Annotated in this window: 42 protein-coding genes (1 of these 42 running past the window's edge); 26 read left to right on the top strand and 16 right to left on the bottom strand. The window is 61.5% G+C overall.

Annotated features, from left to right (window positions below):
- Nucleotides 1–1,124: the 3' portion of an MFS transporter gene (locus CWE01_RS30100; RefSeq protein WP_100944220.1), read on the top strand. The gene continues 217 nt to the left of window position 1, outside the view; only the last 1,124 of its 1,341 coding nucleotides appear in the window; its start codon lies beyond the left edge, outside the window; it ends in the stop codon at nt 1,122–1,124.
- Between the two features lie 65 nt (nt 1,125–1,189).
- Here the strand turns inward: CWE01_RS30100 and CWE01_RS30095 are convergent, their stop codons facing one another.
- The 4 genes from CWE01_RS30095 to flgA all read right to left on the bottom strand — a co-directional run bounded on the left by CWE01_RS30095 (nt 1,190) and on the right by flgA (nt 3,779).
- Entirely contained in the window at nt 1,190–1,933 is a 744-nt protein-coding gene (locus tag CWE01_RS30095; RefSeq protein ID WP_100944219.1) for a flagellar brake protein, read from the bottom strand.
- A gap of 95 nt (nt 1,934–2,028) precedes the next feature.
- The gene (locus CWE01_RS30090) at nt 2,029–2,496 is read right to left on the bottom strand and encodes a flagella synthesis protein FlgN (RefSeq protein WP_100944218.1); all 468 of its coding nucleotides are present in this window, start codon (nt 2,494–2,496) and stop codon (nt 2,029–2,031) included.
- Between the two features lie 48 nt (nt 2,497–2,544).
- A complete protein-coding gene (gene flgM / locus CWE01_RS30085; RefSeq protein ID WP_100944217.1) occupies nt 2,545–2,865 on the bottom strand; it encodes a flagellar biosynthesis anti-sigma factor FlgM in 321 nt (106 codons plus the stop codon).
- Between the two features lie 152 nt (nt 2,866–3,017).
- Entirely contained in the window at nt 3,018–3,779 is a 762-nt protein-coding gene (flgA, locus tag CWE01_RS30080; protein ID WP_100944216.1) for a flagellar basal body P-ring formation chaperone FlgA, read from the bottom strand.
- An 80-nt stretch (nt 3,780–3,859) separates the two neighbouring features.
- Here flgA and CWE01_RS30075 point away from each other — a divergent pair, with 80 nt between their 5' ends.
- The 6 genes from CWE01_RS30075 (at nt 3,860) to flgE (ending at nt 8,856) form a co-directional block, all read left to right on the top strand.
- A complete protein-coding gene (locus CWE01_RS30075; RefSeq protein WP_100944215.1) occupies nt 3,860–4,786 on the top strand; it encodes a chemotaxis protein CheV in 927 nt (308 codons plus the stop codon).
- A 54-nt stretch (nt 4,787–4,840) separates the two neighbouring features.
- Complete coding sequence (gene cheR / locus CWE01_RS30070) at nt 4,841–5,668, top strand: protein-glutamate O-methyltransferase CheR (RefSeq protein WP_100944214.1); 828 nt, start codon at nt 4,841–4,843, stop codon at nt 5,666–5,668.
- 238 nt (nt 5,669–5,906) lie between these two features.
- Nucleotides 5,907–6,314, top strand: a complete 408-nt coding sequence (gene flgB / locus CWE01_RS30065) for a flagellar basal body rod protein FlgB (RefSeq protein ID WP_100944213.1) — start codon at nt 5,907–5,909, stop codon at nt 6,312–6,314.
- Between the two features lie 3 nt (nt 6,315–6,317).
- Nucleotides 6,318–6,761 (top strand): flagellar basal body rod protein FlgC, encoded by a 444-nt coding sequence (gene flgC, locus CWE01_RS30060; protein ID WP_100944212.1) that lies wholly within the window; start codon nt 6,318–6,320, stop codon nt 6,759–6,761.
- A gap of 15 nt (nt 6,762–6,776) precedes the next feature.
- Complete coding sequence (gene flgD / locus CWE01_RS30055; RefSeq protein ID WP_100944211.1) at nt 6,777–7,505, top strand: flagellar hook assembly protein FlgD; 729 nt, start codon at nt 6,777–6,779, stop codon at nt 7,503–7,505.
- Between the two features lie 31 nt (nt 7,506–7,536).
- Nucleotides 7,537–8,856: a flagellar hook protein FlgE gene (gene flgE, locus CWE01_RS30050; protein WP_100944210.1), complete on the top strand. Its 1,320-nt coding sequence runs from the start codon at nt 7,537–7,539 to the stop codon at nt 8,854–8,856.
- A gap of 341 nt (nt 8,857–9,197) precedes the next feature.
- Here flgE and CWE01_RS30045 read toward each other — a convergent pair whose 3' ends face one another.
- Nucleotides 9,198–12,098: a ribonucleoside-diphosphate reductase subunit alpha gene (locus tag CWE01_RS30045; protein ID WP_100944209.1), complete on the bottom strand. Its 2,901-nt coding sequence runs from the start codon at nt 12,096–12,098 to the stop codon at nt 9,198–9,200.
- A gap of 747 nt (nt 12,099–12,845) precedes the next feature.
- Here CWE01_RS30045 and CWE01_RS30040 point away from each other — a divergent pair.
- Nucleotides 12,846–13,568, top strand: a complete 723-nt coding sequence (locus CWE01_RS30040) for a response regulator (RefSeq protein ID WP_100944208.1) — start codon at nt 12,846–12,848, stop codon at nt 13,566–13,568.
- Nucleotides 13,565–15,175: an ATP-binding protein gene (locus tag CWE01_RS30035; protein ID WP_100944207.1), complete on the top strand. Its 1,611-nt coding sequence runs from the start codon at nt 13,565–13,567 to the stop codon at nt 15,173–15,175. Before CWE01_RS30040 ends, CWE01_RS30035 begins: the two co-directional genes overlap by 4 nt.
- A gap of 94 nt (nt 15,176–15,269) precedes the next feature.
- On the opposite strand, the gene CWE01_RS30030 is transcribed toward CWE01_RS30035, so the two are convergent.
- Nucleotides 15,270–15,995, bottom strand: coding sequence for a 4'-phosphopantetheinyl transferase (locus tag CWE01_RS30030; protein ID WP_218274304.1), 726 nt, complete (start codon nt 15,993–15,995; stop codon nt 15,270–15,272).
- Nucleotides 15,996–16,213: 218 nt separating this feature from the next.
- Between CWE01_RS30030 and CWE01_RS30025 the strand changes: the two genes are divergently transcribed.
- Both CWE01_RS30025 and CWE01_RS30020 read left to right on the top strand, forming a co-directional pair.
- Complete coding sequence (locus CWE01_RS30025; protein WP_100944205.1) at nt 16,214–16,891, top strand: response regulator; 678 nt, start codon at nt 16,214–16,216, stop codon at nt 16,889–16,891.
- On the top strand, nt 16,888–18,234 hold the full coding sequence (locus CWE01_RS30020) for an ATP-binding protein (protein ID WP_100944204.1): 1,347 nt from the start codon (nt 16,888–16,890) through the stop codon (nt 18,232–18,234). The genes CWE01_RS30025 and CWE01_RS30020 overlap by 4 nt, the downstream gene beginning before the upstream one ends.
- A gap of 15 nt (nt 18,235–18,249) precedes the next feature.
- On the opposite strand, the gene CWE01_RS30015 is transcribed toward CWE01_RS30020, so the two are convergent.
- Entirely contained in the window at nt 18,250–19,248 is a 999-nt protein-coding gene (locus CWE01_RS30015; RefSeq protein WP_100944203.1) for an AraC family transcriptional regulator, read from the bottom strand.
- 335 nt (nt 19,249–19,583) lie between these two features.
- Between CWE01_RS30015 and CWE01_RS30010 the strand changes: the two genes are divergently transcribed.
- Both CWE01_RS30010 and CWE01_RS30005 read left to right on the top strand, forming a co-directional pair.
- The gene (locus CWE01_RS30010; protein WP_100944202.1) at nt 19,584–20,915 is read left to right on the top strand and encodes a dicarboxylate/amino acid:cation symporter; all 1,332 of its coding nucleotides are present in this window, start codon (nt 19,584–19,586) and stop codon (nt 20,913–20,915) included.
- A gap of 284 nt (nt 20,916–21,199) precedes the next feature.
- Entirely contained in the window at nt 21,200–22,381 is a 1,182-nt protein-coding gene (locus tag CWE01_RS30005) for a CaiB/BaiF CoA-transferase family protein (protein ID WP_100944201.1), read from the top strand.
- Nucleotides 22,382–22,526: 145 nt separating this feature from the next.
- Here CWE01_RS30005 and CWE01_RS30000 read toward each other — a convergent pair whose 3' ends face one another.
- A complete protein-coding gene (locus CWE01_RS30000; RefSeq protein ID WP_100944200.1) occupies nt 22,527–23,021 on the bottom strand; it encodes a SprT family zinc-dependent metalloprotease in 495 nt (164 codons plus the stop codon).
- 135 nt (nt 23,022–23,156) lie between these two features.
- On the bottom strand, nt 23,157–23,759 hold the full coding sequence (locus CWE01_RS29995) for a Yip1 family protein (protein ID WP_100944199.1): 603 nt from the start codon (nt 23,757–23,759) through the stop codon (nt 23,157–23,159).
- A 294-nt stretch (nt 23,760–24,053) separates the two neighbouring features.
- Between CWE01_RS29995 and ttcA the strand changes: the two genes are divergently transcribed.
- Together ttcA and CWE01_RS29985 are read left to right on the top strand one after the other, a co-directional pair.
- Nucleotides 24,054–24,878 carry a tRNA 2-thiocytidine(32) synthetase TtcA gene (gene ttcA, locus CWE01_RS29990; protein ID WP_100944198.1) on the top strand — a complete coding sequence of 275 codons (825 nt, stop codon included), beginning with the start codon at nt 24,054–24,056 and terminating at the stop codon, nt 24,876–24,878.
- Nucleotides 24,879–25,550: a DNA-3-methyladenine glycosylase I gene (locus CWE01_RS29985; protein WP_100944197.1), complete on the top strand. Its 672-nt coding sequence runs from the start codon at nt 24,879–24,881 to the stop codon at nt 25,548–25,550. It abuts the gene before it with no gap.
- 157 nt (nt 25,551–25,707) lie between these two features.
- Here the strand turns inward: CWE01_RS29985 and CWE01_RS29975 are convergent, their stop codons facing one another.
- From CWE01_RS29975 to arsC, 3 genes are read right to left on the bottom strand one after another with little or no spacing between them, the layout of a single operon-like run.
- Nucleotides 25,708–26,133: a DUF2069 domain-containing protein gene (locus CWE01_RS29975; RefSeq protein WP_100944196.1), complete on the bottom strand. Its 426-nt coding sequence runs from the start codon at nt 26,131–26,133 to the stop codon at nt 25,708–25,710.
- Nucleotides 26,126–26,731 carry an NAD(P)H:quinone oxidoreductase gene (gene wrbA, locus CWE01_RS29970; protein WP_100944195.1) on the bottom strand — a complete coding sequence of 202 codons (606 nt, stop codon included), beginning with the start codon at nt 26,729–26,731 and terminating at the stop codon, nt 26,126–26,128. The genes CWE01_RS29975 and wrbA overlap by 8 nt, the downstream gene beginning before the upstream one ends.
- Nucleotides 26,728–27,081 carry an arsenate reductase (glutaredoxin) gene (arsC, locus tag CWE01_RS29965; RefSeq protein ID WP_100944194.1) on the bottom strand — a complete coding sequence of 118 codons (354 nt, stop codon included), beginning with the start codon at nt 27,079–27,081 and terminating at the stop codon, nt 26,728–26,730. Before arsC ends, wrbA begins: the two co-directional genes overlap by 4 nt.
- Before the next feature lie 115 nt (nt 27,082–27,196).
- On the opposite strand from arsC, the gene CWE01_RS29960 reads away from it, so the two are divergent.
- On the top strand, nt 27,197–27,658 hold the full coding sequence (locus CWE01_RS29960; RefSeq protein WP_100944193.1) for a TlpA disulfide reductase family protein: 462 nt from the start codon (nt 27,197–27,199) through the stop codon (nt 27,656–27,658).
- Between the two features lie 3 nt (nt 27,659–27,661).
- Here CWE01_RS29960 and CWE01_RS29955 read toward each other — a convergent pair whose 3' ends face one another.
- The 4 genes from CWE01_RS29955 to CWE01_RS29940 form a co-directional block, all read right to left on the bottom strand.
- The gene (locus CWE01_RS29955) at nt 27,662–28,066 is read right to left on the bottom strand and encodes an META domain-containing protein (RefSeq protein WP_100944192.1); all 405 of its coding nucleotides are present in this window, start codon (nt 28,064–28,066) and stop codon (nt 27,662–27,664) included.
- On the bottom strand, nt 28,066–28,500 hold the full coding sequence (locus CWE01_RS29950; protein ID WP_100944191.1) for a hypothetical protein: 435 nt from the start codon (nt 28,498–28,500) through the stop codon (nt 28,066–28,068). The genes CWE01_RS29955 and CWE01_RS29950 overlap by 1 nt, the downstream gene beginning before the upstream one ends.
- Before the next feature lie 105 nt (nt 28,501–28,605).
- Nucleotides 28,606–29,595, bottom strand: a complete 990-nt coding sequence (locus CWE01_RS29945; RefSeq protein ID WP_100944190.1) for a 2-hydroxyacid dehydrogenase — start codon at nt 29,593–29,595, stop codon at nt 28,606–28,608.
- A gap of 68 nt (nt 29,596–29,663) precedes the next feature.
- Complete coding sequence (locus CWE01_RS29940; protein WP_100944189.1) at nt 29,664–32,417, bottom strand: response regulator; 2,754 nt, start codon at nt 32,415–32,417, stop codon at nt 29,664–29,666.
- 321 nt (nt 32,418–32,738) lie between these two features.
- Between CWE01_RS29940 and cysM the strand changes: the two genes are divergently transcribed.
- The 10 genes from cysM (at nt 32,739) to CWE01_RS29890 (ending at nt 57,528) form a co-directional block, all read left to right on the top strand.
- Nucleotides 32,739–33,641 carry a cysteine synthase CysM gene (gene cysM, locus CWE01_RS29935; protein ID WP_100944188.1) on the top strand — a complete coding sequence of 301 codons (903 nt, stop codon included), beginning with the start codon at nt 32,739–32,741 and terminating at the stop codon, nt 33,639–33,641.
- Nucleotides 33,641–34,993: a 23S rRNA (uracil(1939)-C(5))-methyltransferase RlmD gene (gene rlmD, locus CWE01_RS29930; protein ID WP_100944187.1), complete on the top strand. Its 1,353-nt coding sequence runs from the start codon at nt 33,641–33,643 to the stop codon at nt 34,991–34,993. Before cysM ends, rlmD begins: the two co-directional genes overlap by 1 nt.
- Nucleotides 34,994–35,112: 119 nt before the next feature.
- Entirely contained in the window at nt 35,113–37,356 is a 2,244-nt protein-coding gene (gene relA / locus CWE01_RS29925) for a GTP diphosphokinase (RefSeq protein ID WP_100944186.1), read from the top strand.
- A 164-nt stretch (nt 37,357–37,520) separates the two neighbouring features.
- Nucleotides 37,521–38,354 carry a nucleoside triphosphate pyrophosphohydrolase gene (gene mazG / locus CWE01_RS29920; RefSeq protein ID WP_100944185.1) on the top strand — a complete coding sequence of 278 codons (834 nt, stop codon included), beginning with the start codon at nt 37,521–37,523 and terminating at the stop codon, nt 38,352–38,354.
- Nucleotides 38,355–38,379: 25 nt separating this feature from the next.
- A complete protein-coding gene (locus CWE01_RS29915; protein ID WP_100944184.1) occupies nt 38,380–38,925 on the top strand; it encodes a DUF2058 domain-containing protein in 546 nt (181 codons plus the stop codon).
- A gap of 253 nt (nt 38,926–39,178) precedes the next feature.
- Nucleotides 39,179–40,894: a ShlB/FhaC/HecB family hemolysin secretion/activation protein gene (locus tag CWE01_RS29910; RefSeq protein WP_100944183.1), complete on the top strand. Its 1,716-nt coding sequence runs from the start codon at nt 39,179–39,181 to the stop codon at nt 40,892–40,894.
- Between the two features lie 36 nt (nt 40,895–40,930).
- A complete protein-coding gene (locus CWE01_RS29905; RefSeq protein ID WP_177410527.1) occupies nt 40,931–49,789 on the top strand; it encodes a filamentous hemagglutinin N-terminal domain-containing protein in 8,859 nt (2,952 codons plus the stop codon).
- A 95-nt stretch (nt 49,790–49,884) separates the two neighbouring features.
- Nucleotides 49,885–56,316 (top strand): hemagglutinin repeat-containing protein, encoded by a 6,432-nt coding sequence (locus CWE01_RS34450; RefSeq protein WP_157815307.1) that lies wholly within the window; start codon nt 49,885–49,887, stop codon nt 56,314–56,316.
- 10 nt (nt 56,317–56,326) lie between these two features.
- The gene (locus CWE01_RS29895; RefSeq protein WP_100944181.1) at nt 56,327–57,133 is read left to right on the top strand and encodes an Imm49 family immunity protein; all 807 of its coding nucleotides are present in this window, start codon (nt 56,327–56,329) and stop codon (nt 57,131–57,133) included.
- Nucleotides 57,130–57,528, top strand: coding sequence for a hypothetical protein (locus CWE01_RS29890; RefSeq protein ID WP_100944180.1), 399 nt, complete (start codon nt 57,130–57,132; stop codon nt 57,526–57,528). Before CWE01_RS29895 ends, CWE01_RS29890 begins: the two co-directional genes overlap by 4 nt.
- Nucleotides 57,529–57,671: the final 143 nt, after the last annotated feature.

Here is a 57,671-nt window from a genome sequence, read left to right as displayed (position 1 = left end):
CCTATGCCACCTGTGCCGGTATTGTCGGTGCGGCGGTGCTCGGCCACGGCCTGATCGACTGGCTGCCGGCCTGGCTGTTCCTGCGGATGATCGTGGGCCTGGGGATGATGTGCCAGTACATGGTCATCGAGAGCTGGCTCAACGAACAGGCGGAAGCCAAGCAGCGTGGCGTGGTCTTCAGTGGCTACATGATTGCCTCTTACCTGGGTCTGATCCTCGGGCAGATGATCCTGGTCCTGCACCCGGCCCTGGGCCTGGAACTGCTGATGGCGGTGGCGATGTGCTTTGCCCTGTGCCTGGTGCCGGTGGCGATGACCCGGCGGATTCACCCGGCACCGTTGCATCCGGCACCGCTGGAACCGCGCTTTTTCATGAAGCGGGTGCCGCAGTCGCTGACCACGGTTCTTGGCGCCGGGATCATCGTCGGTTCCTTTTACGGTCTGGCCCCCTTGTATGCGTCCCAGCAGGGACTTACCACCGAGCAGGTGGGTCTGTTCATGGGCTGCTGCATTTTTGCCGGCTTCCTGGTGCAGTGGCCGCTGGGCTGGATCTCGGATCGCTATGACCGGGCGGTGCTGATTCGCAGCATTGCCTTCTTGCTGGCATTGGCCTCATTGCCGCTGGCAATCATGTCCCATGCGCCACTGGAGGTACTGTTCGCCTCTGGTTTCATGGTGTCCTTGCTGCAGTTCTGCCTGTATCCGCTGGCGGTGGCTTTTTCCAACGATCATATCGAGGGCGATCGCCGGGTTTCGCTGACGGCCATGCTGCTGATGACCTATGGCATCGGCGCGAGTATCGGCCCCCTGGTGGCCGGCGTACTGATGAAGCTGTTTGGCAGCCATATGCTCTATGCGTTCTTCAGCTTCTTCGCCTTGATGCTGGTGTGGCGGATCCGGCCGAAGGCGGTGACCAACCTGCATCAGGTCGAGGATGCGCCGCTGCAACACGTGGTCATGCCGGAAGCCATGTCGCCCTTGGGCGCGGCGCTGGATCCGCGGGTCGATGAGCAGATCGTGCTGGATCAGATGTGTGACAGTGTCGTGCCGACACCCCCCGAGGCTGAGGCCGTGCCCGAGGTGGATGAGTCGGATCCTGAGCCGGCGCACAAGTCGAGCAACTGAGGCGTCGAGCATAAAAAAACGGGCCACCTGATGAGGGTGGCCCGTTTTTTATGGCGACTGCTGGATCAGAAGTCGTCGTCTTTGTCGAAGCGCCGCGCTTCACGCTGCAGCTGATAGACGAAACGCTCGACCTGGCGCTGGACCAGACCGCTCATGTTGTGGAAGCGCACGCCGGCGAAGGTGGTGTTGATCCTTTCCTCGAAGTGCAGGTGACGCAGTTCCACGGGGGCGGTCATCGGGCCGAAGGGCAGGGCGGCAATAAAGCGCTCGTAGACCTGGCCCAGTTGCAGTCGGTCGGAAATATCGCCGTCGAAGCGCAGTTTGCAACCGGTGGCGGAGATGTCCAGCAGCTTGCCGGTCAACGGCGCCTTGAGCTTCTCGCCGCCCAGCTCGACATTGACCAGCGCGGCCAGCTTCAGGGCGGCACGGAAGGCATTGCGACGTTGGTGATAGACCACTTCATCGGGCATCGAGCCACGGTAGCAACCGTTGGTCTCGTCTATGGTCATCGGTTGCGGCTGTTCCCAGGCGATTCGCACACCTTCATGGAAGCCTTCGACCCGGAAGGGTTCGCCGGCCAACAGGAAGCGCTCGCCGTCGCGCGGCATCATTTCGTCGAGGGCCAGGGTGCCGGCTTCGCGGTCGACATTGATCACAAAGCTCTGGAAACGCTGGCTGCGCTCATGAAAGGTGATGATCAGCGGGTCGTGACTTTCCTGCAGCATCCGCAAATTGGCGGAAATCTCCAGAGGCGTGCTAAGCACCTTGGGTGGCTGCGGAGCATCTTCCGCGCTTGGGGCATTGGACACGGTTCATCAATCTCCAGACAAAATACGACTGCACGCAAAAGCTAGCATTTTGCCAGCATGTTGCGCGCCTTGATAGAGCACGCGCAAGGCCCGGTTCAAGCCTGGCTGAGCGGGCGCGGTTTCATGGACCTGGCTGTTGAGCCGCGCGCGTCATAGAGGGCGGGGGTTTCACCGCCGGTCAGGATCTTCAACTGGTTTGCGGTTGTCGCTTGCTGAACCTGGATATTGCGGCCGTTGAGCTCGTTGGCGGTCTGGCAATCAGCCAGCAATTGAGTCAGCACATCGCTCTGACTCAGCAATCGCTCGCCAATACTGGATTGCGCTGCGAGTTGTTCCAGGCCGGCACGGCTGGTGGGCAAATTGATGCTGGCGAGCAACTGGCTGCGCTTGCGACCATGCTGTTCGAGCAGGACGATCAGCGCTTGCTTGCGCGCCAGAATCTCCTCCAGCTCGAACATATTGCGACCATGGAGCGCCAGGGATTCGGCACGCAGCAGCTCAAGCAGGTCTTGAGCCGGGGCAAAATCGTCGATGATCAGTTGCAGCAGAGTGGTGTCGTGCATGGCTGGCCTTGGTTTTTAAGCGTCCAAAAGCCTGACGCAGGCCGGAGCCTAGCGTTGGGCTTCGAAGTTGAGCAATTTGCTGGCGACGCGGTTGCTGTCGACTTTGTAGCTGCCATCGGCAACCGCCTGCTTCAACTCGGCCACACGGGCGCTGTTGACAACGGGTTGGTCGCGCAGCTTGTCAGTGACTTGTTGCAACTGCTGAGCCTCATTACTGAGGTGTACCGATTCCCCGCTCTGGCTGACCGAGGCGGCCGGAGTGCTCACGGACGCGGATTTTCCGGAGCCGTCGGCTTCCTTGCTGGCGCTGCTGCGCGTACTGCCTGTCAGTGACGGGGGGTTATTCAAACGACTGAAATCGATGACCATGATAAAAAAAACCTCTGGGTATTTGGACGCTTGCCTTGTTTTCGGCCATACCCGGAAAAACTTTAGGCTCAGATAAGAATGAGCCGGCACGTGTTGGCGGTGTCCCTCGGTGCAACACAGTTTAGGAAAAGCTGCTGCTTAGCGCCAGTTCTCTACAAAGCAACTTCCACCTGTCCCGGCGCGGTCACCCGTGCCTTGATCACCCGTTGGGAATTCAGGTTCTTGATACGGATCTGTTCATTCAGGCCGCCGTTGGACAAGGCTTCACCCGGCATCCTGACCACCAGGCCACCGCTCGTCGCACTGATGACCACCTGATCGCCCTTGCGAACCACCTCGGCCTGCTCCAGATGAACCAGGGTGATGACCTGATCCATGACCATTGGTCGGACAAGTTTCTGACCGATGGCCTCATCCGTGGACGTCAGGAAGCCCTGGCCGGCCAGGCTGATGTCGCGCTCGCGCAGCGTGACATCGCCGGGTTCAATGATTCCGGCGCGTTTCAACGGACGGGTGGTGACCACCACATTGCGGAACAATTTGACCTGGGCCGGCACGAACACGGTCCAGGGCGAGCTGCCTTCACAGCGGACCTTGACCGTGACCCGGCCAATCGGCGTGGCCGGGCTTTCCAGGCTGGCTGTCAATTCCTTGTCGCAAACCGCCAGGCGCAAACGTGGATCGAGCTGGTTGACCTGGATTTCGTAGCGTCCTTCGGTTTGACTGGTAGCCAGATAGTCTTCTACCGTGAACTCAAGAAAGCCTTGGGTCACGCCGATAAGCTGATCAGGCAGGGTTGCCGAGTCAGCAAGGGCAGGGCCGCCGGGGTTCAGACTGCATAAAACCGCCAAGACCCAGAGCAATCTGCGGTACTGTGATGTCAGGCGTCGAAAAAATGTCGTTTGTGCTTTCATAACAGTATAAAAAGCAAGGCTCGTGCCGTTTAGTGCTGAATAGGCGTCGGATCATGAAGCTTGTGTGAGAGGTGGCTGGCATGGCGGGTGTAATGGATTCGGTGAACCAGCGTACGCAACTGGTCGGGCAGAATCGCCTTGAGCTGTTGTTGTTTCGTCTGGACGGTCAGCAGTTGTACGGGATCAACGTGTTCAAGGTGCGAGAGGTGTTGCAGTGCCCCAAGCTGACCCTGATGCCCAAATCCAGCCCGGTGGTCTGTGGCGTGGCGAATATCCGTGGGGCAACCATTCCCATCCTGGATCTGGCGATGGCCACCGGGGCGGGCGGTCTCAAGGATCAAAGTAATCCGTTTGTGATCATTACCGAATACAACACCAAGACCCAGGGTTTCCTGGTGAAGTCGGTGGAGCGCATCGTCAACATGAACTGGGAGGAGATCCATCCGCCGCCCAAGGGCACCGGACGCGATCACTACCTGACCGCGGTGACCCGGATCGACAACCAGTTGGTGGAAATCATCGACGTCGAGAAAATCCTCGCCGAAGTGTCGCCGACTTCCGAATCCATCTCCCATGGGGTGGTCGATGTCGAGACCCAGGCCAAGGCGGTGTCGATGCGGGTGCTGACGGTGGATGACTCGTCGGTGGCGCGCAAGCAGGTCACGCGTTGCCTGCAGACCGTGGGTGTCGAAGTGGTGGCGTTGAACGACGGCCGGCAGGCGCTGGATTACCTGCGCAAACTGGTCGACGAGGGCAAGAAGCCGGAACAGGAATTTCTGATGATGATTTCCGACATCGAAATGCCTGAAATGGATGGCTATACCCTTACGGCCGAGATCCGTAACGACCCACGCATGCAAAAACTTCACATCATCCTGCATACTTCCTTGTCAGGGGTCTTTAATCAGGCAATGGTCAAGAAGGTCGGCGCCGATGATTTCCTGGCCAAGTTCCGACCCGATGACCTGGCAGCACGGGTAGTCGATCGGATCAAAGCGGCAGAATAAGCGATCAGGGACCTCCGTTCCTGGCGGTACGAACGATTGTAGAGGCGGCATCATTTGTCTACGGGTAATTTGGATTTCGAACAGTTCCGGGTCTTCCTGGAAAAGGCCTGTGGCATTCTGCTCGGTGAAAACAAGCAGTATCTGGTTTCCAGCCGTCTCAATAAACTGATGGAACAGCAGGGCATCAAATCCCTTGGCGAACTGGTCCAGCGGATCCAGACCCAGCCCCGCAGCGGTTTGCGCGAGCAGGTGGTGGATGCCATGACCACCAACGAGACCTTGTGGTTTCGCGACACCTACCCCTTCGAGGTCCTGAAGAACAAGGTGTTGCCGGAAATGATCAAGGCCAGCCCCGGCCAGCGTCTGCGGATCTGGTCGGCGGCGTGTTCGTCGGGGCAGGAACCCTATTCGATCTCGATGTCGATCGACGAGTTCGAGCGGACCAACATGGGTCAGTTGAAGGGCGGCGCGCAGATTGTCGCCACCGACCTCTCCGGGCTGATGCTCACCAACTGCAAAAGCGGTGAGTACGACAGCCTGGCGATTGGCCGCGGCCTGTCGCCCGAGCGCCTGCAACGCTTCTTCGACCCGAAAGGGCCGGGACGCTGGGCGATCAAGGCGCCGATCCGTAGCCGTGTGGAGTTCCGTTCGTTCAACCTGTTGGACAGCTATGCGAGCCTGGGCAAGTTCGACATCGTGTTCTGCCGCAACGTCTTGATCTACTTCTCCGCCGAAGTGAAGAAAGACATTCTGCTGCGTATCCACGGCACCCTGAAGCCGGGTGGCTATTTGTACCTCGGGGCCTCGGAAGCCCTGAACGGCCTGCCGGACCATTACCAGATGGTGCAGTGCAGCCCGGGGATCATCTACCAGGCCAAGTAGTCGGCAAGCCATACACAAGACGGGAACCCCAGCGGGTTCCCGTTTTTTTTACGGCGCTTTTGCCGCTTTACCGGCATTCGGCGGAAATGCCTTGCCGCTTTTCTGGCATTGCCGCTCGCCGCCTCCCCGCAAGCCCTTGATTTACTTGCATCGAAAACATGGCATGGGCCTTGCTTTGTCTCTTGCAACGAAAAGCCTGTTCCTGAAAACCAGGTCAACCCGCTGAAGGTTTCCCGATATGAGTATCAACTTCGATAAAGCGCTCGGCATCCATGAGCAAGCCCTGGCCTTCCGCGCCCAGCGCGCCGAAGTTCTGGCGAACAACATCGTCAACGCCGATACCCCGAACTACAAAGCGCGGGACCTGGATTTTTCCTCGGTGCTCGCCGAGCAGAGCGACAAGGCCAAAAACGGCAGTTTCGCGCTGAACACCACCAACAGTCGCCATATCGAAGCTGAAGGTCTGAGCAACGGCGATGCGGCGCTGCAGTACCGCACACCGATGCAGCCTTCGCTGGACCAGAACACCGTGGATGCGCAGATCGAGCAATCGAACTATGCGCAGAACTCGGTCGATTTCCAGGCCAGCTTCACTTTGCTGAACGCACGATTCAAAGGGCTGGTTTCAGCCCTGCGTGGAGAATAAGTCATGTCCCTAGCCAGCGTTTTCAATATTGCCGGTACTGGCATGAGTGCCCAGACCACTCGCCTGAACACCGTAGCCAGTAACATCGCCAACGCCGAAACCGTCTCGTCGAGTGTGGACCAGACCTATCGCGCCCGGCATCCGGTGTTCGCCACCATGTACCAGAACGGCCAGGGCCAGGCTGACAACTCGCTGTTCCAGAGTCAGGACGGGGCGGGTTCCGGTGTGCAGGTCACGGGCGTGGTCGAAGACCCCAGCAACCTTGAAGCCCGTTATGAGCCGAACCATCCGGCGGCTGACGCCAATGGGTATGTCTACTACCCCAACGTCAACGTGGTTCAGGAAATGGCCGACATGATTTCCGCCAGCCGTTCGTTCCAGACCAACGCGGACATTATGACCACCGCCAAAACCATGATGCAGAAGGTCCTGACCCTCGGTCAGTGATAAGGGGCGATTTTTATGACGGTTTCCAGCGCTACATCGAGCGGCAACACGGCGCTTGATACGATTATTTCCAACTCCCAGACGGCGAGCACCGGCAGCACCGATGCATTGGGTAATGCCATCAGCAGCGCCGCCGGCGGCCAGACCCTGGGCGAGGACGACTTCCTGCAACTGCTGGTGACCCAGCTGCAGAACCAGGACCCGACCAATCCCCAGGACAACAGTGCCTTCGTCGCGCAATTGGCCCAGTTCAGCAGCCTGCAAGGTATCCAGACGCTCAACACCAGCGTGAACAACATTGCCAGTTCCTTCACGTCGTCCCAGGCGCTGCAGGCTTCGTCGATGGTCGGGCGTTCGGTCATCGTGCCGACCTCCCAGGCCGTGGTCGACACCACCAAGACCTTCACGGGGACGGCAACGGTTCCGAGTTCCGTCAGCGATGTGACCCTGAAGATCAGCGATTCCACTGGCAAGGTGGTTCGGACCATCGACATGGGGGCGCAGTCGGCCGGCAATGCCTCCTTTGCCTGGGACGGCAAGGACGATTCCGGCACCTTGCTGCCCAGCGGTACCTACACCTTTGCTGCAACCGCGCCGATCAGTGGCACGGCCACGGCGCTCACGACCAACCTGCCGGCGACTGTCAGCAGCGTGACCCTGGGTCAGAACGGCGGCGAAATGATGCTCAACCTGGCGGGCCTGGGCAGTATTGCTCTGTCCAAAGTCCAGACCATTGGCCTGTAAGAGCCGACCAACACGAAGTAAGGAGTGAACCATGTCTTTCAATATCGGTTTGAGCGGTCTCTCTGCGGCCAGCAAGCAACTTGACGTCACCGGCAACAACATTGCCAACGTCAACACCACTGGTTTCAAGTCGTCCCGTGCGGAATTCGCCGACGTGTACTCGGCGACCAAGCTGGGCACCGGCGCCAAGAGCATCGGTAACGGTGTGAGCCTGGCCAACGTCTCGCAGAACTTCAGCAACGGCGGGATGGACAGCACCGGTAACGTGTTGGACCTGGGCGTACAGGGCAACGGCTTCTTCGTCCTGAGCAGCAACGGCTCGCTGAGCTACACCCGTGCCGGTACCTTCAAGACCGACAAGGACGGCTACGTCACCAACACCGATGGCACCGCGAAACTGCAAGGTTTTGCCGCCGATGCCAACGGCAACATCATTCCGGGTGTGCTGACCAACCTGCGGATCGACACCTCGAACCTGTCGCCGCAGGTCACCACCCAGGTCGGTTCGACGCTCAACCTCGACTCCACGTCGGCGGTGATCACCGCGCCGTTTGACCCCGCGACGACTTCGACCTACACCAAGCCGTTCAGCACCACGATCTATGACACCCAGGGCAACTCTCACTCGCTGGACCAGTATGCGGTCAAGACCGGCTCCAATACCTGGAACGTCTATACGTTGATCGATGGTCGTAACCCGGATGGTACGGCACCGACGATTGCAACCGTTCCGCCGACCGTTCCGCCGGCCGCTACCGACCCGGTCCCGGTGGCCGTGACCTTCGACTCCTCGGGCAAGCTGGCGAGCATCGGTGGTAGCACCACCGCGACCAGCATCACTGTGTCCGGTTGGGTACCTGGCACGGTAACCGCCGGTGTTTTCACGCCGAACGGTGCCTCCGCCAATGCCGCCGGCATTGCCGTCGACTTTTCGAAAACCACCCAGTTCAACGCCGATACCGCTCGTAGCAACATCACCAACGACGGTTACGCCACCGGCCAGATCACCGACATCAGCATCGATGCCACCGGTGTGATCTCCGCCAACTTCAGTAACCAGCAGCACAAGGCGATCGGTCAGGTTGCCCTGGCCAGCTTCACCAACGAGCAAGGCTTGCAGGCGGTCGGCGGCACCAGCTGGGTACAGACGTTCGCGTCTGGCCAGCCGGCCTATGACGGCGGTACGGTCGGTACCAACGGTTCGATTGTTTCCGGTTCCCTGGAATCCTCGAACGTCGACCTGACCAGTGAGCTGGTGGACCTGATCAAGGGCCAGAGCTACTACCAGGCGAACGCCAAGACCATCTCCACCCAGAGCACCATCATGCAGACCATCATCCAGATGGCGTGATGCGGCCTAGCTGAAAACGTTGCACAGGAAAGCCCCTTGAATGGGGCTTTTTTGTGCCCGCGACATGGGCGGCAAGAGTCTTTCTGTCGAGGCCATTCCTGTGCATGGCGATCTCGCCAGCGACATGGTCCTGTAGGAGCCGGCTTGCTGGCGATAGTGGCCGAATGATCGATGTGGATCTCAAGGCCTCATCGCCAGCAAGCCGGCTCCTACAGGGATGTGGCAGGCCGCAGGAGCGGGGTTGCACGCCGGTTTGCTCCAGGCAAAAGAAAACCCCCGCCAGGCCCAGGGCCTGACGGGGGTTTCTCAACCCGCGCGGTAAGGCGCGGGCCTCGCTCAGCTTATTGGCAAGCTTCGCAATCCGGCTCGTCGATCGCACAGGCCTTTGGCACTGGCGCCGGACCGGCTGGCGCGGTAGGCGCCGCCAGGACCGAATCGTCACCGTGGTTGCCGCCGCTGGAAACAGCGTTCAGCTTGCCGGTGTTGATGGTCGACTTCTCGGTGCTGGTCGCGGCCAGGGCACGGAGGTAGTAGGTGGTCTTCAGACCACGGTACCAGGCCATGCGGTAGGTCACGTCGAGTTTCTTGCCCGAAGCACCGGCGATGTACAGGTTCAGCGACTGCGCCTGGTCGATCCACTTCTGGCGACGGCTGGCGGCATCGACGATCCACTTGGTTTCCACTTCGAAGGCAGTCGCATACAGCTCTTTGAGCTCTTGCGGGATGCGTTCGATCTGCTGCACGGAACCGTCGTAGTACTTCAGGTCGTTGATCATGACCGAGTCCCACAGACCGCGAGCCTTCAGGTCGCGAACCAGGTACGGGTTGATCACGGTGAATTCGCCCGACAGGTTCGATTTCACATACAGGTTCTGGTAGGTCGGTTCGATCGACTGCGAAACGCCAGTGATGTTGGCGATGGTCGCGGTCGGTGCGATGGCCATGATGTTGGAGTTACGAATGCCTTTCTGTACACGGGCGCGAACCGGTGCCCAGTCCAGGCTTTCGGTCAGGTCGACATCGATGTACTTCTGGCCGCGGGACTCGATCAGGATCTGTTGCGAATCCAGCGGCAGGACGCCCTTGGACCACAGCGAACCCTGGAATGTCTCGTAGGCGCCACGCTCGTCAGCCAGGTCGCAGGAAGCCTGGATCGCAAAGTAGCTGACCGCTTCCATGGATTTGTCGGCGAAGTCGACGGCGGCATCCGAACCGTAAGGGATGTGCTGCAGGTACAGCGCATCCTGGAAGCCCATGATGCCCAGGCCGACCGGACGGTGCTTGAAGTTGGAGTTCTTCGCTTGCGGCACCGAGTAGTAGTTGATGTCGATCACGTTGTCGAGCATGCGCACGGCGGTGTTCACGGTGCGTTGCAGCTTGGTCTTGTCCAGCTGGCCGTTGACGATGTGGTTCGGCAGGTTGATCGAGCCCAGGTTGCAGACGGCGATCTCGTCCTTGTTGGTGTTCAAGGTGATCTCGGTGCACAGGTTCGAGCTGTGGACCACGCCCACGTGCTGCTGCGGGCTGCGCAGGTTGCACGGGTCCTTGAAGGTCAGCCATGGGTGGCCGGTTTCGAACAGCATGGAGAGCATCTTGCGCCACAGGTCCTTGGCCTGGACGACCTTGAACAACTTGATCTTGTTGTACTCGGTCAGGGCTTCGTAGTACTCGTAGCGCTCTTCGAAGGCCTTGCCGGTCAGGTCGTGCAGGTCCGGCACTTCCGATGGCGAGAACAGGGTCCACTTGCCGTCATCGAAGACGCGCTTCATGAACAGGTCAGGGATCCAGTTGGCGGTGTTCATGTCGTGGGTACGACGACGATCATCACCGGTGTTCTTGCGCAGCTCGATGAACTCTTCAATGTCCATGTGCCAGGTTTCCAGGTAGGCACAGACCGCGCCTTTGCGCTTGCCGCCCTGGTTGACCGCTACGGCGGTGTCGTTGACCACTTTGAGGAACGGCACGACGCCCTGGGATTTGCCGTTGGTGCCCTTGATGTACGAACCCAGTGCGCGCACCGGAGTCCAGTCGTTGCCCAGGCCGCCGGCGAATTTCGACAGCATGGCGTTGTCGTGGATCGCGTGGTAGATGCCCGACAGGTCGTCCGGCACGGTGGTCAGGTAGCAGCTCGACAGCTGTGGACGCAGGGTGCCGGCGTTGAACAGGGTCGGAGTCGAAGCCATGTAGTCGAAGGACGACAACAGGTTGTAGAACTCGATGGCACGCTCTTCACGTTGCTTCTCTTCAATCGCCAGGCCCATGGCCACGCGCATGAAGAAGATCTGTGGCAGTTCGAAACGCACGCCATCCTTGTGGATGAAGTAACGGTCGTACAGGGTCTGCAGGCCCAGGTAGGTAAACTGCTGGTCGCGCTCGTGGTTGATCGCCTTGCCGAGTTTTTCCAGGTCGAACTCGGCCAGGATCGGGTTCAGCAGTTCGAATTCGATACCCTTGGCGATGTAGGAAGGCAGTGCCTTGGCGTACAGCTCGGCCATTTCGTGGTGGGTGGCGCTGTCGGCCACTTCCAGGAAGCTCAGGCCTTCGGCACGCAGGGTGTCCATCAGCAGGCGGGCGGTCACGAAGGAGTAGTTCGGCTCGCGCTCTACCAGGGTCCGGGCGGTCATCACCAGGGCGGTGTTGACGTCTTTCAGGGCCACGCCGTCGTAGAGGTTCTTCAGGGTTTCGCGCTGGATCAGGTCGCCGTCGACTTCTTCCAGGCCTTCGCAGGCTTCGCTGACGATGGTGTTCAGGCGGCCCATGTCCAGCGGCGCGACGCTACCGTCGGCGCGGGTGATGCGGATCGACGGGTGAGCGTTGACCGGCTCTTCGGATGGCGCGCGGATGGCGCGTTCCTTGGCTCGCGAATCACGGTAGATCACATAGTCACGGGCGACTTTCTGCTCGCCGGCACGCATCAGGGCCAGTTCGACCTGGTCCTGGATTTCCTCGATGTGGATGGTGCCGCCCGAAGGCATGCGACGCTTGAAGGTCGCGCTGACCTGTTCGGTCAGGCGGGCGACGGTGTCGTGGATGCGCGACGAGGCGGCAGCGGTGCCGCCTTCAACTGCGAGGAACGCTTTGGTGATGGCGACGGTGATCTTGTCATCGGTGTAAGGAACGACAGTGCCGTTACGCTTGATCACGCGCAGTTGGCCCGGCGCGGTGGCGGACAGATCCAGATTCGAATCGGCGGCCTGCGGCACGGTGCCTTGCGGGTTCTCGCGAGTTGTGTCGGTTTGCATGGGTGTCTCCACGTTCTCTATGTTTGTTTGGGCACCACGAAGGTGCCCACCGTTCTGTCCTGAAGCACTACAACCGAACGATGTCGGGCGTAACCACTTCGGGACAGCGGAAGAGGGCTTTCGAGCGCCGCTTCCATGCCGAAGTTTTCAACGCTGCGGGTCGTTGGCCCGCAGCGGTATTCCTGATGGGTGACAGTTTTGTCCTGCATTTGCCCTGCAACACCCGTACCGTTTTCCCACGCATGGGGGAAGAACGGCTGCCATCCGCGTATGCGGTTTGGGCTTTCAAATCGGTGTTTAGTTCAACCCCGCGGATGCAAGAAAAGAGCTTGAGTTCCTGACGCGAAATGTGGTTGGGGATTTTGGGCGAAAACCCTACATGTTGGGTTTTTTTGCTGCCGAGATACAAGATAATGCGTTTTGGGGGCTGATTGCAACGTACTGCCTGTGGATAAATCTGTGCGTAATTTGTGTATGAAAGCTTGAAAGCGCGTGTAGGCCGCGGCAGGCAGGGATTGCACCGCCTGTCATTGTTTTTTACCGCTGCCAACCTTGCCCGCGGATTTTTGCGGGCGCGAACCCTATCACAAAAAAAGCCCGTGACCGAGCGCCAATCCTGGCGTGTGTGCGATGACCCTGTCGTTGCTACAATCGGCCGGCCCTAGCCTTTCTATATCCTCCCAAATCATGACAAAAAGACGGGTGGATCCTTTCAACACTGAACATTTACACGCAGAGGTCGCCCCCGTGGAGCAAGCCTGGCAGGTATTGATAGTCGAGGATGACCAGCGTCTGGCCGAGTTGACCCGTGAGTACCTGGAGAGCAACGGCTTGCGGGTCTCCATCGAGGGCAACGGCGCCCGGGCCGCCGAGCGGATTATCGCCGAGCAGCCCGACCTGGTGATTCTCGACCTGATGCTGCCCGGCGAGGATGGCCTGAGCATCTGCCGCAAGGTGCGCGAGCGCTACGACGGGGTGATCCTGATGCTGACCGCACGCACCGACGATCTCGACCAGATCCAGGGGCTGGACCTGGGGGCCGACGATTATGTCTGCAAGCCGGTGCGCCCGCGCCTGTTGCTGGCGCGGATCCGCGCGCTGTTGCGGCGCGGCGAGCCGCTTCAGGGCGCGGCCGAGGAAAAGGTCCGGCGCCTGCAGTTCGGCCCGCTGCTGATCGACAACGCCTTGCGCGAGGCCTGGCTGAGCGGGGCGGGGATCGAACTGACCAGCGCCGAGTTCGATCTGCTCTGGTTGCTGGTGGCGAATGCCGGGCGGATCCTTTCTCGCGAAGAAATCTTCACCGCCTTGCGCGGCATCGGTTATGACGGCCAGGACCGCTCCATTGATGTGCGTATTTCGCGTATTCGCCCGAAAATCGGCGACGACCCCGAGCATCCACGGCTGATCAAGACCATTCGCAGCAAGGGTTATCTGTTCGTCCCCGAAGCGTTCGCAGGCCTGCCGTCGTGAACTCGATCTTCCTGCGCATCTACGGCGGCATGTGCGCCGCGCTGGTGCTGGTGGCGTTGCTCGGGGTGCTGGCCCTGCACCTGCTCAACCAGGTGCGCAGCGAGCAATATCGCGAGCACCTGGCCCATGGCACCTTCTCGCTGATGGCCGACAACCTGCGGCCGATGGATGAAATCGAGCGCCGTCGGGCCCTGGCGGTGTGGGAGCGGCTGTTGGGTATTCCGCTGGCCCTGCAGACACTGGCCGATGTGCACCTGGATCTCGGCCAGCGTACCCGGGTGCTGCGCGGCCAGGCCCTGGTGGAGCAGACCGGGCCTTATGCGGCGAAGGTCTATCGATTGGTCAGTGACCCGGAGCAGTTGGTATTAACTGGAGAGGTCCAGCAGATCAGCGAACAGTTGGCCCGGGCGACCATCTACCTGTTGGCCGACGAACTGGTGCGCTATCCGGATGCCGAACAGCCGGCACGCCTGGCGGCGCTCAAGCGTGACAAGGGTTTTGGTTTCGACATGAAGCTGGTCACCCTGGACCAGGCCGATATGGATGAAGACCAGCGCCGGCGGATCAGCGAAGGCGACACGGTCATGGCCCTGGGCAAGGGGGGTGATTCGATCCGGGTGTTTGCCGGCCTGTCCGGTACGCCCTGGGTCCTGGAAATCGGCCCGCTGTATCAGATGAACCCCTACCCGGCGCAGTGGCTGGTGCTGATTGCCGTGCTCGGCTTGAGCTTGATCGGCCTGATCGTCTACCTGCTGGTGCGACGGCTGGAACGGCGCCTGCGCGGGCTCGAGTCGGCGGCCACGCGGTTGGCCCAGGGCAATCTGGAAACCCGCGTGCCGGCCGGTGGCGTGGACTCCATCGGGCGCCTGGCGGCAGCGTTCAACGGCATGGCCGAACACCTGCAACGTTCGCTGATGATCCAGCGCGAACTGGTGCGAGCGGTGTCCCATGAGCTGCGTACCCCGGTGGCACGCCTGCGTTTCGGCCTGGAAATGATTGGCGATGCGCAGACGCCCGAGGCCCGGCACAAATATATGGAGGGCATGGATGGCGATATCCAGGACCTCGACCGGCTGGTGGACGAGATGCTGACCTACGCCCGCCTGGAGCAGGGCACCCCGGCGTTGGATTTCCGGCGGATCGACCTCAGTGCCCTGGTCGACCAGGTGATCGGCGAGCTGGCGCCATTGCGGGTGGAGGTGCGGGTGACCCGCGGGCTGTGCTTTCCACTGGCCACCGGAGACGAGGTGTGGGTCGAGGCCGAGCCGCGTTACCTGCATCGGGCCTTGCAGAACCTGGTCAGCAACGCGATGCGCCATGCGCAGTCGCAGGTCTGCATCAGCTACCAGGTCGGGCCGTTGCGTTGCCGGGTGGATGTCGAGGACGACGGCCCCGGGGTACCGGAAAGTGCCTGGGAGCGGATCTTCACGCCGTTCATGCGCCTGGATGACAGCCGGACCCGGGCCTCGGGAGGGCACGGCCTGGGATTGTCCATCGTGCGGCGGATCATCCACTGGCACGAAGGGCGGGCACTGATCGGCAAGAGCCAGTTGCTCGATGGTGCGTGCTTCAGCCTGAGCTGGCCGCGTTATCAGGACAAGGCCTGAGGCTGCTCGCTCCCTGGGTGACGCTGATCTCCTGTAGGCGCCGGCTTGCTGGCGATAGCGTCGGCAGGCACACAGCAAGGCTCTAAGGTGATATTCAAGCCGGGATGGCGACCAGGCTCAGCAATTGCCCTTCATGCAGGCCGAACTGCGCCTGCAATTCCGTGCCATGGCACCATTCACTGGACAGGTCTGTCAGCAGACGCAGGCGCACCTGCCCACTGATATCCCACTCCAGCACTTCGGCGTGCTCGAAGTAAAACCGCTTCTGCACCAGCGGGTAGAGCGCCTTGAACAGGCTTTCCTTGACCGAGAAGGTCAGGGTCACCAGCAGGGCGATCTGTTCGGCGGAACCTGCGGCCATGCGCTCCATCTCGGCCGGAGTCAGGATTTCGCCGGCCAGTCGCTCGGCCCGGTCTGCGCTCAGCAGGTCTTCCAGGTCCATGCCCAGGCCCCGCCAGTGGGATTTAGGCGCAACGATGGCGGCGGCCCGGCCGGTGCCGTGGGTGATGGAACCGGTGATATGGGCAGGCCAGATCGGCGCACGGTCTTCACCAATGGCCGGAACGCAGTCGGTACCGTCCAGCTGCCGCAGGGCGGCGCGAGCACAGAGGCGCCCGGCGAGAAACTCGGCCTGGCGTTTGGCCACCGAGCGTTGAATACTCGCCGGCGGTTCGATGCGGCTACGCTGGAAATCGTCCGCGGCGAGCTGCGACGGACTGAACCGGGTGCTGAGCAAGACGCAATGCGCCACGGCCTCGGGCAACGGCCAATGGGCGTCGAGGGGCGTGCAGCAAACGGGTAGGGCGGGGAGGCTGTTCATGTCGGGCATTTTGCCGGGTTGGGGCGGCGCTTTCCAGATCCGATTCCCTTGTCCATCCAAATGTGTTCAGGGGGAGTTCAGGGCCGCTTGTTTACTCTGTATCAATGATGATGCGCGAATCTGCTGCTGGCTGGTCGGCCGTGTCTTTCATGAAACACTTTGGCAGAACTGAGTTACCGTTATGGGCGAAGCGATGCCGGTAGCGTTGGGAGAGCACTATGAAATTGCTGGTGGTAGAAGACGAAGCGTTGTTGCGCCATCACTTGCAGACCCGCTTGAGCGACAGTGGCCACGTGGTCGAGGCGGTGGGCAATGCCGAAGAGGCGCTGTACCAGACCGAGCAGTTCCATCATGACCTGGCGGTGATCGATCTCGGCCTGCCGGGCATGGGCGGACTGGACCTGATCCGCCAACTGCGCTCGCGCGGCAAGGTTTTCCCGATCCTGATTCTCACCGCGCGCGGCAACTGGCAGGACAAGGTCGAAGGCCTGGCCGCCGGTGCCGACGACTATCTGGTCAAGCCCTTTCAGTTCGAGGAACTGGAGGCACGGATGAATGCCTTGCTGCGGCGCTCCAGCGGTTTCACCCAGTCGACCATTACCGCCGGCCCCCTGCTGCTGGACCTCAATCGCAAGCAGGCCTCCCTCGACGACCAGCCCCTGGCGCTGACGGCCTACGAATACCGGATTCTCGAATACCTGATGCGTCATCACCAGCAGGTGGTGGCCAAGGATCGTCTGATGGAGCAGTTGTACCCGGACGACGACGAGCGTGATCCGAATGTAATAGAGGTGCTGGTCGGGCGCTTGCGGCGCAAGCTGGAAGGACCTGTCGGGTTCAAACCTATCGATACCGTGCGGGGCCTGGGCTACCTGTTCAACGAGCGCTGCCGGTGATTCGTTCGCTACGGGTGCGGCTGATGCTGGCCGCCACCATCCTGGCGATATTGTTCATGCTGGCCCTGTTGCCGGCGATGCAGGGGGCGTTCAGCCTGGCCTTGCAGGATTCCATCGAGCAACGCCTGGCCTCGGACGTGACCACGCTGATTTCCGCGGCGCGCATCGAAAAACAGAAGCTGCAGATGCCCGATCTGCTCCCCGACGAGCGATTCAACCTGCCCGACAGCCGCCTGCTGGGTTATATCTTCGACCGTGAGGGACGCCTGGTCTGGCGTTCGCGGGCAACCCAGGAAGAGCACATCAATTACCGCCCGCGGTATGACGGGCGCGGCAACGAGTTCGCGAAAATCCGCGAGGACAACGGCAACGAGTTCTTCGTCTATGACGTCGAGGTCAAGTTGCTTGGCGGCAAGAGCGCCGCCTACAGCTTTGTCGCCCTGCAACCGATGCGCGAATACAACATGACCCTGGCCGGCCTGCGGGAAAAACTCTACCTGGGCTTCGGCGCCGCCTTGTCCGTGCTGCTGGCCCTGCTCTGGCTCGGCCTGACCTGGGGCCTGCGCGCGTTGCGGCGGCTGAGCCAGGAACTGGACCAGATCGAGAGCGGCGAACTGGAAAGCCTCAGCGAGGAGCATCCGCGGGAACTGCTGCGCCTGACCGGCTCCCTCAACCGCCTGTTGCGCAGCGAGCGCGAACAGCGCAGCCGCTATCGCGATTCCCTGGACGATCTGGCCCACAGCCTGAAAACGCCCCTGGCGGTCCTCCAAGGGGTCAGTGAAGGCATGGCGCAGCGGCCGCAGGATCGCGAGCAGGCCCGGGTCCTGCAGAGCCAGATCGAACGGATGAACCAGCAGATCAGCTATCAGTTGCAACGCGCCAGCTTGCGCAAGAGCGGCCTGGTCCGGCACCAGGTCGAACTGCGCCCGGTGCTCGACAGCCTGTGCAGCACCCTCGACAAGGTCTATCGCGACAAGCAGGTAAAGGTCGCCATCGACGTGCCGCAGTTCAGCCATGTGCCGATCGAGCAGGGCGCGTTGCTGGAATTGTTGGGCAATCTGCTGGAGAACGCCTATCGCCTGTGCCTGGGTCAGGTGCGGGTCAGCCTGCGCCGGGGCTTGCAGGGGGTCGAGGTGTATGTCGAGGACGACGGGCCAGGGGTGCCGCCCGACCAGCGGGCGCGGATTCTGCAGCGCGGCGAGCGCCTGGACCGTCAGCATCCGGGGCAGGGCATCGGCCTGGCGGTGGTCCAGGACATCATCCAGAGCTACGACGCCGAGATGACCCTGGGGGATTCGACCCTGGGTGGCGCATCGTTCCGCATCCATTTCCCGCCGCAGTAACTGTCGGGCCCACCTCTACAGTTCCTGGGCGCGATAGGCTCCGGGAGTCAGGCCGGTCCACTTCTTGAAGGCCCGGTGAAAGGCCGAGGGCTCGGAAAAACCCAGCTGTTCGGCGATCTGTTGCAATGACAGTTCGCTACGGCCCAGATGGTAGATGGCGATGTCCCGCCGCAGTTGATCCTTGAGTTCCTGAAAACTCGTGCCTTCCTCGCGCAAATGCCGGCGCAGGGTCTGCGGGCTGATGTGCAGGTGCTGGGCGACCGCCTCCAGGTCCAGCCAGCGACTGGCATCCCGGCTGAGCAGGCGCCGCAGTTGGCTGCTCAGGCTGTCGCCATCGTCGGGGCGGGCCAGCAGGTCGGCGGGGGCGCGGCCGAGGAACTGTTTGAGCGTGCGTTCGTCCTGCTGCAACGGCATGCCCAGGTAACGGCTGCTGAACAGCAGGCTGCTGGTGGCGGCGTCGAAGCTCAGGGGGCAAGGAAACAACAGGTCGTATTCACTGGCGTGGTCGGGCCTCGGGTAACCGAAGCTGGCCTCGAGCAGGCGAATGCGCTGGCCGATCAGCCAACTGCCCAGGCGGTGCCAGACCACCAGCAGGCATTCGCTGAGAAAGTGATCCGGGTCCCACAGGTTCGAGGCGTCCAGGCTCAGGCGCACGCAGTCGCCTTCGCGGCTGAGCTGCAGGCGTGGCGCGTCGGGGAACAGGCTGTAGAACAGCAGGCCGCGGTTCAGGGCCTTTTCCAGGGTCGGACAATGAATCAGCGCATGCATCATCATGGCGAAAGTGCCGCGTTGGCAGCGGCTCTGGCCGAACCCCAGGTATTCGTCGTCCAGCTCCAGCCAGAGCCCTTGCAGCAGTTGGGTGAACTGCTCTGGCGCCAGGCGTGCCCGCGGTTCGTCGAGCCACTGCGCAGCGATGCCCAGGCGTTGCAGCAGTGGCGCACAGTCGTGGTTCTGCCGACGCGCACCCTCCAGGGCGGCGCGGGCGAAGTGGCTGGCGATACTGCGTTCACGCATGGGGCGCTTCCGTCCATTGAGTGGCCGATGTTAGTCATGGAAATGACGCAGGGACAAGGCGGATATCCGCCAAATCCTCGGGTGCTTTGGGGTGGATGGGCGGAAATCCGCCATCTATGCTGTAAGGGTGATAGCGCGATAAAACCCGGCAGGCATGATGGCTAAAGGCTTTGCCGCTATTTTGCAAAAGTGGCACGGGCTTTGCGAAGAGTTAAGCGGTCTGCCCCACGCAGTTCGATAAAAAACAAAAATCCCTCCAGTGCAGGAGGGTTCGTGCTTCAGGTCCCATGGCCGCTGATGGATAACGGGCGTGTGATCTCTTGAGGAACTTTGCAATGACGACTCGTCAGCCACTGTACAAATCCCTGTATTTCCAGGTGGTCGTAGCCATCGCTATCGGCATCCTGCTCGGCCATTTCTACCCACAGACCGCGGTGGCCCTCAAGCCACTGGGTGACGGCTTCATCAAGCTGATCAAAATGGTCATCGCCCCGATCATCTTCTGCACCGTTGTCAGCGGCATTGCCGGCATGCAGAGCATGAAAGCGGTCGGCAAGACCGGCGGCTATGCACTGATGTACTTCGAAGTGGTTTCGACCATCGCCTTGTTGATCGGCCTGGTCGTGGTCAACGTGATCCAGCCAGGTAACGGCATGCACATCGACGTGGCCACCCTGGACGCCTCGAAAGTCGCGGCCTACGTCACCGCTGGCGCAGACCAGAGCGTGGTTGGCTTCATCCTCAACGTGATCCCGAACACCATCGTCGGCGCCTTCGCCAACGGCGATATCCTGCAAGTGCTGATGTTCTCGGTGATCTTCGGTTTCGCCCTGCATCGCCTGGGTGCCTACGGCAAGCCGCTGCTGGAGTTCATCGATCGTTTCGCCCACGTGATGTTCAACATCATCAACATGATCATGAAACTGGCGCCACTGGGCGCGCTGGGTGCCATGGCCTTCACCATCGGCGCCTACGGTGTGAGCTCCCTGGTGCAACTGGGCCAGCTGATGATCTGCTTCTACATCACCTGCATCCTGTTCGTGGTGGTGGTACTGGGCGCCATCTGCCGTGCACACGGCTTCAGCGTACTGAAACTGATCCGCTACATCCGTGAAGAGCTGCTGATCGTGCTGGGGACTTCCTCTTCGGAATCGGCCCTGCCACGCATGCTGGTCAAGATGGAACGCCTGGGCGCGAAGAAGTCGGTCGTCGGCCTGGTCATTCCAACCGGTTACTCCTTCAACCTCGACGGTACCTCGATCTACCTGACCATGGCGGCCGTGTTCATCGCTCAAGCGACTGACACCCACATGGACATCACCCACCAGATCACCCTGTTGCTGGTGTTGCTGCTGTCCTCCAAGGGCGCGGCGGGCGTGACCGGTAGTGGTTTCATTGTACTGGCGGCGACCCTCTCGGCCGTAGGTCACCTGCCGGTGGCCGGCCTGGCACTGATCCTCGGTATCGACCGTTTCATGTCCGAAGCCCGCGCCTTGACCAACCTGGTGGGTAACGCCGTGGCGACCCTGGTGGTGGCCAAGTGGGTCAAGGAACTGGACGAAGACCAACTGCACACGGAACTGGCTTCCGGTGGTCGCGGTATTGAAGACGAGCGCGCACTGGACGACCTGGGCGTAGCCGAAGGCTCGGCGCCAAGCGTCAAGTAAGCTTCAGCGGTAATAAGAAAACCCATCTTCGGATGGGTTTTTTTATGCCTGTGCGGTACCCCGATATGTCCGCGCCCCTTGTAGGAGCCGGCTTGCTGGCGATGACGGCTCATCAGGCGACAACGATGTCGACGGCCAGATCGCAATCGCCAGCAAGCCGGCTCCTACAAGGGCAATTCGTGTCATTGAGCGTTTGCGTCAGTGCTGCCGAGCAGTGTGGTGCTTGCCGTCGGGTGGTGGGCTGCCTAGGCTGGAGCTCCGTCGATCTGGAAAATGGAAAGCCCATGCAAGGTCCATTGGCGTCACTCAAGGTACTGGATTTCTCGACATTGCTGCCGGGACCGTTCGCCTCGCTGTTGCTGGCGGACATGGGCGCCGAGGTGTTACGCATCGAATCACCCGCACGCCTGGACCTGTTGCGGGCATGGCCGCCCCACGACCGGGACGTTTCCGCCAGCCACGCCTGGCTCAATCGCAATAAGCGCAGCCTGGCCCTGGACTTGAAGCAGGCCGAAGCGGTGGCGGTGATCCATGACCTGGTGCGCGAGCATGACATCGTCCTGGAGCAGTTCCGTCCCGGGGTGATGGAGCGGCTGGGGCTGGGTTATGAGGCTCTGAAGGTGATCAACCCGCGTTTGATCTATGTGTCGATTACCGGCTATGGCCAGACCGGTCCCTACCGCGATCGGGCCGGGCATGACATCAACTACCTGGCGCTATCGGGATTGGCCAGCTACACCGGGCGCCGGGAGAGTGGACCGCTGCCCCTGGCTATGCAGGTGGCGGATGTGGCGGGCGGTTCGCTGCACGGGGTGATCGGCTTGCTGGCGGCGGTTATCGCCCGGCAGCAGACGGGGTCGGGGCAACACGTCGATGTCAGCATGACCGATTGTGCCTTCAGCCTGAATGCCATGGCTGGGGCGGGGTTTCTTGCTTGTGGAGTAACGCCTGGTCCCGAGGGACAGATGCTCAATGGCGGCAGTTTCTACGACTATTACCGTAGCCGGGAAGGGCGCTGGTTTGCCGTGGGTAGCCTGGAACCGGGGTTTATGCAGCAGTTGTGCGGTGCTTTGGGATGCGCGGAGTTGGCGGCTCAAGGGTTGTCGTCCAAGCCTGAAGCGCAACAGGCGTTGAAGCAGGCGTTGCAGGTCGAGTTTGAAAAGCGTGATTTCGATGAGCTGTGCACCTTGTTTGCCGGGCTGGATGCCTGCGTCGAGCCGGTGCTCAGCCTGGGCGAGGCGGTCGAGCATCCGCAGTTGCAGGCCCGGGAGGTGGTGGTGCAGGTGCCCCGAGGGGATGGCAGCATGCAGGCGCAGATGGCTTGTCCGTTGAAATTTTCCCAGGGGTTACCGGCGCCTCGACATATCGGCACGCGGTTGGGCGAGCATGGTGAAGAGGTGTTGCGGGAGTTGGGGTACAGCGAAGAGCGGATAGCGGTGTTGCGGGAGGCTGGTGTTATGGTTTGAGGTTGTTGTGCCTGTTTTATCGCTTTCGCGGGCAAGCCCTGCTCCTACAGTTCGGTGTCGAACACAAATCCTGCGTTCACCACAATCCTGTAGGAGCAGGGCTTGCCCGCGAAGAGGCCGGTAAGGCCACCATCACTGGGGAAACTTACTCCACTCGCATTTCACCACTGAACACCAGCGTCTGCCGACAACGCCGACACAGATAGCGCCGGCCCTCGTCCACCAGCCGATGACGCTGGGCCGAAAACGCAAAGTCGCTGTCGGCGCACGGACAGCGGTAGATATACCGCGTCACCCGGCGGCGCTGCACCTCATAGGTGTGGCAGCGATTGGGCGGCAGTTCATAGACCCCGCGCATGATCAGCTGCCATTCCTCGCCATGGGGCTGGATGCGTTCACCAAACAACTGATGGGCGATCAGGTGCGCGACCTCGTGGGCCACGGTCTGCTTGAGGAAGTCTTCGCTGTTTTCCCGGTACAGCTGCGGATTGAAACGCAGCAGGTTTTCATGCAAATGCGCGACGCCAGCCTTCTGGCCACGCAGCTTGAGGCTGACCACAGGACGTTTGAAAGGTCGTTTGAAAAAGGATTCGGCTTGTTGGAAACAGTCTTCGACGCGGGTCTTGAGTTGCTCGGGCATGCTGTACGGATCTCCAGAGACGTCGAGTATGCCGTAAACCCGGGGATTTCCGAATCCGTCAGGCGCCGAATGGTCATGACGCATTAAAAGGCCGCCTTGCGGCGGCCTGTGTTGGCAGTTATGGCTTTGTTTTATTCAGTTGGTGTACACCGGGCCGACGCCCAGGCCCCAGACAATCACGGTAAAGGCCATGATCGCCACCAGCACCACCAGGCCGACAGCCAGGACGGAGCTGGAGAACAGGAAGCCTTCGTCCGAAGGGATGTTCATGAAGGTCGGCAGGCCGACGTACAGCAGATAGACGGTGTAGCAGATGGCCGCCGTGCCGACGATCATCCCCAGCCACATGTGTGGGTAGAGCGCCGCCAAGCCGCCGATGAACAGCGGTGTGGCGGTGTAGGTGGCGAAGGCCACGCAACGGGCCAGGCTGGGGTTGGCGTCGTAGGTGCGGGCCATCCAGTGGATAAATGCGCCCATTACCGCCACACCGCCGAGCATGGCGATATAGGACATGAGGGTCATCCAGATGGCGCTGTCCTGGGTCAGCATCACCGGCGCGCGGTTGCCGATGACCCAGCCGATCCGGGTAGTGCCGATAAAGGCCGAAATGGCCGGGATGGCGGCCAGGATCAGGGTGTGGGTGAGGTACATATGGCCGATGCTTTCCTCGGCGTCGCCACGGATTTGTCGCCATTCCTGATCAGGATGGGTGAACAGTCCGACTACGTGATGGATCATGCCAGTCACTCCTCTTGTTATTGCCATCGCCCCCCGGTGGAGCGCCTGCGGGCCAAGTGGCCGAAGTCAGGTCTGGATTTATATGCGACCTTATGTCGCAGTATAGGGAGGGAGAGCCGCGCGCTTTAGAGCAAATCGAACTGTCGGGCGGGACTGTAATCGCATTGTCGTATTTGGTCATTAGCCCTGCTTGAACAGGGCTGTTGCTCCATCTTCGCCCCGCGCCGGTTTATAGGTAAAATAATCGCCTTTTCGACACACCTCGCGCGGATTTCAAGGGTTAGGGCAAGAGCTATGGGCACTCTTTCGGTCAATCAGAACAAACTGCAGAAACGCCTGCGCCGCCAAGCGGGTGAGGCGATCGCCGACTTCAACATGATTGAAGAGGGTGACAAGGTCATGGTCTGCCTGTCCGGCGGCAAGGACAGCTACACCATGCTCGACGTTCTGATGCACTTGCAGAAAGTGGCCCCGATCAAGTTCGACATCGTCGCCGTGAACATGGACCAGAAGCAGCCCGGTTTCCCCGAGCATGTGCTGCCCGCCTACCTGAAGGCACTGGGCGTGGAGTATCACATCGTCGAGAAGGACACCTACTCGGTGGTCAAGGAACTGATCCCCGAAGGCAAGACCACCTGCTCCCTGTGTTCGCGCCTGCGTCGCGGCACGCTGTACACCTTCGCCGACGAGATCGGCGCGACCAAGATGGCCCTGGGGCATCACCGCGACGATATCGTCGAAACCTTTTTCCTCAACATGTTCTACAACGGCTCGCTCAAGGCCATGCCGCCCAAGCTGCGGGCCGACGACGGGCGCAACGTGGTGATCCGGCCGCTGGCCTATTGCAGCGAGAAGGACATCCAGGCCTACTCGGACCTCAAGCAATTCCCGATCATTCCCTGCAACCTCTGCGGCTCCCAGGAAAACCTGCAACGCCAGGTGGTCAAGGACATGCTCCAGGAGTGGGAACGCAAGACCCCCGGGCGTACCGAAAGCATCTTCCGTGGTTTGCAGAACGTCGTGCCGTCGCAACTGGCTGACCGCAACCTGTTCGACTTTACCCACCTTCGAATCGATGAGACCGCCGCATCGCGCTTCGTCAACGTAGTGAACCTCTGAATGCGCGATTACAAATGGTTGCATGAGTACTGCCTGAACCGTTTTGGTTCGGCCGCCGCGCTGGAGGCTGAATTACCGGTGCCGGCCAGTTCGCAGCAACTGCGTGAACTGCCGGACGACCGTTATCTGTCGATGATTGCCTTGCGGGTCTTCCGCGCCGGCCTCAAGCACAGCCTGGTGGATGCCAAGTGGCCGGTGTTCGAACAGGTGTTTTTTGGCTTCGACCCGGAAAAAGTGGTGTTGATGGGCGCCGAGCATCTGGAGCGTCTGATGCAGGACGCGCGGATCATTCGCCACCTGGGCAAGCTCAAGAGCGTGCCGCGCAATGCGCAGATGGTGTTGGACGTGGCCAGGGCGAAGGGCAGTTTCGGCGCATTGATCGCCGATTGGCCGGTCACTGAAATCACCGGCTTGTGGAAGTACCTGGCCAAGCACGGCCATCAGTTGGGCGGGCTGTCGGCGCCGCGTTTTCTGCGGATGGTCGGCAAGGACACTTTTGTCCCGACCTATGACGTGGTGGCGGCGCTGAATGCGCAGAAGATCGTCGACAAGGTGCCGACCAGCCTGCGGGATCTGGCGATTGTGCAGGATGCCTTCAACCAGTGGCATGCCGAGAGTGGGCGGCCGATGTGCCAGCTGTCGATGATGTTGGCGTACACCACCAATCATTGAGTCTGCCCCTACAAAAAATCGTGGCCTCGATACCCTTTATCGTCGTGCCCGAAACCTTGTAGGAGCCGGCTTGCTGGCGATGGCGGCCGCTCAGGCGATGCAAGGTTGACTGGCCCCATCGCCAGCAAGCCGGCTCCTACAGGACCGTGTTCAGCCTTTACGTCGCTTGAAGTTGCCCCTCTCCAGCCAACCGCCGATTCAACTGATGACGCCAGCGCACATAGACCATCGCGCTGCAGAACACCGCCACGCTCGCGGCCATCTCCAGCACACCGAATAGCTGTCGATTGGGATCGAACGCCGCCAACGCCCCCTTGATGAAGTACAGGTTCACCACATAGCAGGTGAACGAGTGCCCGCGCGCGCTGCCCAGCAACATCCCCGGCAGCAAGAGCAGCAGCGGCACGAGTTCGATCAACAGGATCACCCAGGGCCGCGCACCGTGCAGGTCGGCGAACATCAGGTAATAGATGCTCAGAAAGGCGATCAGGCCGAGAAAACACACCAGCGCCAGGCGACGACTCCAACGCACACGCGTTTCGAGCCAGGCCTGGGGCGGCAACACCTTGGGCTTCCTAGCCACGGCCGTTCTCCAGGCTCAGGGCGGTCTTCGCCAGACGCAGGCCGAGTGCCCGGCACAAGGCGATTTCATGCTCGTCCAACGCGCGTTTGCCGTCGACGCCGGTATGGTGGCTGGCGCCATAGGGCGTCCCGCCACCTCGGGTGTCGAGCAGGGCCGACTCGCTGTAGGGCAGGCCGGTGACCAGCATGCCGTGGTGCAGCAGCGGCAGCAGCATCGACAACAAGGTGCTTTCCTGGCCCCCATGCAGGCTCGACGTCGAGGTAAAGACCCCGGCCGGCTTGCCCACCAGGGCGCCGGTCAGCCACAGGTTGCTGGTGCCGTCGATAAAGTACTTCAGCGGCGCCGCCATATTGCCGAAGCGGGTCGGGCTGCCCATGGCCAGGGCCGCGCAGTTCTTCAGGTCGTCGAGGCTGGCATACAGCGCGCCTTCCTCGGGAATCTCCGGCGCCACGGCTTCGCACTGGCTGGAGATCGCCGGCACGGTGCGCAGGCGCGCCTCCAGCCCTGCCTGTTCGACGCCACGGGCAATCTGCCGGGCCATTTCGCGGGTCGAACCGTTACGGCTGTAGAACAACACCAGAACGTAAGGTGAACTCACGGCAGGATCTCCAGCACATTTTCCGGTGGGCGACCGATGATCGCCTTGTCACCGGCTACCAGGATCGGCCGCTCCATCAGCTTGGGGTGTGCGGCGATGGCCGCGATCAGCTGTTCTTCGCTGAGCTGGCTGTCGGCCAGATTCAACTGCTTGTATTCATCCTCGCCGGTGCGCAGCAGTTGCCGTGCGCCGATGCCGAGCTTGCCCAGCAACTCCTTGAGCTGCGCGGCGTTCAGCGGGGTTTCCAGGTAGTGCACGACGGTGGGCGTGAGGCCACGGCCCTGGAGCAGTTCCAGCGCACCGCGGGATTTCGAGCAGCGCGGGTTGTGATAAAGCGTCAGATCGGTCATGTGCGGGTCGCATCTTGCGTAAGGTGGCGGGTATTCTACCTGCCTGACGGGTGCTCCTGAACCTTGTGAGGTAAAGGGTCGCAGTCAATGACTTATTTGACGGGGGATTGTGCACATGGCAAGGCGATTGGCCGCCGTATTGGCGATGATGGGGGCGTTGCTGCTGAGCGGTTGCGGCAACGATTACGGCGTTGACCAGCACGGCCAGAAGGTCGCGTCCGAGCGCCTGGACAAACAGTGGAAGGTGGTCAACTACTGGGCCGAGTGGTGTGGCCCGTGCCGTACCGAGATCCCGGAGTTGAATGCCCTGTCCGAGCAGCTCAAGGGTCAGTCGGCGGAAGTGTTCGGGGTGAATTTCGATGGCTTGCAGGGCGATGACCTGCGCAAGGCCGGCGAAACCCTGGGCATCCGTTTCACGGTGCTGGCCCAGGATCCGGCGGACTTCTTCGACCTGCCGCGCAGCGAAGCCTTGCCGGTGACCTACATCATCGACGACAAGGGCAAGGTTCGCGAGCAGTTGATGGGCGAGCAGACCGCGGCAGGCGTATTGGCCAAGCTCAAAGCCTTGCGTGGCTGAGCCTCAGCCTTCTTCCGACCACAGCCGCAGCGGCTTGCCTTCCTGCGGCCAGAAACGCACCTGCTCGATGGGCGAGATATCCCAGCGCTGGACATTCTCCAGCGCCTGGAGGAAGCGTTTTTCCTGCTCCATCAGGGCCGGGGCGCAGAGCTTGCGGGTGCTGCCGACCTTGCCGAAGCTCAGGTTCCCGCCCTCCAGGGTGTAAGGCGCGAACCAGTGGTTGCAACCGCCGGTGCCGTAGGCCCGGCCATCGTCGCCGAGGGTGACGGTCAGATGGCTGTTGTCGATCAGCGGACGTTCGCCGATCCACTCCAGCACGTAGCTGTGATCCTGCTGCAAGTGCACTTGTTCGCCGGCGCAGCCGTACAGGCCGGCGCCCAACATTCCCAGAATCACCGCACGTTTCATTACTTTGCCTCCTGGCATCTCGGGCACAGGTGTTTCTCGCCCTGTGTCGTCCAGCCCAGCTCGGCGATACGTGCCGTGGCGGCTGGTTTTTGTGCGGGGTTGCCAAGCTTGGCGTCCACCGCGAATTCGAAGTTCAGTTCCTTGGCGCAGCTGTCGCAGTTGACCTGCCACTGGTGGATCGCCAGTTCGCCGAAGACCGGCCCCTTGGCGACCGCGACCCATTGGCCCGGCGGATTGATCAGATGGCGAACGGTGTCCACGGTCAGGCGCATGGACAGGTCCTTGCTGCCCTTGAGGGTCACCAGCAGGACATCGTCGGCGCGGATCGAGCCACCGTTGCCGGTGACCTGATAGCGTCCCGGCACCAGGGCGCGGCATTCGGTCAGGGTGTGTTGCGGGTTCATCAGGCTGTAGCGGAAATCGTGTTCGACCATGGGTCCTCCAAATATGGCCGGTATGCTAGCACGCAGACGCCGCGCAAATGGCAGCGGCGTGCGACCTTCGATCCGGTGGAGGGGATGATCCGGGCCGGCTGCGCGTCAACCGCCGACCTGGTTTTGCGGCGTACCGGCGCTCCAGGCGGCGATATTGTCCAGGGTGGTCGTGGCAATCGCCGCCAGCGCCTCGTGGGTCAGGAAGGCCTGGTGGGCGGTGATGATCACATTGGGAAAGGTCAGCAGCCGCGCCAGCACATCGTCCTGCAATGGCAGGTCGGAACGGTCCTCGAAGAACACCTGGGCCTCTTCCTCATAGACATCCAGGCCCAGATAGCCGAGTTGGCCGTCCTTGAGCGCGTCGATCAGCGCCGGTGTGTCCACCAGGCCGCCGCGCCCGGTGTTGATCAACATCGCCCCCGGTTGCAGGTGGGCGAGGGTGTCGCGGTTGATCAAGTGATGGGTTTCGGCGGTCAGCGGGCAGTGCAGGCTGATGATCCGCGACTGCGCCAGCAGTTCGGGCAGGCTCAGGTAGCGGGCGCCGAGGGCCAGCAGTTCGGGATTGGGGAAGGGGTCGTAGGCCAGCAGCTGGCAGCCGAAGCCGGCCATGATCCGGGCGAACGTCGCGCCGATCTGCCCGGTGCCGACCACACCGACGGTCTTGCCCACCAGGTCGAACCCGGTCAGGCCGTGCAGGCTGAAGTCGCCCTCGCGGGTGCGGTTATAGGCCCGGTGCAGGCGCCGGTTGAGGGCCAGCACCAGGGCGACGGCGTGTTCGGCCACGGCATGGGGCGAGTAGGCCGGGACGCGGACCACGCACAGACCCAGGCGCGCGGCGGCGTCCAGATCGACATGGTTGTAGCCCGCCGAGCGCAGGGCGATCAGCCGGGTACCGCCGGCGGCCAGTTCTTCCAGTACCGGCGCGCTCAGGTCGTCATTGATAAAGGCGCAGAGCACTTCATGCCGATGGGCCAGTGGCGCCGTATCCAGGTTCAGCCGTGCGGGCTGGAAATGCAGTTCGAGGTCGCTGGCGCCAGAAAGGGCGAGGAAACTGTCCCGGTCATAGGTCTGGCTGCTGAAGAAAATGACGCGCATCGGGGGATTCCTTTCGGGGGGATGGCCGACACTCTATCGTCGGCGTCCATTCAACCTGTTGCCGTGGATCAGGCACTGACACGGGCCTCGACGGCCAGCCGGGCGATGGCGATGTCCAGCTCGTCCAATGCCTGGCGGGCATTGGGGGCGTCCTGCTTGAGCAGGGTTTCGCTGCGCTGGCAGGCCGCGCGCAGTTGCGGCACGCCACAGTAGCGGGTGGCGCCGTGCAGGCGGTGGACCCGCTCGATCAGGGCGTTGTGGTCGTTGGCATTGCGGGCCTGGCGAATCGCTTCGCGGTCGGCTTCCAGAGAGGCCAGCAACATCGCCAGCATATCGGCGGCGAGATCGGGCTTGCCGGCGGCCAGGCGCAGGCCTTCGTCCGGGTCGAGTACCAGCAGCTCGCTGCCGGTGCGGCCCTGTTCGCCGACCCGCTCCGGCCCCTGGTTACGCAGGGCCAGGCCGGTCCATTTGAGTACCACCTGGGCCAGTTGCCGCTCGCTGATGGGTTTGGTCAGGTAGTCGTCCATGCCGCTTTGCAGCAGGGCGCGTTTTTCGTTGGCCATGGCGTGGGCGGTGAGGGCGACGATGGGCAGCGGCGTGCTTTGCCGCTCATGCTCCCATTGGCGAATCGCCTCGGTGCTTTGCCGGCCATCCATCCCTGGCATCTGCACATCCATCAACACCAGGTCGAAGGCTTCGCGTTGCACGGCGTCGATGGCCGCGTAACCGCTGTCCACTGCCAGTACCCAGGCGCCCATGTCTTCGAGCAGGGTCTGCACCAGCAGCAGGTTGGCCGGGTTGTCGTCGACGCAAAGCACCCGCGGTGCCCGGCTGCCCAGGGGCTCGACAGGTTCCAGGCGTGCCGGGCGCGGGGTGATCAGTTCCGCCAGGGCCCGACGCAATTTGCGCGTACAGGCCGGCTTGGCCTGGAGCTGGCCGTGGGGGTTGGGCACGCAGAGCTGGAACAGCGTCTGTTCGGTGGTCGGGCACAGCACCAGCACTTTGCAGCCGAGGTGTTCGAGGTCCCAGATATGCTGGCTCAGTCGTTCCGGCGGCATTTCCTGGGCGGTGACACCGAGGACCGCGAGGTCGATGGCCTGGTCGGTCTGGTGCGCCCCGGTCACCCCATTGGCGAGGTTTTGCAGGCTGTTGAACGGGGTCACCTCCAGGCCGCAGTCTTCCAACTGGTGCTGCAGGGCCTGGCGCGACAGTTCGTGGTTTTCCAGGACCGCCACGCGGCGTCCGAGCAACGGCGCGGCGGGCAGGTCTTCGATATCGTCGCGGGTCTTGGGCAGGCTCAGGCTGATCCAGAATTCCGAGCCTTCGCCCGGGGTGCTGTCGACGCCGATCTCGCCGCCCATCTGTTCGATCAGGCGCTTGGAAATCACCAGCCCCAGGCCGGTGCCGCCGGGTTGCCGCGACAGTGAGTTGTCGGCCTGGCTGAACGCCTGGAACAGCGCACGGACATCCTGGTTCGACAAACCGATGCCGGTGTCCTGCACACTGATGCGCAACTGCACGCTGTCTTCGTGTTCTTCCTCGAGCATGGCCCGGGCGACGATGGTGCCTTCGCGGGTGAACTTGATCGCGTTGCTCACCAGGTTGGTGAGGATCTGCTTGAGCCGCAGCGGGTCGCCGATCAGCGACAGCGGGGTATCGCGATAGACCAGGCTGACCAGTTCCAGCTGCTTGGCGTGGGCCGCCGGGGCGAGGATGGTCAGGGTGTCCTGGAGCAGGTCGCGCAGGTTGAACGGAATGCTGTCGAGCACCAGCTTGCCGGCCTCGATCTTCGAGAAGTCGAGAATTTCGTTGATGATCCCCAGCAGGCTGTCGGCGGATTTCTCGATGGTGCCCAGGTAGTCGAGCTGGCGCGGGGTCAGTTCGCTTTTCTGCAACAGGTGGGTGAAACCGAGGATACCGTTGAGCGGTGTGCGGATCTCGTGGCTCATGTTGGCGAGGAACTCGGACTTGATCCGGCTGGCCTCCAGGGCCTCCTTGCGCGCCAGGTCCAGCTCGATGTTCTGGATCTCGATGGTTTCCAGGTTCTGCCGCACGTCTTCGGTGGCCTGGTCGATGCTGTGCTGCAATTCTTCCTGGGCGTTCTGCAGGGTCTCGGCCATGCGGTTGATGCCCGAGGCCAGTTGATCCAGCTCCTGGCTGCCGAGGGGCGGCAGGCGGGTTTCCAGGTTGCCTTCCTTGAGCTGGGCCACGGCTTGCTTGATCTTGCCGATCGGCGCGTTGATCGTGCGGCTCATGCGCAGGGCCAGCAAGGCGGTGCCGAGGAGGCCGGTAGCAATCAGCAGCAGGCTGGCGAACAGGCTGCGATAGCCGCGCAGCAACATATTGTTATGGGACAGTTCCAGCTCGACCCAGCCCAGCAGGCGGTCGGCTTCCTCCGGGATCACCTCGCCGGAAATATTGCGGTGGCGGCCGAAGACCGGCAATAGATAGCGGGTGGCATCGTTGCCGGTGCGCTGCAACAGGTGGCTGCTATTGCCGATGGGCGGCTGGTTGAGCATGCTCGGGCCGGCATGGGCCAGTTGCTCGCGGTTGGCGCCGAGAAAGGACACGGCGCGCACGTCGGTCTGTTCCAGGGACTGGGTGGCGATGCGCTCCAGCAGGTCGACATCGTTATGGCCAAGGGCCGGCGCGACCAGCGGCGCGAGCTGCTCGGCGATCATTTCGCCGCGCTGCAGCAACTGGGTCTGCAGGTCCGACTGTTGCAGCCAGGTGAAATAGCCACCCAGCACCAACGCCATCAGCGTGGTCGGCAGCAGGGTGAGCAGCACTACGCGGCCTTTGATGCCCAGGTTTTTAAGCACGCAACACTCTCCGTCAGATTCAGCGTCCGGCAGACACGCCCATCTTCGATTATCGGCGCGCGCATCCTGCGCCCGCTCCACCTGCGCAGTGTAGCCATTTGCGGTGGGGTAAATCTCGCAAAGTTCTCCGGGATATGATCAGTCGCCAGCTCCCGGGAGACAGCCCGTATCCATTGGCTCGCCGAGTATTCTGGCAATCGACGGTGACAAGGTGTCCGGGGCTTATACCTATAAGCCATAAGCACCATACTTTGCGTGATATGGAGCGCCGACGTTTGCCGGTATGATGTCAGCCCCCGCAGTCTGGATTGCGAATACGCCATGACCTTGCAGTACCCTACCATCGCCGATTGCGTCGGCAACACGCCCCTGGTCCGCTTGCAGCGCCTGCCCGGTGCCACCAGCAATACCCTGTTGCTCAAGCTTGAAGGGAACAACCCCGCAGGGTCCGTCAAGGATCGTCCGGCACTGTCGATGATCACCCGCGCCGAATTGCGTGGGCAGATCCAGGCCGGCGATACCCTGATCGAAGCCACCTCGGGCAACACCGGGATTGCCTTGGCCATGGCAGCCGCGATCAAGGGTTACAAGATGATCCTGATCATGCCGGACAACTCCACCGCCGAACGCAAGGCGGCGATGACCGCCTATGGCGCCGAGTTGATCCTGGTGACCCGCGAGGAGGGGATGGAAGGCGCCCGTGACCTGGCCGAGCGCATGCAGGCCGAAGGCCGTGGCAAGGTGCTCGACCAGTTCGCCAATGGCGACAACCCCGAAGCCCACTACACCAGCACCGGTCCGGAAATCTGGCGCCAGACCCAGGGCACCATCACCCATTTCGTCAGCTCCATGGGCACCACCGGGACCATCATGGGCGTGTCGCGCTACCTGAAAGAGCAGAACCCCGAGGTGCAGATCGTCGGTCTGCAACCGATGGAAGGCGCCTCGATTCCGGGCATCCGCCGCTGGCCCCATGAGTACCTGCCGAAGATTTTCCAGGCCGACCGTGTCGACCGTATCGTCGACATGGGCCAGGAAGAGGCGGAGGACGTGATGCGTCGTCTCGCCCGTGAAGAAGGGATTTTCTGTGGTGTGTCCTCGGGTGGTGCGGTGGCAGCGATGTTGCGTCTGTCCCGCGAAGTCGAGAACGCGGTGATGGTCGCAATCATCTGTGACCGAGGCGACCGCTACCTGTCGACCGGCATCTACGACGCGCCCAACTGATGGCCAAGCATGAACGCGGCCTGCGCTTCCAGCCCACTGGTGGTAGCCGGGCACCACAAGTGCCGACGGGCAAGAAGCAGCGCCTGACCATCGAGCGGCTGTCCAACGACGGCCGGGGCATTGCCTTTATTGAAGGCCGCACCTGGTTCGTCACCGGTGCCCTCGCCGGTGAAGAAGTCGAAGCGCGGGTGTTGGGTGCCCATGGCAAGGTGGTCGAGGCGCGCACTGAACGGGTGTTCCTCGCCAGTGATCGGCGTCGCCCTGCGCCCTGCGCCCATGCCGGGCGTTGTGGTGGTTGCAGCGTGCAACATATGCCCCACGACGACCAGCTCGCCCTGAAACAGAGCATGCTCGCCGAGCAACTGTCCCGTGTCGCGGGCGTCGAACCCCTGGAGTGGGCGGTGCCCCTGACCGGTCCGGAGTTCGGCTATCGGCGACGGGCCCGCGTGGCCGTGCGCTGGGACGCCAAGGGCAAGACCCTGGAGGTCGGTTTTCGCGCCGCCTCCAGCCAGGATATCGTTGCCATCGACGACTGCCCGGTGCTGGTACAGGCCTTGCAACCGTTGATGCGTGAATTGCCGGCCATGCTGCGGCGCTTGAGCAAACCCCAGGCCCTCGGCCATGTGGAATTGTTCAGCGGTTCGGCGGTGGCGGTGTTGCTGCGGCATATGGCGCCGTTGTCGGCGCAGGACCTGCAAGTACTACAGGAATTTTGCAGGGCCCATGACGCGCAACTCTGGTTGCATGGCGAAGATGGCCCGCAACCGGTAGACCCGTCGTTGCCGCTGGGCTATCGCCTGGAGACCTGGGATCTGGAACTGGCGTATCGGCCGGGGGACTTTGTCCAGGTCAATGCCGGGGTCAACGAGGCCATGGTCGCCCAGGCGCTGGACTGGCTGAAGCCGGCTGCCGATGAACGGGTCCTGGACCTGTTCTGCGGGCTCGGCAACTTTGCCTTGCCCCTGGCCCGCCAGGTGCGTGAAGTGGTGGCGGTGGAGGGCGTGGCGACCATGGTCGAACGTGCGGCCGCCAATGCCTTGAGCAATAATCTGCATAACGCGCATTTTTTTCAGGCCGATTTGTCCCTGCCTTTGAGTGATGCCGGTTGGGCCAAAGACGGCTTTTCTGCGGTACTCTTGGACCCACCCCGTGACGGTGCGTTCGAGGTGGTGGGCAAGCTCGCCGCCCTGGGGGCCGAACGGTTGGTGTACGTGTCCTGCAACCCGGCGACGCTGGCGAGGGACACGGTTGAATTGATCAAGCAGGGCTACCGGTTAAAACGTGCCGGGATCCTCGATATGTTTCCGCAGACCGCGCATGTCGAGGCCATGGCGTTATTTGAAGCGAGCTAGGATGCTCGTCTGGTCCGACTGACCGCCGCCGCATTCTGTCAGCCCAGCCAGACTGCGGGGGCCACAACAGGTCAGCGATTTTGACGCATTGAATCTGCGTCGTAGGGAAGGTAAGCAAGATGGTACAGGTGAGAGCACACCAGCCGATCAACACCGACGGCAGTATCAATCTCGAGGCATGGCTCGATCATACGGTGAGCGTCGATCTGGCGCTGGACCGTGAAGCCTTGAAACAAGCCTGCGAATACGCACGGCTTGCCGAACAACAGACCAACGCGGCCCAGAACCTCTGGCCCGAAGGCGGTTCCAGTTTCAGCACCGGCCTGGAGATCGCCGAGATTCTCGCCGACCTCAAGCTGGACCAGGATTCGCTGGTGGCGGCGGTGCTGTATCGCTGCGTGCGCGAGGGGCAGATTCCCCTGGCCGCGGTCAGCCAGAAATTCGGCCCGGTGGTGGCCAAGCTGATCGACGGCGTGCTGCGCATGGCCGCCATCAGTGCCAGCCTCAGTCCACGCCAGTCCCAGGTACTGGGCAGCCAGACGCAGGTGGAAAACCTGCGCAAGATGCTGGTCGCCATGGTCGACGATGTCCGCGTGGCCTTGATCAAGCTGGCCGAGCGCACCTGCGCGATCCGCGCGGTGAAGACCGCCGACGACGAGAAGCGCAACCGTGTCGCCCGCGAAGTCTTCGATATCTACGCCCCCCTGGCACACCGCCTGGGCATCGGCCATATCAAGTGGGAACTGGAAGACCTGTCGTTCCGTTACCTGGAGCCCGACCAGTACAAGCAGATCGCCAAGTTGCTGCACGAGCGGCGGTTGGACCGTGAGCGTTTTATCAGCGAGGTGATGAACCAGCTGGAAAACGAATTGCTCGCCACCGGGGTCAAGGCCGATATCAGCGGCCGGGCCAAGCACATCTATTCGATCTGGCGAAAAATGCAGCGCAAGGGCCTGGAGTTCAGCCAGATCTACGATGTGCGCGCGGTTCGCGTGCTGGTGCCGGAAATGCGCGACTGCTACACCGCGCTCGGCATCGTCCACACCTTGTGGCGGCATATTCCGAAAGAGTTCGACGACTACATCGCCAACCCGAAAGAGAACGGCTACCGCTCGTTGCACACGGCGGTGATCGGTCCGGAAGGCAAGGTCCTGGAAGTGCAGATCCGCACCCATGCCATGCACGAAGAGGCTGAGCTGGGGGTTTGCGCGCACTGGAAGTACAAAGGTACCGACGTCAAATCCGGCTCCAATCACTACGAAGAGAAAATCTCCTGGCTGCGTCAGGTGCTCGAGTGGCACGAAGAGCTGGGGGATATCGGTGGTTTGGCCGAGCAACTGCGGGTCGATATCGAGCCGGATCGGGTCTATATCTTCACCCCTGACGGCCATGCCATCGACCTGCCCAAGGGCTCGACACCGCTGGACTTCGCCTATCGGGTACACACCGAGATCGGCCACAACTGCCGGGGCGCGAAGATCAACGGGCGGATCGTGCCGCTCAACTACAGCCTGCAGACCGGCGAGCAGGTGGAGATCATCACCAGCAAGCACGGTACGCCGAGCCGTGACTGGCTGAACCCGAACCTGGGCTATATCACCACGTCCCGGGCACGGGCGAAGATTGTCCACTGGTTCAAGTTGCAGGCCCGCGACCAGAACGTCGCGGCCGGCAAGACCTTGCTCGAACGCGAGTTGGCGCGCCTGGGCCTGCCGCAGGTGGATTTCGACAAGCTGGCCGACAAGGCCAACATGAAAACCGCCGAGGACATGTTCGCCGCCCTCGGCGCGGGCGACCTGCGCCTGGCGCAACTGGTCAATGCCGCGCAGCAACTGGTGGAACCGGAGCGCGGCAACGAACAGCTGGAACTGATTCCGCGCAAGGCCACGGGTTACAAACCGGGCAAACGTGGCGATATCCAGATCCAGGGCGTCGGCAACCTGATGACCCAGATGGCCGGCTGCTGCCAGCCGTTGCCGGGGGACGCCATCGTCGGTTACATCACCCAGGGCCGCGGCGTGAGCATTCACCGTCAGGACTGCGCCGCGGTGCTGCAACTCGGTGGGCGCGAGCCGGAGCGGATCATCCAGGTCAGCTGGGGGCCGGTGCCAGTGCTGACGTATCCGGTGGACATCATCATCCGCGCCTACGACCGTTCCGGTCTGCTGCGTGACGTGTCCCAGGTGTTGCTCAACGAGCGGATCAACGTACTGGCGGTCAACACCCGCTCGAACAAGGAGGACAACACCGCGTTGATGTCCCTGACCATCGAGATTCCGGGGTTGGATGCTCTGGGGCGGTTGCTGGGGCGGATTTCCCAGTTGCCGAACATTATCGAAACCCGGCGCAATCGCACTCCTTGATCATCCGCGGCCTTGAATACGCCGCAAAACTGTAGGCGCAGGGCTTGCCCGCGAAGGCGTCCTTGAGGGCGCCAAAAGCTTCGCGGGCAATCGAGCGTCGACCGGCCGCTCCTACAAGGTTCGCGGCGTTTTCCAGGGTGTGACAGAACCGAACGAGATCATTGATGTACAGCCTTCAAGACCTGCTCCACCTCATGGCCCGTCTGCGCGACCCGCAATACGGCTGTCCCTGGGACATCAAGCAGACCTACGCGACGATTGTCCCCTACACCCTGGAGGAGGCTTACGAAGTCGCCGACGCCATCGAGCGCAGCGACTTCGAGCACTTGCAGGGTGAGCTGGGCGACTTGTTGTTCCAGGTGGTCTATTACAGCCAACTGGCCCGGGAAGAAGGGCGCTTCGAATTCGACGGCGTGGTCGACAACATCACCCGCAAGCTGATTCGTCGTCACCCCCACGTCTTTCCCACCGGCGATCTCTATGCACCGCTGGACCTGCCGCGACTGAGCGAGGAACAGGTCAAGCTGCGCTGGGAAGAGATCAAGGCGCAAGAGCGCGCCGAGAACCACCGCGCTCCTGAGCAATTGTCCCTGCTCGACGATGTCCCGGCCGCGTTGCCGGCATTGTCCTGGGCGGCGAAGCTGCAGAAGCGCGCGGCCACGGTCGGTTTCGACTGGTCGGACGCCTTGCCGGTGGTGGACAAGATTCGCGAAGAGCTCGACGAAGTGCTCGAAGCCATGGCCGACAACGACCCGGCGGCGATCACCGATGAAGTCGGCGACCTGCTGTTTGCGGTGGTCAACCTGGCCCGGCACCTCAAGGTCGACCCGGAAAATGCCTTGCGGGGCGCCAATGGCAAATTCGACAGACGTTTCCGTTTTATCGAACAGGCATTGCGCGACACCCACCGTCCCATGGAAGATTGCACCCTCGAAGAGTTGGACGCCTTGTGGGGCGAAGCCAAACGTCAGGAAAAGAATAGGCCCAGCTGCGGCTGAGCCGTTGCCCAAGTGAGTAAGCACCATGAGTCTTTCCCTTCGCGACCAGTTGCTCAAAGCAGGACTGGTCAACCAGAAGCAGGCCAAACAGGTCGGCAAAGAGAAACAGAAGCAGCAGCGCCTGGTCCACAAGGGCCAGATCGAGGCTGACGACACCCAGGCGCGCCTGGCCCAGGAAGCGCAGGCCGAGAAGGTCAAACGCGACCAGGAGCTGAACCGCCAGCAGCAGGAAAAGGTCGAGGCCAAGGCCCGTGCGGCCCAGGTCAAGCAATTGATCGAAACCTCGCGCCTGCCCAAGCTGACCACCGAGGACTACTACAACTTCGTCGACGACAAGAAGGTCAAGCGCCTGTCGGTCAACACCTTGATGCGCAACAAGCTGAGCAACGGCTCCCTGGCGATCGTCCATCACGGTGGCGGCTACGAGGTGATCCCCCGTGAAGCGGCGCTGAAGATCCAGGAGCGGGCCCCTGAGCGTATCGTCCAGCTCAACGTCCTGAGCGAAGCCCAGGTGCCGGATGAGGATGATCCGTACGCGGCCTACCAGATCCCTGACGATCTGATGTGGTAACCGGCTGAAAACAACAAACCCCGCTGAAAAGGCGGGGTTTGTGTTTGTGGGGCTCTGCCAGTGGATTGGGTCTGGAAGGGGGCTCTACGGGAATCCCGATCATGAACATGCAACCCAGTTGGGGCATCGGCCACCAAGGCCTGACTGTTTGTGTCTTGATTGAAATGATTTGATACATTTAATTGGCGCCATTAAATAGCCACCCTATGATCGCGCCCCGTTGATGGCATAAGGCCATTTAGAGGGATCTGCGATGTGGGTTTTGGCACTCAGGACGAGGCGTGGTCTGCTGTCCGCTGTATTTTGTCTGGGCACTTTCGGCGCAGCCCATGCGGCACCCACTCCGGGTGACACCGACCTGATCCGTGATCGCCAGGACCGTCTGCTGGAAGAGCAGCGGCGCCGTCTCGAAGAACTCAAGGAACTGCCCGGTAAAGCGGCGGCTCCCATGTCGCCAACGGCCCCGGCCGATACCCGCTGTTTCCCGATCAAGAGCGTTGACCTGCAAGGTGCCGACGCCCTGTCCGCGGGCGAGCGCGAACGCCTGCTCAAGCCTTACATTGGCCAGTGCCTGGGTGTGCCGCAGCTCAATGAGTTGCTCAAGGTCATCACTGATCGCTACATCGAGAAAGGCCTGGTCACCAGCCGCGCCTATCTGCCGCAGCAGGACCTGTCCACGGGCAACCTGAAAGTGCTGGTGGTCGAGGGCAAACTCGAAGGCTTGAAGGGTGCCGACGGCAGCGGCCTGTCCGATCGCGAACTGGCGATGAGTTTTCCGGGCAAGCAGGGTGAGTTGCTCAATCTGCGCGAGATCGAGCAGATGGTCGACCAACTGAACCGCCTGCCGTCGAACCAGGCGCAGATGGAGTTGGCGCCGGGCAAGGAAGTCGGTGGCAGCGAGGTGCTGGTCAAGAATACCCCGCAGAAACCTTGGCGGGCTGGGCTTTCCTACGGTAACGATGGCCAGCGCAGCACGGGCGAGCAACAGGCCGGAACGACCTTCGATTGGGACAATCCGTTGGGGCTGGCTGATCAGCTGTCCTTGCGCGCCGGCCATGATGTGGTCAGCGACCAAACGAAGAACTCGCGCAACGCCATGCTCTATTACAACCTGCCATTTGGCTGGTGGAACCTTAGCTACACCTACAGCGAAAGCGACTACCGCTCCCAGGCTCAGGCCAACGGTTTCAACTTCCAGCAGACCGGTGACAGCCAGAACCAGCAGGTGAAACTGGAGCGGGTGATTTACCGTGACGCCCTGAGCAAGACCTCGCTCAGTAGCGGCCTGAGTACCTTGCGCACCAATAACTTTATCGAAGGCAGCAAGCTGGCCCAGAGCAGCAACCGCCTGAGCGAAGCGCAGTTCGGCATCAACCATGGTCGGCGGATCGGCAGCGCCTTCGTCAACCTCGACCTGGGGATGCAAGATGGCATCAGTGCCTTTGATGCCCAGGACAATGTCGCGAATTTCACGCAGGGCTTGCCCGACGCCCGTTATCGCAAATACACCGCCACGGTCAGCTTCCTGCAACCGTTCAAATTGTGGGGCGAGTCGTTCAGCTTCAGCAGCCTGATGACCGGCCAGCGCACCAATGACGTGCTGTTCAGCACACAGCGCATGAGCCTGGGCGGGCAGTCTTCCATTCGTGGCTACAAGGATCAGACGTTGTCCGGCGACAGCGGCGGTTACTGGCGCAATGACCTGCGCTGGAGCCGGCCAGTGACCTGGGACTGGCTAGAGCCTGTGCTTTCCGAGTACGGCACCAGTATCGGTTACGACCAGGGCGTGATTCGCAATGGGCGCTACAGCGCTGAACAGCATGGGCGCATGACCAGCGACTCGATTGAGCTGTTTGCCCGGGGCAAGCACCTCGCCGCCACCGTGACGTTCGCCAATTCCCTGGAGCGACCGGCGCCGATCACCGAACGCGAAGCACCGATCTATTTCCGTATGGATTTCTTCCTTTAACGCCATTCACCGCACTCGTTGCATTGAGATTCCGACATGGACGTTCGTCAGTTTGCCTTCCTGGCTCGACAGCCTTCTGCTGCCCTGAAAAACCGTGAGCACTTCCTGGGGCTGCCCAAGCGCGGGCTGGCGTTCATCCTGGCGAATGCGATGTTCTGGCAACCGTTGCTAGCCCAGGCGGACGGGGTCGTGGTCAGTGCGCCGGGCACCACGCTCGGCCAGGCGGGCAATGGCGTGCCCATCGTCAATATTGCCGCGCCGAATGCCCAGGGGCTGTCGCACAACCAGTTCAGTGACTACAACGTCGGGGCCAACGGGGTCATCCTTAACAATGCCACGGCGCGCACCCAGTCCACGCAACTGGGCGGGATCATAGTCGGCAACCCGAATTTCACTGGCGCCGCGGCCAACGTCATCCTCAACGAAGTGAATGGCGGCAGCCCGAGCCAGTTGCGCGGGTACACCGAAGTGGCAGGGCAGTCGGCCCATGTCATCGTCGCCAACCCGTACGGGATCAGTTGCAACGGTTGCGGTTTTATCAATACCCCGCAAGCGACCTTGACCACCGGTAAGGCGGTGATCACCAACGGCCAGGTCACGGGCTATCAGGTTGACCAGGGCAGCGTGTCCATCGACGGTGCTGGCCTGAATGCCAACAACGTCGACCAGTTCGAAATCATCACCCGCGCCGCGAGCATCAACGCGCAGATCAATGCCAAGCAACTGACGATCATTGCCGGTCGCAACGATGTCGACGCCCGCACGCTCAGTTCCACGGCGCGTGCCGACGACGGCAGCAGCAAGCCCCAGGTGGCCATCGATTCTTCGGCGCTGGGCGGCATGTACGCCGGGACCATCAAGCTGGTCGGTACCGAAGCCGGGGTCGGGGTCAAGCTGGCCGGTAATCTGGCCGCCAGTGGCGGTGATATCCAACTCGATGCCAACGGCCAACTGAGCCTGGTCCAGGCCACGGCCAGTGGCGCTGTCAACGTGAAGGCCGCGAGCCTCGATGCGCAGGGTCCGGTCTACGCCGGCAGCAGCTTGAACGTGCAGACCACGGGGGACCTGACCAGCCGGAACAACCTGGCGGCCAGAGACAGCATCACCCTCAACAGCGGCGGCCAGTTGACCAACCTCGCTATCATCGAGGCCGGGGTCAATGCCGACAACACCCGCAACAGCACCGGCGATGTCAGCGTCACCGCGCAGAACATCAGCAACAGCGGCCAGAGCGTGATCGCCAGCCGCGACCTGAGCGTCAGCGCCACGCAGGCCCTGGGCAACCAGGGCGGTACCTTGAGCGGGCAGCGGCAAGTCAGCGTGGCGGCGTCGACCCTGGACAACCAGAACAAAGGCCGGGTCTTGAGTGGCGGCACCCTGGGCGTGAGCGCCGGGCAACTGCTCAATACCCAGGGTGGACTGATTCACAGCAATGGCTCGCTGACCGCCAACCTGGGCGCGTTGAGCAACGGCCAGGCCGAGATCTCCAGCCTGGCCGACGTCAACCTGACGCTGGCCAGCCTGGACAACGTCGCCGGCCTGATCGCGGCCGGCAGTACCCTGAATATCAATGCCAGCGGAGCCTTCAACAACCAGGGCGGGCGCCTGGCCGCGCAACAGAACCTGCAAGTCAACGCGGCGTGGCTGGACAACAGCCAGCAAGGTTCGATCGTCAGCCAGGGCAACCTGGGCCTGACGACCCGCGGCGTGCTGGACAACCATCAGTCCGGTCAGATCCAGAGCAACGGCGCCGCCGTGATCAACAGTGCCAGCCTGGACAATCACCAATCCGGCCTGCTGAGCAGCAACAATGCCCTGAATCTGACTAGCGGCCAGGTGAACAACAGCGAGAGCGGTCGTATCACCAGCGCCATGGCCTTGACCGTCAACGCCACCGGCCTGGACCAGCACACCCAGGGCCAGTTGAGCGGCACCACCGGCCTGACCCTCGACCTGAACCAGGGCCTGCTCAATAACCAGAACGCGCTGATCACCACTCCGGGCGCGCTGTTGCTCAAGAACCTTTCCACGGTGGTCAACCAGAACGGCGAAATCTCCAGCCATCAGGGTTTCACCCTGGCGGCCAACAGCCTGGACAACAGCGCCGGCGGCAAGGTCCTGAGCGACGCGGCCCTGGCCCTGTTGGTCAACCAGACCTTGAACAACGCCCAAGGCGTGCTGTCCGGCAACAGCCTGGCGATCCAGACGGCCAGCCTGCTCAACACGGGCGGGCGGGCCACGGCCCAGTCTGCGCTGAACCTGACCCTCGGCAGCCTCGACAACAGTGCCGGCGGTACGCTGTCCAGCCAGGGTAACCTGAGCCTCGGTGCAACCGGGGCGCTGAGCAACCTGGGCGGGCAGATCAGCAGTGGGGCCGACCTGACCCTGAGCGGCGCCAGCCTCGACAACCGCCAGGGCGGTAACCTGTACGCCAAGGGCAACCTGGGCCTGACCCTGAGCGACCAACTGCTCAATGCCCAGGGCTCCCTCAAGGGTGACGGCTCGGTCCTGCTCAACACCGGCAGCCTGAACAACGACGGCGGCCAGTTTTCCAGCGTCCAGGGTATGACCCTCAACAGCCTTGGCACCCTGAGCAACCTGGGTGGCACCCTCACCAGCGGCGACACCCTGGACCTCAGCAGCGGCCAGCTCAACAACGGTGGCAGCCTGTCCAGCGCCAAGGCCCTGACCGCGCGGGTCAGTGGCCTCGACCAGCAGGGCGGCAAGCTGTTCAGCAGCAGTACCCTGAGCCTGGACCTCACCAACGGCTCACTCAACAACCAGAACGGCCTGATCAACGCCAGCGGTCTCCTGTCGTTGAAAAACCTCAAGGACGTAGCGAACCGCAACGGCGAAATCTCCAGCGACCTGGGCTTCACCCTGGCCGCGCAAAGCCTGGACAACAGCGGGGGCAAGGTCATCAGTCAGCAGGCCTTGCTTCTGCGCATCGACCAGGCGCTGAGCAACGTCAAGGGACTGGTGACGGGCAACGGCCTGGACATGCACGCCGCCAGCCTCGACAACTCCAATGGCACCTTCGGCAGCGATGCCGGCCTGGGCCTGACGGTCCTCGGCGCTGTCAGCAACCGCAACGGCGTCCTGTCCAGCGCCGGGCAGGCGAGTCTCAAGGCCGCCAGCCTGGACAACACCGGCGGCCAACTGACCGGCGACCTGGGCTTGAGCATCGACCTCAGTGGCGCCCTGGACAACCATGCCGGCAGCCTCGGTTCCGGCAAGGCCCTGCGCCTGACCGCCGCCAGCCTGGACAACCGCGCGGCGGGCCGCCTGCTGGCGGTCGACGGCCCGCTGACCGCGACCATCAGCGGCGCTTTCGACAACCGCGAGCAAGGCAAGCTGCGCGCCGGCCAGGCCATCGACCTTGGCACCGGCAGCCTGGATAACCGTGGCGGCAGCCTGGCGGGCAAGGCTCTACTGACCTTGCGCAGCGCCTCGGCAGACAACCGTGGTGGTGTGATTCAAGCCGACCAGGACTTGAAGTTGCTGGTCGATCAACTGGACAACCGCGACAAGGGCAATCTGATCGGCAGGGCCGCCATCGGCTACCAAGGTACCCGCCTGGACAACAGCGGCGGCCTGCTCAGTGCGGTCGGCCCGGTGACCCTCAAGGCGCAGGAAATCGCCAACGCCGCTGGCCGCATCGCCAGCCAGGGTGATCTCAGCGCCAACGTCGACACCCTGAACCAGCAGGGTGGGGCATTGGTCGCTCAGGGCAGTTTGCTGCTGACCGGTAAAACCCTCGACAACCGCAACGGCGGTACGGTCGCCAGCACCCAGGCCCTGACCCTCAATGTCGAGCAGATCGACAACCGTGCCGGTGAACTCTCCAGCACTGCCAGCCGTGTCACTGTCACCGGCCAGCGTCTGAACAACAGCGACGGTGGCAAGCTGCTGACCGAGACCGATCTCGGGCTGACGGTGGCGCAACTGATCAACCAGACCAAGGGACGGCTGTTCGCCAAGGGGACCGCGCGCCTGGCCGGCAGTACCCTGGATAACAGCGGTGGCAACTTCTCCGGCCTCAAGGGCCTGGATATCCGCCTCGATGGCGCATTGCTCAACCACACCGGGTTGCTCAGCAGCGAAGGTGCACTGACCGTCAATGCCGCGAGCCTGGACAACAGCGCGGGCCAACTCGGCAGTGGGGGCGCTTTGTCGATCACCAGCCTCGGCGCGGTGCTCAACCAGGGCGGTTCGATCCTCACGGATCAGGGCTTGACCCTTGCCAGTGCCAGCCTCGACAACCGTCAACAAGGCGTGATCAACGGCACCGGCGCGACCCGCGTTACGACTGGCACCTTGGACAACAGCCAGGGCGGTCACCTGACCAGTGACGACAGCCTGGACCTGAGCGCCACCCAGGTCACCAACCAGGGCGGCCGCATCGCCAGCGAGAAGACCCTGACCGCCAAGCTCACCGGCCTCGACCAGCAAGGCGGCGAACTGTTCAGTAAAACCCGCCTGAGCCTGGACCTGCACAACGGCCAGTTGAACAACCAGCACGGCGTGATCAATGGCCCGCTGCTGGTCCTGAACAACCTCAACGGGGTCGCCAACCAGAACGGCGAAATCTCCAGCGCCCAGGCCTACACCCTGGCGGCGCAAAGCCTGGATAACAGCAACGGCAAGCTGCTGAGCGAGCAGGGCCTGACCCTGCGCATCACTCAGGCGCTGGGCAACCTCAACGGCCTGATTTCCGCCGCGTCCCTCGACAGCCGCAGCGCCAGCCTGGACAACGGCCAGGGCCTGATCAGCAGCCGGGGCGCGGTCGACCTGGGGGTGACCAATGCCTTCACCAACCAGAACGGCACCCTGATCGGCGACGGCGCGCTGCTGCTGACCGCCAACAGCCTGGACAACAGCAACGGGGCGGTCTCCGGCAAGCTCGATGTGACGGCGAAGATCGCCAGCCTGAACAACCAGAACGGTCAACTGATCGCCGGCGGCGCGCTGACCCTCAACGGCAACGCCCTGGATAACCGCCAGGGCGGCCTGATCGGGGCGACAAAAGCGCTGAAACTCACTGTCGATCAGATCGACAACCGCGCGGGCGAGATTTCCGGCAGCGCTGACCTGAGCCTGACTGGCACGCGCCTGGACAACAGCGCGGGCGGCAAGGTCCTCGCCAACACGGCGTTGGGCCTCAAGGTCGCCCAGGTCATCAACCAGAGCCTGGGCCAGTTGCGCAGCCAGGGCAGCGCCAGCCTCAGCGGTGCCAGCCTGGACAACAGCGGCGGCACCCTGAGTGCCCAGTCGGGCCTGGTCATCACCCTCGACAATGCCCTGACCAACCGGCTCCAGGGCCTGATCAGCAGCGAAGGCAACCTGACGCTCAACGTCTCCAGCCTGGACAACTCGACGGGCAGCCTGTCGAGCGCGGGGGCCTTGAACCTGACCAGTGCCGGTGCCCTGATCAACCAGGGCGGCCGATTGGTCACCGACAACCCTCTGACCTTGAACAGCGCCAGCCTCGACAATACCCAACAAGGCGTGATCAGCGCCAAGGGCGCGGTCAGCGTGAGCACCGGGGCGTTCGATAACAGCAACGGCAGCCTGAGCAGCGCCGACAGCCTGAGCCTCACCGCCGGGCAGGTCACCAACCAGGGTGGCAGCCTCGGCAGCGAAAAGGCCCTGACCGCCAGCGTCAGCGGCCTGGACCAGCAGGGCGGCAAGCTCTTCAGCCATACCGCGCTGAGCCTTGACCTGAACCACGGCCAGTTGAACAACCAGAACGGCTTGATCAACGCGCCGTCGCTGGTGCTGAACAACCTCAAGGGCGTGAACAACCAGGGCGGTGAACTCTCCAGCGCCCAGGCCTTCAGCCTGCTCGCCGACAGCCTGGACAACAGCAACGGCAAGCTGCTGAGCAACCAGGCGCTGACCCTGCGGGTCAACCAGGCCTTGAGCAACCTCAAGGGCCAGATCGCCGCCGCCGCGCTCGATGTGCGGGCGGCCAGTCTGGATAACAGCGGCGGGACGCTTACCAGTCGCAGCGACCTCAGCCTGACGACGACCGGCCTACTGACCAACCAGAGCCTGGGCCTGATCAACGCCGCGCAAAGCCTGAACATCAGCAGCGCCGACCTGAACAACCAGGGCGGCACGCTGCTCGGCGGCGGCGCGCTGACCCTCAATGCCATGGCCTTGAACAATACGGCCAATGGCTTGATCAACAGCCAGGGTGGCTTGACGATCACCGCCAACAGCCTGGATTCCAGCAACGGCGGTGAGGTCTCGGCCAAGGGCGATATCGGCTTGAACCTCGGCGCCCTGACCCAGAACGGCGGGCGCCTGCTGGGCAGCCAGGCGCTCAGCCTGGACCTGGCCGGCGGCGACCTGGATAACCGCAACGGTCTGTTGAACGCCCAGGGACCGTTGACCCTCAACCGCCTGCGCGACCTGAACAACCAAAACGGTGAGCTGTCCAGCAGCCAGAGTTTCAATATTGCAGGCCGTACCCTGGATAACAGCGGTGGCAAGCTGATCAGCAGTAACCAACTGGGCGTGACCGCCAACAGCGTGGTCAACCAGGGCGGTTTGATTTCCGGCTGGCAGGGACTGGCGGTCAACGGCGGCAGTCTCGACAACCGCAATAGCGGCACGGTCTCCAGCCGTAGCGGCAACCTCGGCGTGACCCTCAGTGGCGCGTTGCTCAACAGTGGCAACGGTGCCTTGGTCAGCCAGAACAGCCTGACCGTCAACGCCGCCAGTCTGGATAACAGTGGCGGCATTCTGTCCAGCGGCGCGGCTCAGCAACTGACCGTCAGTGGTTTGCTGAACAACGCAGCGGGCGGCTCCATCGACAGCGGCGCGGCCCTGACGCTGAACGCCATGGCCCTGACCAACAGCGGCACGGTCAGCGCGCAACAGGCCCTGAGCTTCACCGGGAGCACACTGGACAACACCGGCGGCAGCCTGACCGGCAATGACGCGGTCAATCTCGACCTGCTCGGTGTCCTGACCAACACCAACGGCAAGCTCGGCAGCGGCGGGCCGCTGGTGATCAGCCGCAGCAGCCAGATCAACAACCAGGGCGGGCAACTGGTCAGCCAGGGGCTATTGAGTGTGCTCAGCGGCGGCCTCGATAACAGCAATCGCGGCACCGTGGCGGCCAACGACGTACTGACCCTGACCGCCAGCGGCGCCGTGCAGAACAGCGGCGACGGCCTGATCTACAGCCAGAACAGTGATGTGCAAGTGACTGCCGCCAGCCTCGCCAACGGCAAGGGCACCGTGCAAGGCCAGGGCGCGTTGAACCTGACGATCGCCGGCGATGTCGACAACCAGAGCGGCAAGCTCATCGCCCAGAACGGCGACCTGACGGTCAGCGCCGCCAACCTCGACAACCGCGGCGGCACCCTGGCCAGCGTCAAGGCGGCCCTCGAAGCGCGGATCGTCGGTGTGCTGAAAAACGGCTACGACCTGAACAACAACCGCCAGGGCGGCATCACCCAGGCCCAGCGCCTGAACCTCAGTGCCCTGGGCGGGATCGACAACTATGGCGGGCGGATCTCGGCGCAAAGCGGCGATGCCGTGATCACCAGCGCCGACTTCGACAACCGCAACGGCGGCCTGTACGCCAAGGGCCTGGTCCAGGTCAGCGGCAACAACTTCGACAACAGCGGCGACAACGACGGGCAGATTGCCGGCCAACGGATCGACCTCAGCCTCAACGGTGCGCTGAACAACCGCCTGGGCATTATCGAAAGCGACAGCACCCTGAGCGTGCGTGCCGCCAGCCTGGATAACCAGACCGGGCAACTGCGGGCGTTGGGGACCAGCGGCAAGACTGATTTGCAGATCGGCGGGATGTTCGACAACCGCAACGGCAAATTGGAAACCGCCAACAGTGACCTGACCCTGAATGCCGCCGGCTTCCAGAACCTGGGCGGCAGCTTGCTGCATGTGGGTACCGGTACGTTTGATATCGCCACCGCAAATATCTTGAATGCGGGCGGCAGCCTGGTGACCCGTGGCGGCTTGACCCTGACCGCCGATAGCTGGACCAACAGCAGCGTGATCCAGGCCGGGCGCCTGACGCTGAACGTCAATACCCTGAACCAGACGGCGGGTGGGCAGTTGCTGGCGTCCACCAGCCTGGTCGGCAATGGCGTCAATTGGAACAACGACGGGCTGATCGCCAGTGATGGCACGGCCAGCCTGAACCTGGCGGGCAACTATGGCGGCAATGGTCGTTACAGCAGCCTGGGCACCCTGGGGCTGAACGCCGCTTCGCTCAATCTGGGCAGCACCGGGAGCATTGCCGGGGGGGGAGATAGCACGCTCAATGTTGGTGGGGCGTTGAACAACTCCGGCCGCATCACTTCGGCGGCGGGACTGAGCGTCAATGCCGGGGCCATCAACAACCATGGGACCTTGGGTAGCACCGGCAATTTGCTGCTGAACACGCCCAGCCTGTTGAACGAGAACGGCTTGATTTTCAGCGGCGGCGACACGGCGTTGCACGTCAACAATTTCACCAACCATTCGGCCCAGCTTTACAGCCTGGGTGCCGTCAGCATCGACGGCTATGGCGGTGCGTCTCAGGCGGCCCAGGTCAGCAATATCTCCGGGTCGTTGGAAAGTACCGGCCAGTTCAGCATCAATGCCGCCAACTTCGAGAACCGTACGGAGGGTTTCAGCCTAGGGCGCAAGCTGGTCTCGGGCACCATAACCCTTAGGTGCCTTAGATGCTCAGGGAGTTATTACGATCTTGGTATCGCCGTCCGTGAGACTTACGAAGGGCAGGACAACGATATCAGTGCTGCCGCCTCGCTCTCGGCAGGGGGGACTTTGTCTTTCGTGGTGGCAACTTTCTCAATAGTAAAAGCACTGTCAGTGCCGGCGGTGATATTACCATTCAGGCGGACAACCTGAAAAACGTCGGTGCGGTCGGTGGAACAATCGAGCGCACGCGTATCTATCGGACGCTGGATATCTATTATCTTACCGCCGCCTCCTTTGCTTATCAGGTGACTACCTACAACTCGCGAAACGATCCTGACTATCCAAATATTTATTACATCAATGATTCCGGTGGATTGAGCAGGGCTCTTGCTGAGACTTATGAGCGCTCCGGACCTGATGGGAGTGGGGCCCCAGTTCCTACTGTTCGATTTAGAGACCCCATCACAGGCCAGGTGGTGCAAACCTTGGCTCTTGGTTCTCACTATGGGCAATACCAGCAATCCCAGTATGACCGCAACAACCTCGTAGCACTGCCAAGCCAACTGCTGTCATACGTCTTGACCGGTGACGTCGAAGTCGCCAAGGACGGCAGTGCTTCAGGCCGTAGCGCCGTTATCCAGGCCGGCGGCAATGTCTCGATCTCCGCGACCCAGGACCTGACCAATAGCGTCATTCACCAGGACTATGGGTTCAGCGCGGGCGCCAACAAAGTCCAGACCACCCAGGTGGCCGGCACTGGCGCGCCGGTCGTGGTTCGGATCAATGCCCAACTGCCCCCGAACCTTGCCCAGCAGCAGGTCAACCCCCTCGCACTCCCGGGCTTCAGCCTGCCCACCGGGCAGAATGGCCTGTTCCGCCTGAGCGGGCAGGGTGGCTCGGTTCGGCAGGCAAGTCAGGCCAATCTCGGTTCGCAAAACTGGAGCATGGGTGGCGCTGCGGTCAGTACCGCCCAGCGTCAACAAGGCCTGCCGGAAGTTCAGGCGCGGCATTTCCAGATCGACGATCTCTCGCCGGTCGCCGCCAGTGATCGACAACTGACTCAGACCACCCGTCAGGCCACCGGCAGCAGCGTCGGTGCCAGCGTCATCAACGTTGCCGCGCCTGTCGATACCGGTAGCAATGTCACCCAACTGCCGGGCTACATCAGCAGTGCCTCCGCTATCACCCAGCCAGGGACGGTCCAGGTCGACGCTGCTCATCAGCCGGTGGCCGTGGTGGTTCCCGGTGTGACGCCGACCTTGCCGGTGACTCAGCGCGACCCGCTGATTCCGGCGATCACCCCGGGTATATCAACTCTGGCCCGCGTGCAGGGCTTGCCGGATATGTCGGTCAGGTCCAACCCGCAGAAATACCTGGTTGAAACCAACCCGGTGCTGACCGACCTCAAGCAGTTCATGAGCTCGGACTATCTGCTTTCAGGTCTGGGTTACAACCCGGACACCAGTGCCAAGCGCCTGGGCGACGGTTTCTATGAACAGAAACTGATTCAGCAGGCGGTGGTGGCCCGCACGGGTCAACGCTTCATCGATGGCCAAACCTCGAACGAGAAGCTATTCAAGTACCTGATGGACAACGCCATCAGCAGCAAGCAGCAGCTCAATCTGTCGGTAGGTGTCTCCTTGACTTCCGAGCAGGTCGCGGCCCTGACCCACGACATCGTCTGGATGGAAAAGCAGGTGGTCAATGGTGAGGAGGTGCTGGTGCCGGTGCTTTACCTGGCGCAGGCCACCAACCGCTTGGCGCCGAATGGGGCGTTGATTCAGGGGACGGATGTCACCCTGATTGCCGGGGCGAACCTGGAAAACAGTGGGACCTTGCGTGCCAGCAATAACCTCAAGGCGACAGCGGGCAATGATCTGGTCAACACCGGTTTGATCGAAGCGGGCAATCGCCTGGATTTGTTGGCGGGTAACAACATCGTCAACAAGTCGGGCGGCATCATTGCCGGGCGCGATGTGAATGTAACGGCTGTCACCGGCGATGTGCTCAACCAGCGCGACGTCAACCGCAGCGACCAGACGGCAGGCTTCGTCAGTGCACACCGTGAATCGCTCGACAACGCTGCGCGTATCGAAGCGGCGAACAACCTCAGCCTCAAGGCCGGACGCGACGTCGAGAATAACGGCAGCGTGCTGCAGAGCGGTGGCGATACGCGAATCAATGCCGGGCGCGATATCGATATCGCAGCCACTGAGAGTCGCTCATCCACGAACTACTATGGCAGGGGGGCAAACGACAGTTCCGTTACTCAGACGGGGGCGACGGTCAGTGCCGGGCGCGATCTGCAAATGACGGCTGGTCGTGATCTGACGGCCATCGCCAGCCAGATCGATGCCAAGCGCGATATCTCCATGGCCGCGACCGAGAATCTGACGCTGGCCTCGGCGGCGGATGAGCAGCATTCATATAGCAACTCCAGGAGAGTCACCAGCCAGGAAGATCACACCCGCCAAGTGTCAACCGGTGTGACGGCGGGCGGCAATATTGCGGTGAGTGCGGGTAATGACCTGGGGCTGATCGCAAGCAAGATATCCGCAGGCAATGAGGCCTATGTGTATGCCGGCAAGGACCTGAATCTGCTGTCGGCGGAAAACACTGACTACTCCTACTACTCCAGAACCAAGAAAGGTTCCTGGGGCCGGAAGAGCACGACAATGACCCAGAGCGAAACGGATATTGCCGTCAGCTCTTCGATCGATGCCGGCAAGAAGCTCGTGGTTTCTGCCGCGCAGGACCTCAATACCCAAGGCGCCAAACTGGCGACTGATGGGGACCTGAGGGCTAGCGCGGGCCACGATATCAATCTGGATGTCGCGGAGAACTTCAGCAGTTATGCCACGGCGTCCTCCAAAAAGGGCATGTTCTCCAGCAAAAGCAGCGGTTCATCTTCCAGTCAGACCACGGTGACCAGTACCGAGCTACACGGCAAGACCCTCGATGTGCAAGCTGATAATGACCTTACGCTGCACGCCGCTGCCCTTTATGCGCAAGAGAGTGCGAAGTTGAGCGCAGGCCGAGATATGGAGATCGGAACGGCCCTGCAACAGCAAACTTCCAGCCACTACAGCCAGTCCAGCAAGTTCGGATTCAATTCGATAGGTGCACCCAACGTTACGCAGAAAGCGCAGCAGAACCAGCAGAGCTCCAGCGACAGTATCGGCACCAGCGTCAGTGCCGACAGTCTTGGCATCAAGACAGGTCGTGACGCTGTCGTGCGCGGCAGCACATTGGTCACCGACAACAACCTGCAGATTGATGTGGGGCGCAATCTGGCAATCGTCAGTGCTGAAAATACCAGTGCGTCCAGCAGTTCCTCCAGCAGCAAGAAGTCCGGGCAAATCGGTTCCTGGTGGCAGGACGCAATCGGTGTTGTCCAGCTCAAGGACGGCAATCAGAGCCAAAGCACGCGGCAGGCTGGGAGTCAGGTCGCGTCCCTGGGCGGTGACGTCAATCTCAACGCTGCCGAGTACTACAACCAAATTGCCAGTCAGGTCATAGCACCTAAAGGCGATATCTCGATCAATGCCAAGAATGTCGATATCCAGGCCGGCTACGACGTCTTGAGTGCCAATCACACGGCGAGCTCCAACCGTACAGCGGTTGGCGGCAGCATTGATATTCCGTTGGTCGATGCGGTTCGTGGAGTTCAGCAGGCTGTTCAGTCCAGCGAGAAAACATCCGATCCTCGGATGCAGGGGCTCGCGGCTGCCAACGCCGCCATGAGTGGCAAGCAGGCCTATGAAGCCGGCCAGACGCTGATGAATGGCGGCATGGGCGGGTTCAAGGTCAGCGTCAACTTGAGCAACAGCGAAAGCCACACTGAAAGCAGTCAATCCGGCCAGAACGTAGTGTCCAGTAGCCTGGCGGCAGGTGGTGATGTCAACGTCACCGCTTCGGGTGCAGGCAAGGACAGCACTTTGAATGTGTTAGGTAGTCGCATCGATGCCGGACATGACATCAATTTGAAGTCTGATGGCGACATCAATCTACTCTCCGCGCAAAACACGGCGACGCAAAACGGCACCAATGGCAACAGCGGTGCGAGTATTGGCATTGGTTTCAGCGTAGGCCAACAAAACGGCTTCACGTTGGACCTGGCGGCCAACAAGGGAATGGGCAAGTCCGATGGTCGCGATGTAACCCAGACCAATACTCAGCTCAAAGCCGGCAACAAGGCCACGCTCGACAGCGGTAGCGACACCAATCTTAAGGGCGCGGTGGTCACTGCCAATCAAGTACAAGCCAATGTTGGTGGTGACCTGAACCTGTCCAGTGTGCAGGACACCAGCAAATTCAGCTCCAAGCAAATAGATGCCAGTGTCGGTGTGAGTATTTGTATTCCGCCGTTCTGCTACGGCGTGAGTGGCACGGCGAGCCTTAACCAGCAGAAGATGAACAGCGACTATGCCAGTGTCAGTGAGCAGACGGGCATCAAGGCTGGCGATGATGGCTTCCAGGTCGATGTCAAAGGCAACACCTCTCTCAATGGCGCAGTGATTGCCAGTACCGATCAGGCCGTCAAGGATGGGAAGAACAGCCTATCCACCGGTACGTTGACGACCTCTGATATCAGGAACAAAGCAGAGTACGACGCCAGTAGCATTGGGTTGAGTGGTGGCGTTGGCGGGGATATTGGTCGTGATGCCAAGGGTAACCAACAGGCTGGTGCTCCTGGAACTCCGGTCCCGAGCAATGGAAATGTCAGCGCCAATGCGCCGATTGCCCTGATTGCCAGTGGGGAGTCGAGCAGTACGACTCAGAGCGGCATCAGCGGTGCGACCGTCAAGATCAACGATGACTCGAAACAGCAGGCATTGACGGGGCAGACGGCGGCGCAGGCGATTGCGGCGATCAATACCGACGTCTCCAGCGACAGGGATGGCAGTAACAAGCTCAAGCCGATTTTCAATCAGCAGGAGATTCAGGCTGGGTTTGATATCACGGCCAAGTTTGTGCAGAACGTTGGCGTCTATCTGGAGTCTCGAGCCAATGAAGTTGACAAGGAAAAAGCGTTGGCCGACGCAGCCTTTGCAGCAGCCAATGATCCTACATTGTCCCCCGAGAAACGTCAGGCTCTAATAGATAATGCGATTGAGCTCAATCGTCAGGCCAGAGATATTGCCAACGACTGGGGGGCAGGGGGCACCTATCGCCAGATCACAACGGCGTTGGTGGCTGGTGTCAGTGGCGGGGTAACCGGCAGTACGAGCCAGTTTGCACAAAATATGGTGGTCAACTACGTCCAGCAGCAAGGGGCAGATTACATTGGCAAACTGGTCCTCAAGGGCGATATCAAGGAGGGTGATCCGATACATACGGCGCTGCATGCGATCTTGGGTTGTGCGGGAGCGGTGGCCAGCAGCCAGGGCTGCTCATCGGGTGCAATGGGCGGTGCGGCCAGTAGCGTCCTGACCAATCTGTTCAAGGATACCGATCCAAACGAAACACAGTCCGAGCGTGAAGCCAAGCGCAATATCATTACTAGTCTGGTGACCGGAATTGCGGCGGGAAGCGACCCGAACGACGCCGCCATTGCAAACAATACAGCAACCGCCAACGTAGATAATAACTGGTTGGCGACGCAGCAGCTTGTACAAGCCCATAAGGAAATGGATGAAGCCGTGGGGCTCGTCGCCAAGGCTGCGGTCCTGGCTAAATGGTCCGGTGTTTCGGTGAAGCAGGACCTTTTGACCTCTAGCGGTATCGGCTTGGGTATCACCCAAGGTGGCTTGCAGGATGTGGAGGGGCTCTCTCAGTTTCTAGCCCACCCTATCGAGGGATTGAGCGGATTGGCTTCTGTTGTCAGTAGCGATGAGGTACGAGCGAAGCTTGGTACCGCTGCGGCTGATAGCTTGGTAGCAAGCATCGACCGGATGAAGATTGCTCTGGAGACAGGGGGGGATGAGCAGGCTGTTCAACTGGGGCGTGACCTCGGGTTATTGATCTACACCGTGGGCAGTGTTGTGACGGGTATCGGCGGTGCTGCCAAGGCAGGCGTGACACTGGCTAAGGTCGGGATCGAGGTGTCCAGTAAGACGTTGGGTAAACTGGTTCTCAAGGACAGTGCCGAGTTGGGAGAGCGAGTTGCTGAACTCGAAACTAGATCGGCGAAAAACTTGAATCCTGGCAGTGCCATTACTGATGGCGAGGCGACTGTAACGCCTAATCGGCCTGTCATTTCAAAGCCCGAGCCGATCAAGTCAGGTGTTCCGGCAATCGATGAGCTGTCCGCGCTAGAGCCAACCGCCGGAGGCTATGTTAGTGCGACTAAGCTGAACGCTGGCGGTTATGCTATTACCGATCTGACTGCAACGGAAAGGGCATTGGCTCAGCAAGTTGCTAGCGGCGTCGATCGCTCAGGCGCACTCACGGAGGAGCTGGTGGAATCGGTTAGCCAGCGGCAGGGGCTTCAGCCGTTGGACGGGGGGAAATACGGAAGCAACAATGGGTTTGACCATGTATATATGAGCGCTGACGGAGAGTCCGTTATCCTGCTCGACTCCAAGCAGATAAATGGCGGTATCTCATTGTCACGTGACGCCAATGATATCGTTCAGATGTCTGACAAATGGGTTGAAAAAGTGTTGGGCAGCCTTGACAAGGAGTCAGCGGCATTTAAGGCGGTTGACAAGGCACTGAAAAATGGAACCCTGACCAAGGGGGTCGCTGGTGTGGACCGTGAGTCAGGGCAGTTGATCATCGCGAAGTTGAAGTGAGGTTTATAGCGTGAGTGTGTGGAGCGCATACGGTGCGGCAGCTGCCAAGGCCGAGGCCAGGTTGGAACATATCAAGTCACATCTTGAGGGTGGTTTTGATGTGCAAGGTTATGTGACGAATATAGAAAATCAGCGGGGAAATCCTGCTGCGTGTGCCGAAAGGCTTTCGTCCTATGCATTTGCTCGGGGAATGCTCGCTTGGTTCGAGACCGCTGATCTTGAGGAAATGAAGCGCTGGTTCTCTGTCGCTGAGTCATTGCATCGATATCAGTTCTCGTTGCAGAGCGACAAAATAAATTTCCTTCCTAAAACGCTGGATTTCATGAGGGCACTGGTTTCGGATAATGAAATGCTCATCGATTGGTTCTGTCAGTGCCGCGATATAGTCGATGAAAAACGCATTCAATCAACCACCACGGCCGACTTTCTGGCTTATCAGATTGTATTGGCGGCCAAAGGGGACATGAGGCGGTTGAGTGAGCGCTGCCTATTAATGAGGGAAAAGCCGCCTAAAGGGGCGAAGCAGATGTTCTTGTTGGACAATGAGTTTTTCATGGCTCTAGCCAATGGGGACAAGCCTGCCATGGAGCACGCTTTGCTTGAGTTGACGTCGGCGGCATCCATAAGAAAAAGGCTCAGTAGCGAGAACGGATATTCCGAGGGACTGATTTCAACCTTCGGCGTCATTTACGCCAAAATTGCCTGGCGTAGTGGTTATGAGGTGAAATGTGAGACGCCTTTCATTCCGGCGCAATGGCTTCCGGTCAATGCATTGGACCACTATGATCCGTATTTCAGTTTTTTGAGAACGATATGAACCATCTTTCGGAGAAGGCCAAAGAGAGAACACAACTATTCGAGTCTTTGGTGCTGCGGCAAGGAGCAGCACTTATCCCGGGACGTTACGGTGGTGATTACAATAATGATCAACTTGCTATTTTCGAAAGTGATAGCAACGTAACGTTGCTCCTCGGGTTGAAGTTTCTCGATGCACAGGGTGGTTTACAGCTTGACACTGCGTCGCTTGGGCCACATACGCAGTATTCTAAGCCCTGGCTAAATACCTTGGTTATGAGTTTGAACTGCCTGCAAGAAACCGCTCAGCTCGCGAGAAAGATCGACAATGCCATCGATAAAGGTACCTTAGTGGCATGCGTTGTGTGTCTGGATGTTGAGACGCAAGAGGTCAAAATGTTGCGTATTGCAGTGTGATTCGTATACCGGCCAGTCAACTTGATGTGACTAGCGCGGTAAAGCCGAAAAGGGGACACCCATTAGCCGGTATCGAGTCAAGGTTGTAAGCCCTCTTGGCCCCGACGACGAAAAAGGGGACAGATTTGAATGGCACTTACTTA

Source organism: Pseudomonas sp. QS1027 (assembly GCF_002814235.1).
In the GTDB taxonomy this organism is placed as follows: domain Bacteria; phylum Pseudomonadota; class Gammaproteobacteria; order Pseudomonadales; family Pseudomonadaceae; genus Aquipseudomonas.
The sequence above is the reverse complement of the archived record's forward strand: the minus strand, read 5'-3'. Positions and strand labels throughout refer to the sequence as shown.

Excerpts from the sequence above, each read along its gene's own strand:
- CWE01_RS30090 (WP_100944218.1), bottom strand. The coding sequence starts at position 2,496 with ATGCACGACACCACTCTGCTGCAACTGATCATCGACGATTTTGCCCCG.
- flgM (WP_100944217.1), bottom strand. The coding sequence starts at position 2,865 with ATGGTCATCGATTTCAGTCGTTTGAATAACCCCCCGTCACTGACAGGC.
- flgA (WP_100944216.1), bottom strand. The coding sequence starts at position 3,779 with ATGAAAGCACAAACGACATTTTTTCGACGCCTGACATCACAGTACCGC.
- CWE01_RS30075 (WP_100944215.1), top strand. The coding sequence starts at position 3,860 with ATGGCGGGTGTAATGGATTCGGTGAACCAGCGTACGCAACTGGTCGGG.
- flgB (WP_100944213.1), top strand. The coding sequence starts at position 5,907 with ATGAGTATCAACTTCGATAAAGCGCTCGGCATCCATGAGCAAGCCCTG.
- flgC (WP_100944212.1), top strand. The coding sequence starts at position 6,318 with ATGTCCCTAGCCAGCGTTTTCAATATTGCCGGTACTGGCATGAGTGCC.
- flgD (WP_100944211.1), top strand. The coding sequence starts at position 6,777 with ATGACGGTTTCCAGCGCTACATCGAGCGGCAACACGGCGCTTGATACG.
- flgE (WP_100944210.1), top strand. The coding sequence starts at position 7,537 with ATGTCTTTCAATATCGGTTTGAGCGGTCTCTCTGCGGCCAGCAAGCAA.
- CWE01_RS30045 (WP_100944209.1), bottom strand. The coding sequence starts at position 12,098 with ATGCAAACCGACACAACTCGCGAGAACCCGCAAGGCACCGTGCCGCAG.
- CWE01_RS30030 (WP_218274304.1), bottom strand. The coding sequence starts at position 15,995 with ATGAACAGCCTCCCCGCCCTACCCGTTTGCTGCACGCCCCTCGACGCC.
- CWE01_RS30025 (WP_100944205.1), top strand. The coding sequence starts at position 16,214 with ATGAAATTGCTGGTGGTAGAAGACGAAGCGTTGTTGCGCCATCACTTG.
- CWE01_RS30015 (WP_100944203.1), bottom strand. The coding sequence starts at position 19,248 with ATGCGTGAACGCAGTATCGCCAGCCACTTCGCCCGCGCCGCCCTGGAG.
- CWE01_RS30010 (WP_100944202.1), top strand. The coding sequence starts at position 19,584 with ATGACGACTCGTCAGCCACTGTACAAATCCCTGTATTTCCAGGTGGTC.
- CWE01_RS30005 (WP_100944201.1), top strand. The coding sequence starts at position 21,200 with ATGCAAGGTCCATTGGCGTCACTCAAGGTACTGGATTTCTCGACATTG.
- CWE01_RS30000 (WP_100944200.1), bottom strand. The coding sequence starts at position 23,021 with ATGCCCGAGCAACTCAAGACCCGCGTCGAAGACTGTTTCCAACAAGCC.
- CWE01_RS29995 (WP_100944199.1), bottom strand. The coding sequence starts at position 23,759 with ATGATCCATCACGTAGTCGGACTGTTCACCCATCCTGATCAGGAATGG.
- ttcA (WP_100944198.1), top strand. The coding sequence starts at position 24,054 with ATGGGCACTCTTTCGGTCAATCAGAACAAACTGCAGAAACGCCTGCGC.
- CWE01_RS29985 (WP_100944197.1), top strand. The coding sequence starts at position 24,879 with ATGCGCGATTACAAATGGTTGCATGAGTACTGCCTGAACCGTTTTGGT.
- arsC (WP_100944194.1), bottom strand. The coding sequence starts at position 27,081 with ATGACCGATCTGACGCTTTATCACAACCCGCGCTGCTCGAAATCCCGC.
- CWE01_RS29960 (WP_100944193.1), top strand. The coding sequence starts at position 27,197 with ATGGCAAGGCGATTGGCCGCCGTATTGGCGATGATGGGGGCGTTGCTG.
- CWE01_RS29955 (WP_100944192.1), bottom strand. The coding sequence starts at position 28,066 with ATGAAACGTGCGGTGATTCTGGGAATGTTGGGCGCCGGCCTGTACGGC.
- CWE01_RS29950 (WP_100944191.1), bottom strand. The coding sequence starts at position 28,500 with ATGGTCGAACACGATTTCCGCTACAGCCTGATGAACCCGCAACACACC.
- CWE01_RS29945 (WP_100944190.1), bottom strand. The coding sequence starts at position 29,595 with ATGCGCGTCATTTTCTTCAGCAGCCAGACCTATGACCGGGACAGTTTC.
- cysM (WP_100944188.1), top strand. The coding sequence starts at position 32,739 with ATGACCTTGCAGTACCCTACCATCGCCGATTGCGTCGGCAACACGCCC.
- rlmD (WP_100944187.1), top strand. The coding sequence starts at position 33,641 with ATGGCCAAGCATGAACGCGGCCTGCGCTTCCAGCCCACTGGTGGTAGC.
- relA (WP_100944186.1), top strand. The coding sequence starts at position 35,113 with ATGGTACAGGTGAGAGCACACCAGCCGATCAACACCGACGGCAGTATC.
- mazG (WP_100944185.1), top strand. The coding sequence starts at position 37,521 with ATGTACAGCCTTCAAGACCTGCTCCACCTCATGGCCCGTCTGCGCGAC.
- CWE01_RS29915 (WP_100944184.1), top strand. The coding sequence starts at position 38,380 with ATGAGTCTTTCCCTTCGCGACCAGTTGCTCAAAGCAGGACTGGTCAAC.
- CWE01_RS29910 (WP_100944183.1), top strand. The coding sequence starts at position 39,179 with ATGTGGGTTTTGGCACTCAGGACGAGGCGTGGTCTGCTGTCCGCTGTA.
- CWE01_RS29905 (WP_177410527.1), top strand. The coding sequence starts at position 40,931 with ATGGACGTTCGTCAGTTTGCCTTCCTGGCTCGACAGCCTTCTGCTGCC.
- CWE01_RS29890 (WP_100944180.1), top strand. The coding sequence starts at position 57,130 with ATGAACCATCTTTCGGAGAAGGCCAAAGAGAGAACACAACTATTCGAG.